This is a genomic window from Ruminococcus difficilis (genome assembly GCF_016680995.1).
Window position 1 is genome coordinate 1 of sequence record NZ_JAEQMG010000201.1, and the last position, 48,348, is coordinate 48,348.

Below are 48,348 nucleotides of genomic sequence, written 5' to 3' on the forward strand. Positions count from 1 at the left end.
CACACAGACGTTCCAACAGAACCTTCAAGCCTAACGTTCAGAGAGTAAAGGCTATTGTTGACGGCACTCCTAAAAGAGTACACGCTTGCACCCGTTGCTTACGTTCAGGTAAGGTAACAAGAGCGGTTTAATCAACAGCAAACGACCCCCGAGGAAACTCGGGGGTTTATTGTTATCTCTATATCAAAACTGAAGACTGAATCATGATTAATTGTGGTCTCTCGCAATTGCTCGATCAATTGCAGTCACCGCACCATACACGTTAAAATCCCGCAGGTGTTTTGTCACACCTGCGGGATTCTTGTGTATATACAATTATATGAGGTTGAATCAACCTAATGCCTTTTCTACGATGTCCTTAACGGCATAGAGCGCTTCATCGGCTTTGGTAAGATCCTTACCGCCCGCCATCGCGATGTTGGGCTTGCCGCCGCCGTTACCGCCGGCGATCCGCGCGACCTCACGCACGATATTGCCCGCCTTGAGACCTTTTGCGATCGCGTTCTTGGTACAAACGCAGGCAAATATCAGCTTGCCGTCCGTGACGGACGCCAGAACAGCAACCGCGTCATCGACAGCCTCTTCGATATTCTCGCAGGTCTTGCGCAGCGCATCGGCAGGAGCGCCGTTGAGCATTGCGGTGATGACCTTGGTGCCCTGAACTTCCTCGGCATTATCGAGGATCGCGCCGGTCTGATCCTTCGCAATCTCATTCTGCAGCTCCTCGATCTGCTTTTCCATCTCTTTGATCCTGACCATCATACGCGCGGCGCCCTGTACCAGCTCAAACGGGTTGTTGACATGGAGCGTGGACGCCGCCTGACTGATCATCAGGATAGCATTGTTCAGATATTTGATAAAGTTATGACCGGTGACAGCCTCGATCCTGCGGACGCCCGCCGCTACGGAGCCTTCCTGCTTGATCTTGAACATACCGACCTTCGCGCTGTTATCGACATGGGTACCGCCGCAGAATTCCTTGCTGAAATCGCTGACCTCTACGACACGCACGATATCGCCGTATTTCTCGCCGAAGAGCGCCATCGCTCCCTTCTTTTTCGCCTCATCGATCGACATCTCGGTACAGGTGACGGGGATGCCCGCGAGAATGATCTCGTTCACACGCTTTTCGACCGCCAGCAATTCTTCGGCAGTCATCGCGGAGAAATGAGTAAAGTCGAAGCGAACAACATCTTCATCGACCAGCTGACCCGCCTGCTGTACGTGGGTGCCGAGCACCTCGCGCAGTGCCGCCTGCAGCAGATGTGCCGCGGTATGATTACGCATGATATCCAGACGGCGTTCAATATCGATTTTCGCGGTGACGGTGTCCCCTACCGCGATCGTACCGGTGTCAACGACACACATGTGCATAAATACGCCTGTAGGATCCTTCTTGACGTCATCGACCTCGATCATGCAGTTGCCCGCTTTGATCTCGCCGGAATCGCCGACCTGACCGCCGCTCTCCGCATAGAACGGAGTGCGGTCGAGTGCGACGATGACGTTCTCACCCTCCTGCGCGCGGTCAACACGCTCGCCGTCCTTGGCGATCGCGACGACCTTGGCTTCACACTGATAATCGGTGTAGCCGACAAACTCAGTCGCGGAAAGATCGTTGAAATCGATCGAATCGCTGTCCCACGCGTCCGCGCCGGCATTCTTGCGCGCCTTGCGGGAACGCTGCTTTTGCAGCAGCATCAACTCATGGAAGCGCTCAACGTCGACCTTGATGCCTCTTTCGGAGAGGATCTCACGGGTCAGATCGATCGGGAAGCCAAAGGTATCATTGAGCTTGAAGGCGTCCTCACCGGTGAGGATATCGACATCCTTGTTCTCGATGATCTCTCTGAGCATCGCGAGACCCGCGTCGATGGTCTTGGCAAAGTTCTCTTCCTCGACCTGGATGAGCTTGATGATATAATCCTTCTTCTCGACTAATTCGGGATAAGCGGAGGCATTCTCCTTGATCACGGTATCACAGATCTGATACAGGAAGGGCTCGGTTCTGCCCAAAAGTCTGCCGTGGCGTGCCGCTCTGCGGAGCAGTCGGCGCAGGACATAGCCTCTGCCTTCGTTGGAAGGCATAACGCCGTCTGCGATCATAAAGGTAGTGGAACGGATATGGTCGGTGATGACGCGCAGGGAGATATCCTTCTTGTCATCCTCGCCGTAGTTCACGCCCACGACCTGAGAGATGTGCTTCATGATATTCTGAACGGTATCGACGAGGAACAGGTTATCGACGCCCTGCATCACACAGGCAAGGCGCTCCAGACCCATACCGGTATCGATATTCTTCTTCGCCATCTCGGTATAGTTGCCCTTACCGTCGGACTCAAACTGAGAGAATACGAGGTTCCAGACCTCGACAAAGCGGTCGCACTCACAGCCGACATGGCAATCGGGCTTGCCGCAGCCCTTTTCGTCGCCGCGGTCAAAGTAGATCTCGGAGCAGGGGCCGCAGGGACCGGAGCCGTGCTCCCAGAAGTTGTCCTCCTTGCCCATACGAACCATATGAGAGGGATCGACGCCGACTTCCTTTGTCCAGATGTCATACGCTTCGTCATCGTCCTGATAGATCGAAACATAGAGCTTGTCGACAGGCATCTCGAGCTCCTTGGTGAAGAACTCCCATGCCCACGCGGTCGCCTCATGCTTGAAGTAATCGCCGAAGGAGAAGTTGCCCAGCATCTCAAAATAGGTGCCGTGACGCGCGGTGATACCGACGCGCTCGATATCGGGCGTGCGGATACACTTCTGACAGGTGGTCACACGGCTTCTCGGCGGTGTGATCTCACCGGTAAAATACTTCTTCATCGGCGCCATACCGGAGTTGATCAGAAGAAGGGAGTTATCGTCCTTCGGGATCAGCGGAAAGCTCGGAAGGCGAAGATGACCCTTGCTCTCCATAAAGGACAGGAATTTTTCTCGGAGTTCATTCAAACCCATATACTGCATTGTCATAACCTCACTTTAAAAAGTTGATATGGTAAATCATAGGAATCGGGTGCGGGCAACGCCCGCCATTCACCAAAATTAAAAGCCTATCCCGAAAATGGGACAGGCTGACCTGCGGTACCACCCAAATTGCCGTATCGATGATACGACCACTCAGTTCTCTTTAACGCAGAGTGACGCCGCGCTTTCACGCGGAGGCTCCGGGGTGGCTGCGGATACTTCCCGCGGGGTCTCGCACCGACCGACCCTTCTCTGAACGGGAGCATATACGCTCGTCCCATCTCAGCCGAAATGTATTATATCGCTATTCTCCGCCGTTGTCAATACCGATATTCATGAATACTCGGATATTTCGGCACAAATGAAGAGCGGGACGCTTGCTTATATCCTATAAGTATGCTATATTAATAAAAGAAGATTTCACTTACGGATATTGCACAAATCTATTATCGGAAACAGGGTGTGTTGAATGTCAAACTATTGTTATTCATGTATGAATGAGATCGACGGCAGTTATTGTCCGTACTGTAATAAAGAGAATGTCGCCGACTCAGTTGTGTATCGGCTAAAGCCCGGTACCGTCCTCAACAAAAAAATACTGGTCGGCAACTGTATCGGTGAAGGCGGCTTCGGCATCACCTATATCGGCAGAGATCTGACGCTGGACAGACGCGTCGCCGTCAAGGAATACTTTCCCAACGGCTATGTCAACCGCAACAACAACGTCAGTCAGCTGGTATCGGCAACCACCGACAATCAGGTTTCCTTCTTCAAAAAAGGCTTGCAGAACTTTTTGGAGGAAGCCAGAAAGATTGCCAAGCTGACCAATGTTTCGGGTATTGTCGACGTCAGAGAGTATTTTGAAGAAAACGGTACGGCGTATATCGTCATGGAATACCTGGACGGCATCAATCTGTCGGCTTATCTGCGCCAAAACGGTATTTTTAAGCCGGAGACGATCTTTCAGCTGATGCTTCCCATCACCTACTCCCTGCAAAAAATGCACGAGGAAGGGATCATCCACCGCGATATCTCTCCGGATAACATCATGTATCTGACCGATGGCACATTAAAGCTGACCGACTTTGGTTCGGCGCGGTATTTCAGCAACGCGCAAAAAGAAATGTCCGTCGTCGTCAAGCAGGGTTACGCGCCCGAAGAACAGTACAGCAAAAACGGCGATCAGGGACCGTGGACAGACGTATACGGACTGTGTGCCACGATGTACAAATGCATCACCGGCAAGATCCCCGTAGACGCGGTCGACAGGATCAAACAGGATACGCTGATCCCGCCCTCCGAGTTAGGGATACAGATCCCCGAACCGATGCAGGTCACCCTGATGTACGGCTTGGCGGTGTTCAAGAACGATCGCTGCAAAAGCATGCAGGAGCTTTCCTATTTAATGGAAAAAGCATTGGCGAATGAAAACATCCAAGTCGAAAGCGCCGATTACTATCATCGGCTGAATCAGACGATGATCGCCAACAGCAGCACCACGTTCATGCAAGACTTTGATAACGCGATCAATAACCGGGGCAACTTTAATCGCCAAGAAGTCGATCCGCAGTCCGTTCACCGCAACACCGGCGGATATTCTTATAACCGGTACACCGGACAGCCCGATCCCTACGGGTATGACAACAGATATCGTGATCCCTCCCCGGGCTATCAACCGCCCTACAACGATCCCCGGCAAAGTCAGCAAAATCAAAACAAGAATTCCGGCAAAACGCCTATCATCATCGCCGTCACGGTGTTTTTGTGTGTATCACTGATCGCGGGTACGGTCATCTACCTGTTCATGAAGTATGATACTCAGCCCAAGGATGAAACGATCACGACCGCGACCGAGATCATAACCGTAGTCGAAACCACCGCAAATGATAGCCAGGAGGATTCCGATGATTCCGCTCCCGATCCTGCTCCTGCTCCGCAGCCGAAAAAGACGACGCCTACCGAGCCGCCCGCTCCGGTCAGGGCGACCCCACAAACGACCGCATCCGCCAGCGATGTACTGGGAGATCAGGCAGGGCACAATTATCATCCCTCCAACGTTCTGTCAAACGACGGCACCTGCTGGTGCCCGAAGGAAGGCAGCGGCGTGGGTGAATGGATCAAGCTGGATTTCGGAGAATCGAAAAAGATCAACGGTCTTGACATCGTCAACGGTTACGCGGGCAGCGAAGAGCAGTATAAGGCAAATTCAAAGGTCACAAAAATCAGGATCGAGTTTTCCAACGGTAACAGCGTTACAAAGTCGCTGAGTGTGAAGAGCGTCAGCAACCGCAAAGACAGCCAGCATATTTCTTTCAACAGCGTCACCACATCATCGGTCAAGATCACCATTCTTTCAATCGAAAAAGGAAAAGAATGTGATGACACCTGTATCACATACATCTCGGAAACAAGTCCCTAAGGAGGGTACAGACGTCAAATGAAACAGCATATCACAAGGGCTTTGTGTTTATTGATCATCTTCGTGATGATGATCACGCTCACCTCGTGCAAAAAGAACGATCCACCTGAACCCACTGATCCGGCAACGCCAGATTCCGTCAGTGCGACACAGGATGAAAGCATCGCACCTGCACCGTCTGAAAGCACAGGTTCCGTCGACTCCACCGCGCAAGCTCAAACAGCTTCACAAGCGGACAGCACCGCGATCACTTACACGGCGCCTACCCAAGCGGCTGACTCTATGAGCGCAGAGGAAGTGCTCAGTCTGGGCAGCTCCGACCCGAACAACAGCTATGACGCGAGCGGCTTTGTCAACATCAAGGATGTGATCCCCGAAGCACAGACAGAGATCCGCTACGCGACCTCTCACAACTTTGTCGGAGAAAAGATCAACGGCTATGAGGAAGAGATCGCCCTGATGACGAAAGAAGCTGCCGCGGCGCTGATCGGAGCGAACAACGACCTCAAAGAGCAGGGCTATACCGTCAAGATCTTTGACGCTTACCGTCCGCAATCCGCCGTCAATCACTTTGTATCATGGTCAAACGATTATGACGATCAAAGGATGAAAAGTGAATTCTATCCCGATCTGGACAAATCCCTTCTGTTCAGCAACGGCTATATCGCCTCATATTCCGGTCACAGCAGAGGCTCCACCATCGATCTGACACTGGTCGATCTCAGTACCGGCGAAGAAGTGGATATGGGCGGCTCCTTTGATTATTTCGGCTCTCTCTCCCACCCCGATTATACAGGAATCTCATCACAGCAATATGAGAACCGCATGACGCTGAGAAACGCGATGGTAGGCAACGGATTTGCCCCGCTGAGTACGGAATGGTGGCATTTCAGCTTGAACAGCGAGCCTTATCCCTACACCTACTTCGATTTCCCCGTCAGCACATCATCACTGAGCGGATAATAATCCGCACGGCACTTTGCCCCGCAACATATCATAATATAAAAAAAAGAAACCTGTTTCTCAAACCCAAAGCGGTTAGGGAAACAGGTTTTTTGATTAATTTGTCACATGTCCGCCGTTATTATAAACTTCGTCGAGATTCAACCAGCCGGCGCCCGATTTAAGCCTTCCCCATCGGATACCGTCGGCAACCTTTTCTTCGACGATCGTATAGACATTCTCTTCATCCAGTGTCATGGCAACACCCGCGTCACTGCTCGGCGAATCATAGACCTTGGTCACAGGAAAGATCCTGACCAGATACGGAACGCTGTTGCCGTTCGATGCCGGCGGACCGTCCAATCCCGATAGGCTGTACGCCTCGGTTTTAACACGTGATTCAAACGGACAGTTAATGCTGCCGTAATCCATCGTTTTGCCGTTAGCGTCGATATAACGGATCAATGTGTCGTTGACAAAGTACAGACGATGTTCCTCGGTTCCGTTAAATACAAAAGCAAAGTAAAGCTTACCGTTCGAGTAGAAATACCAACGTGTATAGTTCCAGTCATTATAGCCCGAAGGACAAACCGCCTTGGTCACTTCGCCGTTCTTATAGTAGTAGGTAACGCCGAGACTCTCAAACTCATCACCGGGATCGTCCTGAGTAGCATAATAAAGTGAGCGGATCTTCCCTACCTCGTTATCTACATCCAAACTCTTCTCGGGCGCGGATGCCGGCTTTGGAGCAGCGGCGGGCGCTTCTGTTTCCTCCGCTCCCTTGGATACGTAGAGCATCACGGTATCACCGGCACTCAACACTCTGTCCGCTTCTACACTCTGTCGGATCACATAATCCTTGGCGACGGAATCACTCGACTCATAGGTCGTTTCGACCGTTAATCCAAGCTTTTCCAGCTCAGACTGCGCGTCTGACAGCTTCTTGCCGCTCACATCGGGAACCGTCACTTTGCTGTTTTCGGTAACCGTCGCTTCTGTTGACGTATCAGTTTCTTTAGAATTGCCGCGCACAATGAAGAACGCAACTACTCCTCCGATGATCAACAAGGTAATGATAAGGATCACCGCGATCATCACACCGGTATGATTCTTTCGGACAGGCGGATTCTGCGACACCGGCGGACGACTGAACCCGTCTTGATAGCTTCGACGAGATGAGATCTCATTCATCCTGTCATCCGCGAGCACGGTATTCATCCCCGCGGCGCCATACATCGCCGCGTTTGCGCTGTTTTCGGTAAGGATGCAAAGCATCGCTTCGATGTTTTGCAGTCGATCCTTCGGATAAACCCGCAGCCCCATCATGATCGCGTCCTCCTGCGGCGGTGTGATCGCAACGCCCAGCACAGAGGGAGGCTGCAGCTTATCTTGCTGACAGCGAGACATCACGTCGGGCGGAGTCACACCGGTGACGCACTTATACATCGTAGCGCATAAGCCGTAAACATCCGTCCATGGGCCCTGATCCCCTTCGGCGCTGTACTGCTCAAAAGGCGCGTAGCCGGGTTTTAAAACGACGGACATCGTTCGCTTGTTCTCACCCGCAAAATAGCGCGCGGAACCGAAATCCATCAGCTTAAAGGAACCGTCCGTATCGATCATGATATTGTCGGGAGAGATATCACGGTGGATGACATTTTCACGGTGCATCCGTTCCAGCGCCTTCATCAGCGGCTCCATCCGTCGGAACAGCTCATCGGCGCTGAAAACACCGTATCGCTTGATATGTGCCGCCAGTGTGATGCCGTCAATGTATTCCATCACGATATAGGCAGTTTTATTCTCCGTAAAATAATCTCTGACATCAACGATAGCCGGCTCATCGGAGAATTTTGCGATGCTCTTTGCCTCTGAAAGAAAGCGCTCCTTTGCGTTATCAAAGTACGAAAGCTCCTTGGTAGTGACAAGCGTTACATCGTTTGTGACGCCGTTGTTGCGGTTCGCATATCCGTGGGGATAGAATTCCTTGACAGCGACCTTCATCTCAAGATTGACGTCCAGTCCGATGTAAGTGATGCCAAATCCACCCTCACCGATCACGTCGCCGATCAGATATCGTCCATTCAGTATCGTACCCGCCGCAAGTCGGTGAGGCGCGGCGTTGACTGTGGGAGTATGATGACAATGCTCGCACATAGCGGCGCCGTCAGGCAGCTTCGCCATACAATGCTGACAATACACGACATCAACTCCTTTCTGAACAGATCGTTTATCAATTACGTTTACGGATGACGGAGCCCGCGGGGATTTCGCGGTCGGTAGTCATCGACAGTCTTTGCATGGGATGCGGCGCGGAGGGCACCTCTTCCCCTTCCTCGTTTCTAAGGCTCAGACATTTCACTTCATAAGAAAAGCCGTCGGGCGGCAGGATGTCGAGCGTGTCACCGACGAGGAATTTATTGCGCTGGGTGATGACGCAAACATTGTCCTCATTACTGCCCTCTTCGCACACCGCTACGGCGTTATAGCGGCGGATATAGCCTCCGTTGACCGTTTCCTGCCCCGGCTCACCGAAGAAAAAGCCGGTGGAATAAGCGCGGTGACTGATCTTCTCCAGCTCCTCGACGATCCACGGACTGACATGATAATCCGGATCCTCGCGGTGATCCCAATACTCGTCGACCGCGTGGCGGTAAGCGTTGGTCGTCACGCCGGTATAGTAGTAGGTCTTTGCCCTGCCCTCGATCTTAAGGCTGTTGACGCCCGCCTGAACCAGTTCGGGGATATGCTCGATCATGCACAGATCGCGCGAATTATACAGATACGTGCCCTTGTCATCCTCTTCTACAGGAAAGAACTGCCCCTCGCGATTCTCTTCATAGAGATGATACTTCCATCGGCAGGGCTGCGCGCAGTCGCCGCGGTTCGCGTCACGACCGGTCATAAAGGACGAGATCAGGCATCTTCCGGAAAAGGACACGCACATCGCGCCGTGAACGAAGCATTCGATCTCCAGCTCATCCGGGATCTTCGCGCGCAGCTCGGCGATCTCATCAAGGCGCATTTCACGCGCCAGCACGACGCGTTTCGCGCCGAGGTTGTACCACGCCAATGCGGATTCATAATTGATGATACCGCCCTGCGTAGAGATATGGCGTTCCACATGAGGCGCGTAGCGCTTCGCCATCTCGAATACGCCGAGATCGGCGATGATGAATGCGTCCACACCGCAATCAGCTGCCTGCTGTAAAAACGCCGGCATATGCGGCAGATCGGCGTTACGCGGCAATGTATTACAGGTTAGATAGACCCTTTTCTTTAACGCGTGTGCTTTCTCACAGGATGTTTTTAGTTCTTCAAAAGAAAAATTCTTTGAAGCGGTACGCATACCGAAACTCTTTCCCGCGAGATACACGGCGTCCGCTTTGAAGCGTAACGCCGTGTCAAAACTCTCGATATCACCGGCAGGTGACAATACCTCCGGTTTACTCATATGTTTGTACTTGACCCTGAGCGGGAAGCTGCTGGTCGGGATACTGCGCCTGCTGATTCTGTCCGTAAGCGGAATATCCATTGTCATAACCGTAGCTATAATCATAGTAGTAGTAATTATCATAGCCGTAGTTATATTCGTTATAGGTATTAGTGGTGCCGTTCTCGATCGCGCGCAGATTCGCCTCATGCTGTTCGATCGTCTTTGCGTAGTACGGCGTGGAACCGTTTTCTTCCTTATCGTGGCAGAAATAGAGGTTGTCGCTCTCATTCGGCTTGATCGCCGCCTTGATCGCCTCGATACCGGGGTTACAGATCGGGCCTGCGGGCAAGCCGTCGATCTCGTCCGTATTATACTTGGACTTGAAGGAGGACTTGATGCTCTCGGGCACATCCTCCGCCTTACGATAAGGATAATAGAAGGTACTATCACAGTTGAGCTTGGATACGCCGCTGTCGTGACCATACTTCAGACGGTTATGTAAGATCGCGGAGATTTCGTACATATCGTCACGCGAAGCCGCCTCTGCCTGGATGATAGAGGCGATGGTCAGGATCTCATCAAAGGAATAACCGGTCTCGGCAGCCTCTTCCACCAAAGTGGTCTTCTTGCTGTTGCCGAAATACTTCTCCTTATGGAGCACGATCTTATTATCATAGTTGTTGAGGAATTTGCTGATAACGGACTTGGGATCCTCGCCGACATAGAACTCATAGGTATCGGGGAACAGATAACCCTCGAGCTTATAATAACGATCATCCTTGTTCTTGATCTCCTTCAGGAAGGTGAAGTCCGCGTCAAAATAATCGCTGTTGCAAAGATTCAGGAATTCCTGTTCATCTGTGACGACGCCCTTTTCATGGAGCGCCTCAACGATCTCTAACAGATTCATACCTTCCGTGATCTGCATCTTGACGATGTCGGTACGGTTGACATTGCTTTGCAAGAAGTTGATGATCGCCTCATAGTCCTTATCGGTCTCGATCTCGAAATCCCCCTGTCTGAAGCCCTTTTCGGAAGATGTGAAGGTCGCGTAGAGTTTGAAGAAGCCGGGCTCGTTGATGACGTTCGCATCATAAAGCAGCGTGGCGATTTCATCCATTGTCGGATCGGCGGGCACATGGATCATGACCTTGGTCGGATTGTCGTCACGGGAGATCGCCAACAAATCATTGACGCCTACCAGCAAAAACTGAGAAAGAACGATGCCGACCAGCGCGATCATCGCGATCCATACGAGCTTGAAGATGCGGCGGTTGCGCTTTGCCTTAGACTTTTCGAGCTTCTTCTCTTCCTTTTTCTGCTGTTTGAGCGCCTTTTTCGATTCACGTTCGATCTTCTTCTTTGTGTCGTTATCCGAGTAGGAGTTGATCTCACGATTCCTTCTGCGGCGACGTGACGACGGCTCCTCGCTGTACGGATCATCCTGTACAGGCTCGTCGGGATATCCGCCCTGATCGTCGCTGTAATCGCCTCTGATCGCGTTGCGATCCGCGGAACGACGGAATTCTTCCATCTTCTTGCGACGAGTCGCTTCGATAGAATCCTCAGGTATATTATTTCGTGAATTCTCACTCATAATGCTTGCTCCAATCTGTGAATCAAATCACTTCATATATCGTGTAAAGCTATCCGTCAGGATAACATCCATTTTGATATCAAATGGTTCTTCCCCGATCTTCGGGATCATGCTGTCGGCATAACACAGCGCCGCCTTCACTCCCGGAAAATCAGCAAGATAGCGGTCGTAATAGCCGCCGCCGAAGCCGAGGCGATAACCGCGCATATCACAGCAAAGCGCGGGACATACGCACAGGGTATGTTCATCGGGCGTGATCTCTTCGCACTGCGCCGTGGGCTCCAGTATCCCGAACCGTCCGGGCGCTACATCGTTCAGTGAATCGATACGGCGAAAGATCATGTGCCCCTGCTCCCGACATACCGGCAGCGCCACCTTCTTATGATTGGCAAACGCGGCATGGATGATCAGGGAGGTCGCGATCTCGGTCGGTCGCGCCATATACAGCAGGATCGTATCCGCGGCACGGTACTCCGGCGTGATCAGCAGGCGGGTCTGGATCTCAAGATCCAGCGCGTTTTTGCGCTCCATATCCTCGCACAGAGCCTTGCGTTGCTCGATGAAGAAATCCCTGAGATACGGCTTATCCGCCGACGCGGGTTTACTTGCCGCCATATCAGCACTGCATCGAGGAAGCGATGCGATCGGCGTCCTCTTTACTCTGAACCTGTGATACGATGGCAAAGCCGAAATCAAGCGCGCATCCGGCGCCCTTGGCGGTGATGATATTGCCGTCGACGACCACCTTTTCACCGGTCACCTCAGCGCCCTTGAGCTCCTCCTCAAATCCGGGGAAACAGGTCGCTTTCTTGCCTTCCAATACGCCCATACGCCCTAAGATAGACGGAGCGGCACAGATCGCGCAGAGATAGAGCTTGCGGGATTGGCAGTAGGAAACAGCGTTTCTGACAGTTTCATCGGCATAGAGATTCTTGACGCCCGGCATACCGCCCGGCAGGATGATACCCAAAGCATCTTCGTCAAAGTCAAATTCACTGATCTGCATATCGGCAGTCACACAGATATCGTGAGCGCCGCAGATCACATCCGCGTCAACGCCGACCGTCGTGACCGGGATATCGGCGCGGCGCAGGATATCGATGGTCGCTAACGCTTCTATCTCTTCAAATCCGTCGGCTAAAAAACAGTAAAACATCATAATCCTCCTAACATGTTAGGGTGACTTCTTTCTAAAGGAAGCCTCTTATCGATTAGTATCTCCGTTCAAAACCAGAGATATGATATCATCGTTGATTTCTTCGATCGTTCTCATTTTGCCGTCATGGGTACAGTCGATCCGCGCCCAGTCAAGATGCTCGATCGCGTACACAGCGGAGCTGCGGCAGCGCAGCAGATAAGCAACATCGCTTTCATGGATATCCTTCTTGCTTTCATCGCCGCCGTATCTGCCGTAGATCAGTTTTTGGCTGATCGCGGGATCCACATCGAGAAAGATCACCTGATCCGGCGCGGGCAGTTCCAGACGGTTGTACTCAAAATCAAACAGCCAGTCGATATAGCTGTCACGCTCATTTTCCGGCACCTTCGCCATTTGATGGATGATATTCGAGGTGGTGTAGCGATCGGCGATGATGTAGTCGTAGGTTTCACAATCCTTGCGCCACGTGTTGATGTAGGACGCGACACGGTCGACCGCGTAGAACGTCGACGCGGCATAGGCGTTGACGTCATCGGGACTACTGCCGAGTTTTCCGCCGAGGTACATTTTGACCAAGGCGGATGAATCGTTGTCATAATCGGGGAAGCTGATGGTACGCGCCTTGTACCCCATCTCGCACAGCCGCTCACAGAGCAGCCTGCTTTGGGTCGCTTTGCCCGAGCCGTCCAGCCCGTCGATCACGATCAGCTTGCTTTTCTTATCTACCATAATCTTGCTCATGTTTTTTATATTGCCGCATAGTAAAAACGGTCAATCATAAAAATACATACTTTCCTTTTTAATCTTTCTAATTGTAGCATATATGACAGGATTATTCAATAGCAAGATTGTAACAATATCTTGCGTAAATGCGTGGAAAAATATGCGAAAAGCCCCGAGCATCGGCAAATCGCAGTCAGAAGATGCGATTCGCTGTACTCGGGGCTGAAGATCAATGTAATGCGTTCATGATCAGTGAGGTGATCAATGCTGCGGCTGATGACGATAACGCCACCACGATCAGCGGCAAATCAAAGAACGCCATCAACAGTGCTGCCGCCGTTCCGACGGACGAGGAGATAACGTCGCCTGTCGCAAAGAAGATCGCCGGAAAGGTCATCGCCGACAATACGGCGTACGGAATGTAGTAGAGCACCGAATTGATGAATCGGGACTTGATCTTTCCCCGGATCGCGACAAACGGAACGACACGGATCAGATAGGTGGTGATCGCCATCACGGCGATATAGGCAACGATACTCATGTGTTATCCTCCCCTCTCTCCCGATCGGATACAGGGAAGAACAACGCGCCGACGATGGACGCGACCAACGCGCAGATGATCACCGAAAAGCCGCTGGAGATCATCGGCAGGCAAAAGCGGATGACGACGCTCAGCGCCGCCGCAATCAATACCACAAACAATACCTTGCGATCCTTTTTGGCGGGAGGCAGGATGATCGCGATAAACATGCCGTACAGCATCAGCGACAATGCAGCCGTCACCATCGGGGGCATGATATCGCCCGCGATCGCGCCGATCAATGTACCCGTGCTCCATCCGAGAAACGGCGTGAGGATCAGGCCGTACATATAGGACGGCTTGAGGGGCTCCGTCTGTGATGACGCAACGGCAAAGATCTCATCGGTCACACCGAATCCGACAAAAAGACGGTGCATGATGTTGAACGATGGATCGAGCTTTTGCGACAGGCTCAAGCTCATCAGCGAATACCGCAGGTTGATGACCAGCTGACACAAGACCATCTCGAGCAATGATCCGCCCGCGGCAATGATCTCGACTCCCGCCACCTGACCCGCTGAGGTCAGATTGGTGACTGAGATCCCGACCGCCGCCAATATGGATAAATTCTGTTGGATGCACAACACGCCGAATCCGAACGATACGCTGAGATAGCCCAGCATGATCGGAATACCGTGCCGCATTCCTTTGACAAATTCTTTCTTCATAATCGACTCAAATGGCATTATACCAATTAATGCTGTTCTGTAAAAAACGGTAAGGCGTATCACTCGCGAGTGTGCCTTACCGCATATGGCGCGCCAAAAGGGCGTTCCGCCATATGGATAAAGGTCTGTCGCTTGTTGCCGTTGCGGGGATCGAAAGCCTCATCTGCTCTCTCCGTAAAAATGATTCACTGAATCATTTTTGTCTGCGATCAATCGGGGTCCCCATAACGCCTGCGTTATGGGGAGAGGAGGAACCGCCACACAAGGTCAAGGCGTACCTACGGGATACGCCTACCGCGTACGGCGAGTGACGACGAGACACAGTCGCCTTCGAATCCCTTTTGGCTCGCTGTTCTGTAAAAAACGGTAAGGCGTATCACTCGCGAGTGTGCCTTACCGCATATGGCGCGCCAAAAGGGATTCGAACCCCCGACCTTTCGCTTAGGAGGCGAACGCTCTATCCAACTGAGCTATTGGCGCAGATCTGCCTGTATATTCTATCCTAAATATGTCGGCTTGTCAAGATGATAGAGAACATTATGACAAGTGCAAACAAACAACTTTTTTACCGTGTCACACCAATAGGAATCGTGTGTATACAGTAGTAGATTAACCTGCTCATCCTTATCATACTATCGACATTTTTTGACAACAAACAGCGCTTATGCTAAGATTGGTTCGTAAAGGAGGTGTATCATGAATTGGTTTGAATCCGCCTTATACTGGTTGGGCGGCAGAATGGAAACCCCACAGGGATACGGAGTATTTCACTGGTTCTGTATCATGATTGTGATCGCATCAACTGTGATCCTTTGTCTGCGATTCGGTAAGGTTGACGAAAAAACAGAAAGAAAGATCCTGTTGTTCGGATGGATCGTCATGCTGATACTGGAGATCTATAAGCAGCTGCTCTATTCTGTCGATTTTTCGGAAACGGTGACATGGGATTACGCATGGTATTCCTTTCCGTTCCAATTTTGTTCGTCACCGCTGTACCTCCTACCGATCGCCGCGTTATCACATCATGAGAAGATACGCGACGCGGTGCGAATGTTCCTTTCGACCTTCTCACTGTTTGCCGGACTTGCGGTCTATATTTATACAGATGACGTTTTCTCATCCTATATCGGGATCAACATCCAAACAATGGTACATCACGGCATGATGATCGTGTTCGGCATTTGGCTCGGGGGCAGATTATTGCGAGAAAAAAAGATGCAATTGAGCGTCTTTTTGCACGGATGTATCGTATTCCTGATCATGATCATCATCGCCCTTTTGATGAATATTGCGGCGCCTTGTATTACCGATGAGCTGTTCAATATGTTCTTCATCGGCCCCAACTATCCTTGTACTCTGGTGATTCTGGAGCAGATCTATCCGGCAGTTCCCTACCCTGTATTCTTCCTCATTTACGCGATAGGCTTCTGCACGGCGGCATTTCTGCTGTACTGCATCCAAAAGTATTTCAGACTGTTTACAGAAAAGCGGATCAAGAAAGCATAAAAGAAGCGTCAGCAGACGCTTCTTTTTTTATGACTATTATATTTCAATATGTCCGAACTCGCTTTTGTATTTCAACTTACACATCACATAAAAGATGATGCCGAGCAGCGCCCATCCGCCGACAATGATGAATTCCTGCCATGTCAATGTCGCGCCGGAGCCGGGGATCAGATACATCACGACCATGAAGCCGGACAGGACGGATGCGGTGATACCGACAAACTTATAATGCTTGACCTTGAACGGTCGGTGAAGCTCAGGCTCCTTTTTTCTCAGGATCAAAAAGGACATCGACACCATCAAATAAGCCAGACAGCACGCCAGACTCGCCGCGTCGGAGATCCACACCAGCATCTGCTTGCCGAAGAACGGAGCCGCTAAGGATAACACGCCGATCAGCAGCAGGGCGTTGGTGGGTGTTTTATGCTTTTTGTGGAGCTTTGCGAATCTGCTTGGGATCATCTTGGATTCCGCCATCGAGAAGATCGCGCGGCTGCCGCCGATCAAGAAGGAGTTCCAGCTGGTGATAACGCCGCACAGACCGCCGATGATCAGCACCTTTGCCATGACAGCGCTGTTGAACACCTTTTCCATCGCGAACGCGGTGACAAGTCCCGAGCCCTCCATCGCCGCGGCGATCTCTTTGCTGTTGAGCGCGTATCCGACCGCGAACACGACCAAACCGTAGAATACAACGGCGCAGATGATGGAAAGGAGCAGAACCTTTGCTATTTTCTTTAAAGGAATATTGATCTCTTCGGCAACCTGCGGGATGACATCGAAGCCGAACAGGAAGAACGGCGCGACAACCGCAACGGACAGGATGTTTTTGACGGAGCCGAAGCCCTCGCCTACGATCATCTGTCCCTCAAGATTTTCGGGTGAGCCGTTGATCGCGGAGGCGACGACCAGAATAATACCGACAGCGGCGATCACGATCGTCAGGATCGTCTGGAAGATCGAAGCCGCCTTGATGCCGAGGATATTCAGCACAATGATGACGATGGTAAACACAGACGCGACAGCGACGCCGGTCGCATAAACATCGGAGCCGGCGACGGTGTATAGATAGCCCTGTGAGAAGGACGGGAAAATATATTGGATGATCGTAGGAAGAGATACCGCCTCAAAGCACACAACGCCGATATAGCTGAGGATCAGCGCCCATGTGCAGATGAACGAGCCTGTCGGACCGAACGCCTTGTGGCTGAATACATGCTCTCCGCCGACCTTGGGCATAGCGGGCGTCAGCTCAGCGTAGGTCATGCCGACAAAGTAGATCATCAAACCGCCGATGACAAAGCCGATGACCGTGCCGATCGTACCGGCGTTCTGGATCCATCTGCCGGATGAAACGACCCAGCCCCATCCGATCATCGCGCCGAACGCGACGACCAGAATATCCGTGGAGCTCATCACCTTTTTAAACCTGTTCTTTTCCATTGAAATCTCCCCCAAACTGCCTCATATCCAAATCAGACTCTATGTCACCTCTTGTTCCTTTCAACATATCGTCAGTATAACGCGTCAGCAAACGCCAAACGCAGAATCATTAATATTTATCATCCCATATAGAATTCGACGAATTCTTCCGCCGTCATATCGGTCTTGAAGCAATCCTTCGCGATCTCGGGCTGGAGCGCCGCATACCATTCCCAAACCTTGTCCATCGTCGGTGTAGGAACATCAAACAGATCGGCAACCTCGATCATGATCTTGATGCCGTACGGGAAATCAGAAACAAAGTAACGGGAACTGAAATCGGGCATATAGCCGATATCATCCTTGACAACAGGAGAATAAAGCCCTTTCAAGCGGTCAAGGGAACGGATCGCCTGAGCCAGCTCCTCGGGCGTGCGGATGCCGTGTCTTTTCTGCATTGACTCGATATCTCTCAGATCCATCGGGATCGTCTTGCAGAGCTGCTGCAGCTCGTCACTGCAGTCAAGGAATACCTCCGCGCTGTCGATCGACCAGTTCTCATAGAACAGTTCGTTTCTCGGATAATGGTTACCGGGAACATAATCCTTGAACAGGTCGTAAAGTCTGGAGGTATGCAAAATCGGATTGGATGGTGTGAAAGCGACCGCAAGATAATTGGGTACCGCTCTGCAGTTCATGCTGTACATCGACTGCACCTTTTCACAGATCTCCTTGGACGCCTTCGCGGGAATACTGCCGATGACGACCTCAGGAGCAGGTCCGAGCATATAAGCGGACTTGCCGTACTCCTTGACGCGCGCGATACTGGGAACTCGCGCTACACCGAAGAAGGTCACGCCTTTTTCGATGATCGATCTGAACGCGAATTCAGCGGCGCCCGCGGCAGGGATCATACCGATCATCTGACCGGGCTGAATATACGGCTCGATCTTTTCGGCGGCATATTGGAACATCTGCGGCGGCAGGGTGATCCAGATCACTTGTGCGCCTTCGATGGCTTCTTTCCAGTCACTTGTCGCTTTTTTGATCGTGCCCTTTAATAATAACTCGTCATCCTTGGAATACGCCTCCAATTCAGTCGAAAATGCTTCCGGCTTTGATGTGTGGATGGTCACTTCATGACCCTTGTCCGCAAATGACGCGCCTAATAATGTACCGAGATTTCCTCCGCCGATGATCGTAACTTTCATTTCTTCCTCCTAAGCATTGTTTCTATATCAATAACAGTATTGATTTCATCTGTATAAATATTGAAAACGTACATAAAATTATAATAAAAATACACAAATTTGTCAATACCGACGCTCAGATATTTAACAATATGCCGATAATGAGGATTATTGAGTCACAAATCACAATCTGATAATACTCATAGCTTCTTGATAACATCCCACTCCTTAGCCAACCTGTCAAGAGTAAACGCGGCATTGGCGGGACTGGTGGAAGGCAGCTTGACCGCTTTGATCCGCGTCATCGGAAAAATATACTTCATGTAGAGCTTATATGACATCGCGCCGTTGCAGAAGATCCTTTCGACCTTACTGTGATCGAGGATCACCGATAGATCATTCGGCACTACATCCCGGATCGAGCTGTCGGAGGAACCCGTGATGGTGCAGGACCGGATGGTGTCCCACATGGCGATATGATGGCTAAGCGCCAAACGCTTCTTCTCCTCGATCGTCTCGGGCATGGACTCATCGAATAACCGCGCGATCAGCTTCCAGTAGCGATTTTGCGGATGACCGTAGAAGAACATCGCCTCTCTGGATTTGACGGACGGAAAAGAGCCGAGGATCAGTATTTTACAATCCGCGTCATACAGCGGCGGGATGGGATGGATGATTTGGGAAGTATCTGACATAAAAATCACCTAATCAAAAATGTTGGGCTCTGCCCGCACTCAATGGATACGGGAGGGTAAAGACCCTCCCCTACATGATGATATCGAGATCGGACGTACACCCTATTTCACAATAATAATTAAGATAAAAAAAGCCCCGACACATCAGTATCGGGGTGATTTTGGAGGCGACACCCGGAATCGAACCGGGGAATCAGAGTTTTGCAGACTCGTGCCTTACCGCTTGGCTATGTCGCCGAAGTAATTCGGTTGAGATTGTCACGGCTCCTTCGAGAGCCTCACAATGACAATTATGATATGTCACAACCTATATTTAGCGGAAAAGGACTTAAGCGATGTTAAGTCCTTTTCACGTCTATGGAGCGGATGACGGGGCTCGAACCCGCTACCTCCACCTTGGCAAGGTGGCGCTCTACCAGATGAGCTACATCCGCAAATATTGGTGCCTCCGGACGGAATCGAACCATCGACACGGGGATTTTCAGTCCCCTGCTCTACCAACTGAGCTACAGAGGCAAAATTGGCGACCCGGATCGGGCTCGAACCGACGACCTCTAGCGTGACAGGCTAGCGTTCTAACCAACTGAACTACCGGGCCATGGTATGGTGGGAACAACAGGGCTCGAACCTGTGACCCCCTGCTTGTAAGGCAGGTGCTCTCCCAGCTGAGCTATGCTCCCAAACCGTTCGCCTCTTCATTGCGACTCGTATATAATACAATATTCCGATCGAAAAGTCAAGAGGTTTTTCTAAATTTTCTTATTTTTTCTTCAACAATTCTTCCAGCTCGTTTTCTGTAAATGTATACCGTTTGTTACAGAATCGGCAATTCGCCTCGGCGCCGTGATTTTCGTCGATCATCGCTTGGATTTCTTCCTTGGGCATCGACGCGATCAGCGAGCGGATCTTGTCCTTGGAACAGCCGCAGACATACTTGACCTCGAATTCATCCAGCACCTCGACCTCAAAGCCGTCGAGCGCCTGTTTACACATATCGAGCGCGGAAAGGCCCTTGGCGAGCATGGTGGTGACGGAATCGAGCTTGGCGACATTCGCTTCGATCCTGTCGATGGTGGAATCGTCGGCGCCCGGCAAAAGCTGGATCAGCAAGCCGCCGGATAACAACACCTGAGAGCTATCCTTGTCGATCAACACACCGAGGGCGCATACGGTCGGGATCTGCTCGGAGGTGGCGTAGTAGTTGGTGATATCCTCGGCGATTTCGCCCGATATGATCGGGATCTTGCCGATGTACGGCTCTCCCTCACCGAAATCCTTCATCACGCTGATGATGCCCGCGCCGACTGCCTGCGCGACATTCAGCTTGCCGTTTTCATAATGAGCGATCGGACAATCGGGATTGGTGACAAAGCCCTTGACATTGCCGCTGCTGTCGGCGACCGCCATGAACGCGCCCAGCTCACCGTCACCCTCAAAGCGGATGTTCAGGGTGGATTTGGACGATTTCAGCTGTGCGCCCATCATAGACGCGGCAGATAAAAGCCTGCCCAACGCGGCGGACGCCACAGGGCTTGTATGATGGATGACGCTCGCCTTATAGGCGATATCGGTCGAGTCGATCGCGGAGACCATCACGGCTCCGTCGGAAGTGATACATCTGATGATTTTATCCATAATTGATTTGATCCTTTCTTATCAGCCTCCCTTTCCTAAGGTGAGATTCTGTCCAAATCTGTGATTTGGGTCACAGAATCCATACACAGGAGAGGTGGTTCCGCAGGAACCGGAGGGTTGAAACCGATAATAATACTCCGCAACCCTCAGTCAGCTTGACACGTGTCCGCTGACAGCTCCCTTAGAAAAGGGAGCCTTTTTATTCTCTGTTGATCGCATGCTTGATCCGCGCGACGAATACCGCACGGTCGCTGTCATCGCGCAGAGGTTCCATTGTCATATCGTGAAAGACCTTGATGTCCTCAAAGCCCGCTTTCGTCAGCATGCTTATGAGTTCATCGATCTCATACGCGCGTTCGCTGAAATGCTCCGAGCTGCGGAAGTAGCTCTCCCCTTCTCTCTCAAAGAGATCCAGCTCGATATTGACGATGTTATTTTCTTTCAAAGAATTTTGCCAGACACAAAACACGCTGTCCGTATCGTAGACAAAGGTATTGTTCGCCAAAATCTGCTGATGCTTATAGACGGTGTTGACGTCGAACACAAAGGTACCGTCGGGGTTCATGAACAGCGCCACACGGTCGAACACCTTTTGCAGCTGCTCCGGATCGGTGATGTGGTTGAGGCTGTCCAGCGTACAGACGCACGTGTCGATAGTGCCGTACAGGTCGAGCTGTTCCATCTGCTGACACAAAAACAGCACCTGCAGCTGAGCGTCATACGCCTTTTCCATCGCGACGCTGAGCATCTCGGCGGAACCGTCGATGCCGAACACATCCACTCCCCTGCGTTTGAGCTCAAGCGTCAGGGAGCCGGTACCGCAGGCGAGATCGAGCGTCAAGCCCCAGTCGTGGTCATATAAAGATAAAACGCTCTGAATATAATCAGCGCGTTTTTTGTAATCCACATTAAAGGTCAGATTGTCATAGAACTGAGAGAAATACCGATAACCGCTCATTCTTTTTCCTTCAAGCGTTCAAAGACGAGGGTATATCCGCCGGCGTTCTCATAATCGAGTGAACGCTTCACGCGGCTGATGGTGGCGGTGGACGCACCTGTCGCCTCGACGATCTTGTTGTAAACCATATTCTTGTCGAGCATCATCGCAACGGCAAAGCGCTGGGACAACGCCTTGAGCTCGGGGATCGTGCACAGATCCTTGAAGAACGCCTCACATTCCTCTACGGTTTCAAGGGTCAATATCGCTTTAAACAAATCATTCGTAAACTCAGCATTGGGTTTTGCAGGCATAGTCATACTCCTTTTTGACCGATGTGACATTTTCTTGCTTTACTATTTTACCACACGAAAACGCAAATGTAAATAGAAATAATAATGAATTGCATAAATATTTATACACAGTTTAAAGTGTGATAAGAATGAGAGGTTCACCCTTCGGTCGATCAATTAATGCAATCCCTCCGCCTCGTGCCTCGGCACCTCCCTTTACCAAAGGGATGCAAAAAACGCTCATGAATACAGGAGAGCCGGTTTGTCGAAAAAGTATATGATATAAATCGCAGAACGTTTCCGAAGCTCCCTCTAACGAGGGAGCTGTCGCCGTTTAGGCGACTGAGGGAGAGATAACGAACCAAAACAATGATTCTTCGGCTTTTGACTCAAGCCACATATAAAGTGCCTTTTTACGTGTTATTGAGTCAATCTCTGTTTTTCTTTATATCGTCGCGTTATCTCTCCCCCGCGAACAAAACAGTATTCTCTTTCTGAGAGTCAGCCCGCATTCCCCCTCGTCAGAGGGGGCTGAATCGGTTTTTCTATACAATAACGCTCCTGCGGGTGCAGGAGCGCTGTGTTATTTGATGGTATAGCCCTTTGATTTCAGATACTTGCTGATCTGTTCATCGTCGTAATACTCAAGATCGTCGGCGCCGGCGAGATATTCGTTATGATGCTTTAGCTCATGCACCAACACTCTTCTGAGGATCTCGCGGTATTCATCGAGCGTTTTATTGCGGTAGACGCGGATGATACTGCCGTAATAGATCTTGATGGACTTGCCCAGATTATCGCGGACATACACGCCGAGTATGTAAAGATCGTTGTTCTGCGCGTACCAGTGGTAACGAACTCCGTCCTCCAGCACGATACCGCCGTTGAGCTCGCGGTACAGCTCCTGCGGAAGGGTCTCGGCGATCTCATCAAGGAGCGCGCCGCATTCTTCATACGTCATAGGCTCAGTCCAGAAAGTCCTTGAGCTTTTTGGAGCGGGACGGATGACGGAGCTTTCTGAGCGCCTTTGCCTCGATCTGACGGATACGCTCACGGGTGACGTTGAACTCCTTGCCGACCTCTTCGAGGGTACGGCTTCTGCCGTCCTCCAGACCGAAACGCAATCTCAACACCTTTTCCTCACGGGGGGTCAGGGTGTCGAGCACCTCCATGAGCTGTTCACGCAGCATGGTATGGGATGCGGCGTCGGCAGGCGCGGGGGCGTCGTCATCGGGGATGAAATCGCCCAGATGGCTGTCCTCCTCCTCACCGATCGGCGTCTCGAGAGAGACAGGCTCCTGAGCCACGCGCATGATCTCGCGCACCTTATCGACAGGCATATTCAGCTCTTCGGCGATCTCATCGGCGGAGGGCTCTCTGCCGTTTTGATGGAGCAGCTGAGAAGAAACCTTTTTGACCTTATTGATAGTCTCGACCATATGGACAGGGATTCGGATGGTACGCGCCTGATCCGCGATAGCGCGGGTGATTGCCTGACGGATCCACCATGTCGCGTAGGTAGAGAACTTAAAGCCCTTGGTATAATCGAACTTTTCGACCGCCTTGATCAGACCGAGGTTACCCTCCTGGATCAGATCGAGGAAGTGCATACCGCGTCCGAGATAACGCTTCGCGATACTGACGACCAGTCGCAGGTTCGCCTCCGACAGACGCTTTTTCGCGTTGACGTCGCCCTCGGAGATCTTGATCGCGAGCTCGACCTCCTCTTCGGGAGTGAGCAGCGGTACGCGGCCGATCTCTTTGAGATAGACCTTGACCGGGTCGTCGATCGAGATATTATCCGCCGCTTCAACGGTGGACGTCTCGGCGGCAGAATCGTCATCCTTGACATTGCCGCTGATATTGAGGTTGTCGATATTCAGATCCTCTTCGAGACCGGTCTCGACGATCTCGATACCGGCTGATTCAAGAGAATCATAGAGTTTTTCAAGCTGTTCGGGGTCGATATCCATCTCGCCGATCGCGTCGAGGATATCTTTGTTGGTAATATTTCCCTTGGTCTTGGCAAGATCGGTCAATTCCTTTAAAAGGCTCTTCTTATCTGTTGCTGCGGACATCGGGTATCATCCTTTCTATCATAAACGTTGCGGGGAGCTTACGCTCCGTGATCCATAGACCGAAGCTCGGTCACTCGTGTTTATCCTTCAGACGAGAAAACAGATTTGTGAACTCGTCATGTGTACTGTTGCGGATATCACTCTCGGTCGGCTTTGCCTTTTCATCGAGAATGATATCGATATATTCATCCAGCGCCTGCTGAGTGCGCGGCAGATCGGCGCCGGAATTCACGATGCGCACGATCTTAGCCTGCTCGTCGGCGGTGAAATCCATCGACAGCGCCGTCATCGGGTCTTGTTGTTTTATAATTCTCACAGAGAAATATTCAAACAAATTTCGGTTGAAATCCGTGGTAAAATCCTCGGGTCGGAGTTTTTCGTGGATATAAACCAGCTTATCGGGATTATTGACCAAAAACGCGATCAGATTCTCCTCCGCGGATACGGCACGCAGATTGGACGCGTGCTGCGGATTGATCCTGTCATCCCGCGCCGAAATATCCTTTTGCAGCTGAGAGAATTCATTTTTGCGGCGATAGCGCTCTTTGCGGCGCATCCCCTGCTTCACCTGCTCGAGGATCGAGGCTTTGGAAACATCGGTTTCATCGCTCAGACGCGAGGCGTAGATATCGCGCTCCATGGGATTGTCCAACTCGCAAAGCAGCTTGACGCCCTCATTGAGATAATTCAGCTTGTCCTGCGGATTGTTCAGATCATAGCGGGATTTGAGCTTTTGCATCCGATATTCCATATCGTTGCCGCTGTTATCCAGCACATTCTGAAACGCGGCATGACCCTTGTCACCGTGGCGACGGATAAATTCATCGGGATCCTTGCCGTCGGGGATCGAGATCACCTTGACCACCAATCCGGCGCGGCGCAGGATATCGATCGCTCTGGCGGTCGCCTTCTGACCGGCTTCATCGGCGTCGTAGCAGATGATGACCTCTTTGCAGTAGCGCTTCATCAGCGCCGCCTGATCGGCGGTCAGCGCCGTACCCAGTGTAGCGACGGCATTGGTAAAGCCCGCCTGATTCAGCGAGATGACGTCCATGTAGCCCTCGCAGAGGATGAGCGCGTCATTCTTGCTGTTCTTCGCGTTGTTCAGCGAAAAGAGATTGTAACTCTTATTGAATACCAAGGTATCGGATGTGTTCAGGTACTTCGGCTTTTGATCGGTCATGATACGTCCGCCGAACGCGATCACGTTGCCGCGAACGTCGATGATCGGGAACATGACGCGATTATAAAAGCGGTCGAGCACCGAATTACCGGAGCGGGATTTGAACACCAGGTTCGCCGCGATCATCTCATTCTCGGTGAATCCGCGCGATCGCAGATGATTGCCTAAGGCAAACCGTTCATCGGGTGCGAAACCCAGACCGAAATGACGAATCGTGCTGTCCGCCAATCCGCGATTTCGCAGATACGCGAGTCCCTCGGCGCCCTCTTTCGACGTCAGCTTTGCGTAAAAGAAACGCGCCGCCTCACGGTTCGCTTCATAAATGCGGGTGCGCAGCTTGCTGACCGAGTCGTCATAATCATCCTCAGGCATCGACATACCCGCGCGTTCAGCAAGGAACTTGACCGCCTCCATATAATCGAGGTTTTCGATCTTCATCACAAAGGTGATGATATCTCCCCCAACGCCGCATCCGAAGCAGTAAAAAGAACCGTTTTCCGTATAGATGTTGAAGGAAGGTGTTTTTTCGCCGTGGAACGGGCATAAACCGACCAGATTCCTACCGCGGCGCTTGAGCTGCATATAAGAAGCCGCCAGCTCGCCGAGGTCGTTACGATATTTGATTTCACTGATAAAGTCATCCGATAAACGCGGCATAAGCTCTCACTTTCACTGGTCTCAGTATACAGCATCACGCAATGATACTCGGGAGGAGCGCAGTGGCGCTTAGCCAATCACAGACTCCGTCTGTTCTTGGAGCGCTGTTGCATGGGAGTTGTAAACCAAATCAAAGATTTGGACAACTCCTCAAAGTCCTCCCCCTACAAGAGATCTATCATTATTCACATAATCTATAATATCTGTTTGAAAAATTGGTTACTCACGTGAATATTCACGCTCGAACATCGATACAATCCCTCAGTCGCTCACGCGACAGCCTCCTCGCCGGAAGCGGCTCCCCCTCTGTCGCTTCGCGACGTCTCCCCAACGGGGAGCACCTTTACCAAAGGGAGCCAATAACGTCACATCTATTAATTACGCAAAAACACGCAAATACCCTTTTTATTTTTGAACTTTGTCAAAAAAATCTTTATTACACTCTGTCGCCGCGACCTTTCCCGAGGATTCTTCACTCAGTGCCTTGTTAAAAGCGACAAGATCATCTTCGGGTAAATGGAAACGGACAGTGACCTCGTCGGTGAAATCCGAGTCGTCGATACTGCCGCCGAATCTGGCGACAAGAGAAGGGAGCTTTCCGTACAAGGTATAGGAACAGCGCACCTCACACACGGAGCACAGCTCCATCTCGCGCTCCTGCGCCGCGTCGATCGCGAGCTTAGCCGCCGCGGAATAAGCGCGCACCAAGCCGCCGGCGCCGAGCAGTACGCCGCCGAAATAGCGGGTCACGACAATGACGCAGTCGGTGATATCACGCTTACGGATCGCGTCGAGCACCGGGATACCCGCGGTACCCTGCGGCTCGTTATCGTCGCTGTAACGCGACACGCCCTCGTCCTTGATGACATAGGCATAGACATTATGACGCGCGTCCCAATGTTTGGTTTTGATCTCATTGATAAAAGCGATCGCCTCATCCTGTGTCGTGACAGGCTTGCAGTAGCCGATAAAACGGGAACGCTTTTCGACCAGTTCATCACAGGCGAATTCTTTGACGGTTTTATAAGTATTCATAATTCTGGTAAATGAATAACACAAATATTTGTTTTGGTTAGTCGCGAAACATATTTCGCTCCATAGATACAATCCCTCAGTCAGCTTACGCTGACAGCTCCCTCTTCCAAAGGGAGCCATTAACTAAGTAAGGCGGTACTGATGTACCGCCTTCAACTCGTTTTCATTATTTCTCCATACCGAAGCGCTTCTTGAAACGGTCAACACGGCCGCCTGTATCAACAAGCTTCTGTTTACCGGTAAAGAACGGATGGCACTTGGAGCAAATTTCAACACGGATATCCTTCTTGGTAGAGCCGGTCTCGATCACATTACCGCAAGCGCAGGTAATGGTAGTCTGGCCATAATTAGGATGGATCTTTTCCTGCATTTCATTCACCTCTTTCACATAGCCATATTCGTGTAGCCATAATTAACATAGGTATTATACACTAATAATCCGCAAAAAGCAAGTGTTTTTTCTAATTTTTTATATTGATGGGCAAAAGAAATCTCAATGCGCCGCGAGATACTCCGTAAAGCGGTCAAAATTCATATCCAACGCGCGCATATTATGGGCGTAAGTCTTGCCGACATAACGGAACAGATGAGAGGAATACGAGATACCGCCCGCATTCTCCTTATTGGGATAGCGCAGGATGAAGCCGTAATCGACACAGTGGCGGGTCAGCCATGAATAGGCAGGCGTATCGGCGAACTTGCCGTCGGTTTTGACGGTCAGATAAACCAAAAGCCCCGTTTGCTGTTCGCTCTCCCCCGCCGGCGGCAGCTCCTTTTTGACATGCGCCTCCGCCATGATCAGACTCGCCTTGGAATCCTTGCGGTATTTTTCTACCTCTTCCTTATAGCGCTTTGCCTGATCCTCATAGGACACATAGCCCTCCACGACCATCAGATCAAAGCCCGCCTTCTTCGCGTCGGCAACCATGCTGTTCAGACCGTCAGCCGCTTCGGGCGCGATTTGGATCCCGCAGCATTCGACCGTCTCGGGCACAAAGTCCTTGTCGATCGGAGAAGCGGCGCTCACGGTTATTAAGAACATGGGATTGGAGGAATGGGTGTCATCCTCAATATACTCCGAGGGCGAGATCGGACTCTTTTCGTTGAGCGTATTCACATAAAACTTATACCCAAAGAAGATCCCGACTGCCAAAACGGCAAGCATGATCAGCGGAAGGATATACAGCAAGGCACGCAGGTTTTGTACCTTGTTTTCCTCCCGCGCCTGCTGTTCTTCCAGAACGCCGCGATTCACTTTTCCGAGTTTAAAGTTTCGTTGGTTCCTGCTCAATTTGTCCTGCCTTTATAAGTTAATTTTCGTATATCGCAGTAGATCTCAGCCAATCAGTCGTCGCGAAAGCGCTCGGCTTCTTGGGAGATCCTTGCGTGGGTGCTGTAAGCCAATCGCAGACTTCGTCTGCTCTTGGACAGCACCGCATCACTTAATCGCCTTGGTATCGATCTCTTCGCGCATCATGTCCTTGAATTCGTTCAGAGACATTGAGCCGAGATCGCCGTCCTTACGGTGACGGATAGAAACGGTATCGTTCTCGATATCCTTGTCGCCGATGATGACCATGTAAGGGATCTTCTGCACCTGCGCCTCACGGATCTTGTAGCCGATCTTCTCGTTACGGTCATCGACCTCAACGCGCATACCCATATCCTCAAGCTCCTTAGCGATCTCGAAGACACGGTCGTGATGGCGATCGGCGATAGGCAGCAGCTTGACCTGTACGGGCGCCAGCCACAGCGGGAACGCGCCGGCGTACTTTTCAATCAACAGCGCCAGAGTACGCTCATAACAGCCGATCGAGGTACGGTGGATGATGAACGGATGCTTCTTCACGCCGTCGCGGTCGACATATTCCATACCGAACTTTTCGGCGATCATCGGGTCGATCTGGATGGTGATCAGGGTATCTTCCTTACCGAATACGTTCTTGATCTGGATATCGAGCTTGGGGCCGTAGAACGCCGCCTCGCCGATACCGATCTTATAATCGATGCCGAGGTCATCGAGGATCTTGCCCATCATGCCCTGGACATTGTTCCACTCCTCCTCGGTGCCGATATACTTCTCACGGTCGTTGGGATCCCACTGGGAGAAGCGATAGGATACGTCCTCATACAGACCCAGTGTCTTCAAGCAGGTGATCGCAAGGCTCAGGCAGTGCTCGAACTCACCCTCGAGCTGCTCGGGCGTACACATCAAATGACCCTCGCTGATCGTGAACTGACGGACACGGATCAGACCGTGCATCTCACCGGAAGCCTCATTACGGAACAGCGTAGAGGTCTCGTTCAGTCGCATGGGCAGGTCGCGATAGCTTCTGCCGCGGTTGAGGAACGCCTGATACTGGAACGGACAGGTCATCGGACGAAGCGCGTAGACCTCGTCGTCATTATCGGGATCGCCGAGGATAAACATACCGTCCTGATAATGATCCCAGTGACCGCTGATCTTGTACAAATCGGATTTCGCCATAAACGGCGTCTTGGTGAGCTGCCAGCCGTTCTTTTGCTCAAGATCCTCGACCCAGCGCTGTAACAGCTGGATGATACGAGCGCCCTTGGGCAGCATGATCGGCAAGCCCTGACCGATATAATCAACGGTGGTGAACAGCTCGAGCTCTCTGCCGAGCTTGTTGTGGTCGCGCTTTAACGCCTCTTCTCTGCGGGTGATGTACTCCTCGAGCATGGATGCCTTGGGGAAGGAAATGCCGTAAACACGGCAAAGCTGCTGGTTCTTAGAGTCACCGCGCCAGTAAGCGCCGGTACAGTTGGTCAGCTTGAACGCCTTGACCGGAGCGACGGACATCAGGTGAGGACCCGCGCACAGATCGACGAATTCCGCCTGTTTATAGAAGCTGATCGGCTCACCCTTGCCGGCGTGCTCGGAAGCGAGCTCAACCTTATAGGGCTCTGCGATCTCATTCAGATAATCGAGCGCGTCCTGCGGCGCTTTCTCAAAGCGGGAGATCTCGATGCCGGACTTGACGATCTTCTTCATCTCAGCCTCGATCTTTAAGAGATCTTCACTGTCAAAGGGCTTTTCAACATCAAAGTCATAGTAGAAGCCTTCATCGATGGACGGGCCGATCGCGAGCTTGGCTTCCGGATACAGGCGCTTTACCGCCTGCGCGAGGATATGAGAGGTCGTATGCCAGAACGCCTGCTTGCCCTCGTCATTATCGAAGGTCAGCAATTCCACCTTGCAGTCCGCGGTCAGCTCGGTGCGCAGATCGCACACCTTGCCATCGATCAGCGCGGCGCATACGTTTTTATACAGTCCCATGGAAATGGACTTGGCGATCTGTGCGGGAGTGATGTTTTCTTCAAACTGCTGTATTACTCCGCCTTTTAATTCTACATTGATCATATTGATCCTCTCCTTTTTGTTTATATAGGTGCCTGCTAACAATAACGGCAACCCTCCGTCATCGAAAGAATCGATGACACCTCCCTTAGGAAAGGGAGGCAAAAAAGCCCTGCTATTTCCGAAGAAATAACAGGGCGTATTAACGCGGTTCCACCTGATTCGATATTCATCACAAAAGGATTGAGATCGCAAAGGCATAATCCCTTGCAAAAACGATCGGTATGAATATCCTCATTATCTGCCTTAACGCGGCTCACGTCGCCCCATTTCCTGAGCGAGACATATCCTTCCATTAGTTGAGATTGCCACGGCAAAAGCCTCGCAATGACAATTGAATGCGATATGAGGGGTGGTATCCCGCTATGCGCGTGCCGTCTTGCACCGACCGACGACTCTCTGTCAACGCGGAAACAGCGGACATTGTCCCCTATTCAATATTTCAATAATTAATATATCACCTAAAAAGGCGGCTGTCAATGGTTAATCGTAAAAAACTAAAGCAAATGGACGGATTTCAATTGGCAGATATACGCGTCCATGATATTGATCGTGCCGTCAAAATTCACATCCGAAGAAGCAGTCTGAGCGCCGTTGAGCTTCACCAAATACGCGATATAGCACTGGATCGTCGTCGCGTCGACAACATCGAGTACACCGCTGCTGTCAGCGTCGCCCATCACGTTATTGATCAAATGACCGGAAAGAGCGGTTTCCGCCTCAGAATCCTGTTCACAGCATACAACGGCATTGGTACAGCCGCTGAGCGCCGAGACGCTGATATCGGTTGTTTTGGGTGAGATGGAAATGCCTTCCAGCGCGGTGCATCCGTCAAAGGCGTTATCATAGAGCTGAGCTACGCCGTCTGACAGCAGCACATAGCGCATCGCATCACAGCCCTTGAACGCGTTATAAGAAACGGTCAGATGATCGCCGCGAAGCACGGCGCTGTCGATCGCGCTGTCACCGTTGAACGCAAGCTGACCGATATAGGATAAGCTCTCAGGGGTCTTGAACTGAGCAAGGCTCTTGCAGCCTCTGAACGCACCGTCGCCGATGGTCACCAGACCCTCGGAATTCTGAACGGTTTCCAGACCGGTACAGTCGGCAAAGGCGTATGCGTCGATCGCATAGACACTCTCGGGGATCGTAACGGATCTAAGCTTGGAGCTGACAAAAGCATGTGAGGCAATCCTCTTGATCGTGTCGGGGAGCTCGATCTCGGTATCCGATCCCTGATAACGCAACAGCACTCCGTCGCCCGCGACAGCATATTCACCCGCGTTCTTCAGGTACGGCGTACCGTCGAACGCATAGGCGCCGACCGCGCTGAGCGTCAAAGGAAGGTTCACGGATTCGAGCTTGGAACAGCCGTAAAACGTGCCTGTCCCGATGTTGGTCAAGCCATCATACGCAGTGAAGGACTTGAGGTACTCACAGCGCGCGAAGGCATAGGAAGCGACCGATGTACAGCGAGAAGGGATCGTGACGCCGTCGGAGGTACCGTTATACCAGAGCAGCACACTGCCGAGCATTACATATTTATCGCCGGAGTTATCCAGATAAGGCGTGCCGTAAAAAGCGAGATCGCCGACCTCGGTGATGTTGTCGCCCTGTGTAACACTATATAAAGAGGAACAGCCATAGAAAGCCCTGTCCCCTATCACACGAACCGTGTCATTCAGCCTGACACTTTGCACCTTGGTGTTATCAGCGAACGCCTCATTTCCGATCGCGGTAATGTGAGCGGGAACGGTCACATCGGCGTCACTGCCGTTGTATTTGATCAGCACACCGGACTGAACGTCAAAATCCTCGTGCGCCGCATGCACCTGAAAACTAAAAAAGGAAGTAAACAGCATCATACAAACCATGATACAACACCACAGCTTTTTCATGCTATCATCCTCCTTTCAAATAATCAATATGATCAATCGGTTTTACTGGTGATATCCAGAATCAATTTGTCGATATCGTCCAGACGTTCTTCATAATTCTTGGGTCTGTCGTCATCATCAGTGTCTTTCTGGACCTCGGTCAAATAGTTTTCGACGTCATTATTCGTCTCTTCATTGACCTCGGGATTATCATCGACCTGGTCGTTGTCCTCATAGAGAAAGCCCTCTGTATCTCGGTTTTCAAGGTAGGATGTATCCTCGACACTGTCGTTCTCATCCTCGTCGGTGTTGCTGGCGATAAAGCCCTCGACTTTTTCATCGGCAACGTTGACGACCGGAGCTTCTTCCTCTTCAACCAATGTGATCTCCTCTTTACTGCGAACGAATCTGGTTATTTCAATCAACACGAATAAAATATACAGACCGAAGAGCAGCATCTCAAGCGGCTGTGCGTTTTTGAGGATAAACTCGGAATCGAATCGAAAGACCAAGTGATATATTCCGTACGGGATCATCGCCGCAATGGCAGGCAATCCGAAAACAAAACAGGATTTCAATGCGTTTTTAGTCTTGATCAACGACAAAACGACCGCGTAATTGAAGAAGAACAATGTCGCGAAGACATAGCAGATCAAAGAACTGACGTCCGCTAAGCGGATCGAGATGGTCGTAAACTGTACAAAACTGAGGATCATCCTGACGCCGCAGAAGATTGCGGGGATCACGTTGATCAAGGATAAGTTCTTTCCTTCCTTATAACGGAAAGAATGGTTCAGACCGAGGACGATGAACACCACGGCGGACAAAAGCGATAACACCGCGCCGAGGATCTCTAATACAGAGATCTTGCCCGAGCTGAACACCTGAAAAATGGTGAAGCCGCCGTCAGCCGCCAACAGCAGTGACAGCAGGATGCCGGTCAAACCCGCGGGGAAATTCTTATGCGGCAGATAATACTGCGCGATTTGTTTATCCAAGACGGCAAACAGTAAAGTGAACAAAAAGATCAGTGCGCAGGCGCCGAGATAACAATAATCCAACTGCAGCGCACTCAATCCCAACAGACCTCCGTCCGGCATAAAACCCTGTGCGAGTTTCAGAAAACCTGCCGCCAAAAAGAGCGGTACAAACGGGATCCAGGCAAGTTTGGTTTTCATAATCATACTCCTTATAACAAACCATACCGCGACAACGAGTAACGTTCTCAGCGATACAAGTCAGTAATCTTCGATAAAAGCTATTACGGCTACCATATATTGTATATGAAGGATCGGACACTGTCAAGTTAAGGTTTTGTAAATTATACCGATCGCGTTACAGCCATAACAAAAGACCGGCGCGTTTGAGCGCCGATCTGCTTACTTGATTTTTGTTTTCTTATGATCGCGTTTACGCTTCTTCGCGTAGGAGGAAGAAACCGAAACATAGATGATGAAGAGGATGACGACCAGTCCGACCGCGATCAAGAACCACGGTGAGGTCAACACGCCTCTGATCGCGTCAGTTGTATACAGGATCGGGCTGACGCCGACGTCATCGTTCGACACCAGATTGATCTGTGTGAACGGTTCGTTCTTATAATAGACGGTGGCGGTGGTGATGATATCGCCTTTTTTGATCGGAGCACTGACGGGATCGGTGCTGTCGGGCGTGATCTTGACGTCGCCTTCCGAATATCCCTGCGGCAGGATGACATTACAGTCGGTCTGAGGCACCAGAAGGATGCTCTTGGTATCCCATGCGTGATCGATCTTTTGCTCACAAACAGGCGTATCCTTGGTCACCGGCGTCACAAAGGACAGGTTCAAAAACGCCCAGCGAAACATATTGGCGGCCTCCAACATACAGTACTGCTCATTCTCTTCCTTTTTCTCGTCATACGGAGCGTGCAGTCCGATGCACATATAGGAATAGCCGTCGTATACCGCGGTAGATACCATACAGCGTCCCGCCTGAGGCGAGGTCGCGTTCTTGACGCCGGTCGCGTAGACATAGTAGTAATCACCGCCGCGCGCCGGATCGATCAGCCAGTTGCTCGTGATAAACGGTACGTCATCATTCTCTTTGGCGTAATAGGTCGTCGTATTGCAGATCTTGGAGAACAGCGGCAGTCCCATCGCGTATCGGGTGATCTTATACAGATCGCGCGCCGTCGTGTAATGGTTCTCATCATGAGTACCGAACGGATTGGTAAAATGGGTATCGGAGCATTTGAGCTCCTCAGCCTTTGTATTCATTTTATCGACAAAGGTCTGGATATTGCCCTCGCCGATGTGATCCGCCAGCACCATAGCGGCGTCATCGCCGGTAGGGAGCATCAAAGCGTACAACAGGTTCTCAACCGTCAGTGAATCACCGACATACCAGTCGACGCCGGTACAGGACATACCTTGATTCAGTACACTGTCGATGCAGGTCTGTTTGATCGGGATCTTGGTATCAAAGTCATCAAAAAACTCCGCCGCAACGATGTAGGTCATGATCTTGGTCAATGAGGAAGGATAGCACTTTGTGTCCGCCTCTTTGGCATAGACCTCCATATCGGTATCCAGATTGATCATCAGCAGCGAATCGGAATATTGCTCGACGTCACAGTCAAAGCTGAGCGCTCCCGCCGGCGCCGAAAAAGCGCAGGTAAAGAGGACGATCAGCGCGAACATGACGCAGAGCCAACGAAATGTACGTTTCATCCTTTATTCCTCCATAGCAGTCCCGGCATTCGATGCGGCGGGTGTTTCCGAAGAAGGTACAGCAGGAACAGCCGGCTCAGTCGGAAATTCCTTCGCCAGCACCTCACGGTGAGGCGTCATGCGGCGATAAACATAGCCGGTGAATCTTCCGAAATCGGACAGCATCCCCAAGCCTTCATCGGTATCAGCGGATAAGGCGATATTCTCGATCTCTTCTCCGTCGTAATACAGCTTGGCGCTGCCGAGTGTTTGTCCGGCGAGGAAAGGTGTTTTGATCGTTTTGGGAATATCGAACTGATAAGTCAGCTTCGCTTCGTCATATGAGTTGGGCAGGGTCTTGAACGCGGAATTGTAGGGATGTAAGCCTACCTGATAGTCACCCCAGTCGGCAGTGACCGTCACATCGGACAAAACATCCTCCTCATTGAAGATCTTATGATCGGAAAGATTCAAATACGCCCATGAAGTCAGCTTACGGGCGTCGGCATATACATTTCGCTCACTCTGATGCAGTCCGAGCAATCCGACAAAGAGGTAGGTCTTACCGCGGTAAGTGGTAGTGGCAACCAGCTCTTCATAGGTATCTTCGGTAAAAGAATACATCGCGTCATTGGTATAGCGGAAGTAATAGGGGCTGTTTTCATTCAGGATCGACGCTTCGGCAGTGACCGTATAATCCTCATCCAAGCCCGCCGGCGTATATACTTTATTCTTCATCACAGCGCGGAAGAAATCATTCTTTCGCACCTCCTGATAGAGCAGATAGGTATCACGACAGGTCGTATGCTGCGCGCTGGTGTTATTGAAGCCGGGGCTGACATACGCCGTGCTCTTCATTCCGAGAGCGGTAACACGCGCGTTCATCGCGGCGACAAACGCCTCTCTGTCATTGTTAGCGGACAGGTCTGCCAGCGCGTACGCGGCGTCACTGCCGGAGGTCAACAGCATGATCGCCGTCAGATCCTTAGCGGTCAGGGTCTGACCGACAAATTTATCCAGACACCCGTCGGAATACGGCAGCGCGTTAATGAAGGTCTGATCCACATTGAAGGTCGCCGCATTAAGATCGGGGATCATTTCATTGGAAAGCAGGAATGTCATCAGCTCGGCAAGCGACCCCGCATACCAGTTGGTATCGGGCTTTTGAGAGAAAACGACCGTATCGGTATCGAGGTTCACCAATAAGAGATCGGAGGTAGATGTTTCGACCGTGGTTTCAAACGAGGAAGCCGGGATGATGAAGCTGCTGACAAATATTGCAAAAATCAATATGACTGATATGAAAAATTTTACTCTTTTATTCATAGCATTTCCTTAAAACATATGTTATAATTACTTTTAAGAAACAAAATTTTCTCGTATACACATTTATTTTACACTATTTGCGGGATGATATCAATCACAAAATTCATAAATTTACAAAGTTTTTGGGGGAACATTTTGATATACATCACAGGAGATACACACGGAGATATCAATGTATTTAACGAAAGACGCCTCGGTCATCTGAAAAAAGGCGACAGCCTGATCATCACGGGCGACTTCGGGTTTATCTGGGATAATTCTAAAGAAGAAATTAAGAACCTGAAAAAGCTCGCCAAAAAGAAGTTTGATATCCTCTTTGTCGAAGGCGCTCACGAGAATTTTGGACGTCTCAAGGAATTTGAAGAGGTACCGTTCCATGAGGGCACCGCGCGTAAGATCGCCGATAATATCTATTGTCTGAACCGCGGCGAATTATACCTGATCGAGGGATATAAGATCTTTACACTCGGCGGAGGCTTACCGCCCGAGATGGACGAGGCGGAGTCCTCTCCCTCACTGCCGACCGATGAAGAGCTGGAATACGCTATCGTCAACATCGAAGAGCAGCGTCACCGACTTGACATCATCATCACCCATGAGGCGCCCGCCTCAGTCAAGCGGATGATCAACCGCAACGCTTCTATCAACGATCTCAACATTTTCCTCGATACCGTCATGCACAACACGCTCTTTCACAAGTGGTATTTCGGCAGTCTGCATGTAGACAGACAGCTCAGCAATCAACTGATCTGTGTCTTTGAGGATGTTCACAAAATCGGATAATCAAGTCAAAAAACGGCGGGAACAACTCCCGCCCTGCAAAAGCGTCCGCAGCTCACTAACGAGCCGCGGACGTTTTTTATCAGTTCATCGTGTTTTCGGTTTCGGCAAAGAGTCGGCGCATTTTGGCACGAAGCGCCCGAAGCGATCCATCGCTCAGATCGGGCGAGAAGCGCAGTAAGGTCTGAGCCGCTTCCTGACTTTGCGCCAATGTCTCGGTATCGGAGAAGTCGGCGATATCCAACTGCGGCAAGCCATGCTGACGGTTGCCGAAGAAATCGCCGGGTCCGCGAAGCTTTAAGTCCATATCGGCGATCTCGAAGCCGTTGTTGGTGCGGCACATCACGCCTAAGCGCTGTTCCGTGTTCTCTCCTTTATTGTCAGACACAAGGATGCAATAGCTCTTATACTGCCCTCTACCGACGCGTCCGCGCAGCTGATGGAGGGTGGACAAACCGAATCGATCGGCGTTCTCGATCATCATCACGGTGGCGTTCTTCACATCGACGCCGACCTCGACAACGGTCGTAGAGACCAAGATCGAGATTTCGTTAGCCGCAAACTGCGCCATGACCTTTTCCTTATCCTTCGGCTTCATCTTGCCGTGCAGGATACCGACGGAGATATCGCGGAAGGGACCGAGCATCAGCTCGGCGGCGTAATCGGTCGCGTTTTGCAGCTCATCTACTCCCTCGCTTTCTTCGACCAGGGGGCAAACGATATAACACTGCCTGCCCTCCTCGACCTGCTTTTTGAGGAAGCCCAGGGCGCGGTCGCGTTTATCAGTACGAATGAAGAAGGTATCCACCTCGGTGCGACCCGGCGGCAATTCATCGATAACGGTGATGTCCAGATCGCCGTAGATGATCAGTCCGAGGGTACGCGGGATCGGAGTCGCCGACAGTACGAGCACATGAGGATGCTCGCCTTTTGAAGCAAGTCGGGCACGCTGAGCGACGCCGAAACGATGCTGTTCATCGGTGATCGCGCATCCAAGCCGACAGAACGCGGTACTCTCGCTCACCAGCGCATGGGTACCGATCACGATATCACTCTCACCGCACTCGATCCGCTCGCGGGTCTTTCTTTTCTCAGCGGCGGTCATGGAGCCTGTCAACAGCTCCACACGGACGTCTGTATCGGCAAACATCGCGGAAAAGGTCTCAAAGTGCTGTTGCGCCAAGATCTCGGTCGGCGCCATAAACGCTGCCTGAAAGCCGTTTTTGACGGTGTGATAACAAACGGCGGCACATACGGCGGTCTTGCCCGAGCCGACGTCGCCCTGGATCAGGCGATTCATCGGAGAAGGCTTATCGCGCATATCGGCGACGCAGTCGCTGATGGCACGTTTCTGCGCGTTGGTAAGCTCATATGGTAATGTCTGAATGAACTCAGCAGTATGATCCTCTAACAGATGAACCGCCGTCTGCTCATGCGACTGTGATTTCATCATGCGCATACCGAGATTGAGCACCAGCAACTCTTCAAAGATCAGGCGGTGACGCGCCTTTTCCATCGCGTTCAGATCCGTCGGAAAATGAACATTGTTCAGCGCGTACGACAGATTACAGAGATCATAACGCTTGCGAATATCATCCGGCAGCGGATCGTGGATCGTCTGCGGCAGCATGGACAGTGCTTCCTTCGCGGCGCGGATCATCATATGATTGTTCAGCCCCGCGGTCAGATGATATACGGGCGTGATCGTATCGCCTTCGGTCACTTTACAGAATTCGGGCGATACCATCTGGTAGCCGTACTTATCATAGGCAACCTTACCCATAAACAGGTAGGTCTCACCGTAGCGCAGCATAGACGAGATATACTTATTATTGAAGAACACCAGGTTCAGATACCCTGTATCGTCGCTGATACTCAGCTTAGCCATCGTGCGTCCGCCGGAGATACGGATCGTATTCACAGGCGTCATGACCTTTCCGCGCACCACGCACTTTTCCTCCGGCTGAACATTTCCGATATCGGTGGTATCCGACCAATTCTCGTAGGAACGCGGATAGTAGGAGATCATGTCGCCGACGGTCTCGATGCCGAGCTTACGGAATAAAGCGGCGCGCTTCTCCCCTATGCCGCTCAGTTTTGTGATCGGAACCTCGTATAAAGACATAGCGCACCACCCTTCAATTAATTAGGAATGAGGAATGAGGAGTCAGGACTTTACTTTACGGAAACCATATCTGTTATCCACCACTCTCAGCTAATTATACTATTATCGAACATATATGTCAATTGAAAATTGTTGTTTTACTTGCGGCTGTATAAGGTTTTAGACCGATCTGCCTGATAGAGTTTATCGTTAAGCTTCGTATTAATCGGTTGAGATTGCCACAGCCCTTGATACATGTCAAGGGCTTCGCAATGACTATTATAAAAAAAGGCTGCTCCCGAAGGAACAGCCATTATTATTTATTGAGGTTACCGCGTTCGCTTTCATGATTATGATGAACTCATCATAGAGTCAGATAAAGACGCGCGTTATTCTACACTAAAGATGTAGTAGTACACGGGCTGGTCACCCTTGATGTAGGTGATGTCGACCTGATCGGCAAACTTGTTCTCGAGCATTTCGACCGCGGAAGCAGCCTCTTCCTCAGAGACGCCCTCGCCGGAGATCAGGGTCACAAAGGACATTTCCTTGTTGATCATGGACTTAGCAAGCTTGTACAGCGCTTTATTCGGAGAAGAAGAAGTAACGGTGAGCTTACCGTTATCCAGGCCGATGATGTCGCCCTCTTTGATCCTTCTGGCGCCGAACTCGGAGTCACGCGCCGCAAAGGTGATCTGACCGGTAGATACGTTCTTAGCCGCCTGCAGCATATTATCAACGTTGGTCTCAGCGTCGGAATCGGGATCGAATACCAGCATAGCGGAAAGTCCCTGCGGGATGGTACGGGTCGGAACGATGATGACCGTTCTGTCCTCAACGATCGCGGCAGTCTGCTGAGCCGCCATGATGATGTTCTTGTTGTTCGGGAGAACGAAGATGCACTTGGCGGGAGTCGCCATAACAGCCGCGTAAATATCCTCGGTAGAGGGATTCATGCTCTGTCCGCCGGAAACGACGTTCTGACAACCAAGCTCATTGAAGAGATTGCTCAGACCCTCGCCTGCCGCTACAGCGACAAAGCCGTATTCCTCGGTAGGCTCGGCGACGACGAGTTCTGCCTTCTTCTCAGACTTTTCTTTCGCCTTCTCCTGCTCTTCCTTCGCTTTTCTGTGCTGCTCCTTCATATTCTCGATCTTGACGGTAAGGAGCTGACCGTATTCAAGACCGTGCTGGAGCGCGTCGCCGGGAGTCTCGGTATGTACATGAACCTTGATGATCTCGTCGTCCGCTACCATAACGATGCTGTCGCCGATGGTCTCGAGATACAGACGAAGGTCGTTGGGCTCTTTCTCACACTCTTCGTTGCGACCGACGATGAACTCGGTGCAGTAGGTGAAGTTGATGACCTGGTCAAACTCAGCCGCGGCGGAACGGAAGAAGTCGTCCTCGTTTTCCTTCTCGTACTCTTCTTCCTTCATCTCGACAACTACGCCGTCGCGCAGAACAGAGAGCATACCCTCGAAGATAGTCAGGATACCCTTACCGCCCGCGTCAACTACGCCGGCCTTCTTCAGAACAGGAAGCAGGGTAGGAGTCAAATCGAGCGCTTCCAGAGAAGCGTCACAGACGATCTCCCACAGTACGGCGGGATCCTCTTCAGTATCCAGCGCCTCAAGGCCTGCCTCATAACCCATGCGGGCTACGGTGAGGATAGTACCCTCGGTGGGCTTGGTGACCGCGTTGTAAGCAGCCTCAACGCCCAGACCCAGCGCGTGGATCAGATCGGCGCCGGAAGCCTCAGCCTTGCCCTCCAGACCCTTGGAGATACCTCTGAACAGCAGAGAGGTGATAACGCCGGAGTTGCCGCGAGCGCCGCGCAGCATAGCGGAAGCGGTCATGTTCGCAACTTCGGATACATCGACAGGCTCGGCGTCCTTGAGCGCCTCGGCAGCCGCTGTGATCGTCATCGACATATTGGTACCTGTATCACCGTCGGGTACAGGGAAGATATTGAGGTCATTGATTCTCGCCTTGATAGACGAAATATTATTTGCACCAGAAATAATCGCTTGTTTTAGAGTTTCACCGTTAATCAACGTAAACACATCCTTTTTCCGTACATCTTCAGCGCGCATGATACGAGCGCTGAAGATGACAAAATACTATTTGTTACAAACTTGTATTATTATACACTAAAAAGCCTCAAGAAGCAAGCATTTTGTATACAAAAAAAGAAAAGAAAAATGGAATTATATTAGTTCATATGACTGAGCGGCAGTACATTTTCCCGAGTTTCGATCGATATCGAATACCGCGCAGTTGAGCTTGCAGTCACCCCGCGCCAGATCAAAGCGTTCGGGAAGCTGTGTGGTAAAGCGCCTGAGGATGATCTCCTTCTTCACACCCAGAATACTGTCGATCACGCCCGTCATGCCGACGTCGGTGATATAGCCCGTACCCTCGGGCAGTACCTGCGCGTCACCTGTCAGCACATGGGTATGCGTGCCGAATACCGCGGACACCCTGCCGTCCAGATAGAAGCCCATCGCGCGTTTTTCGGACGTTGCCTCGGCATGGAAATCCACAAGTATGATTTTCGCGTCGAGCTCTTTGAGGATCTGATCCGCACGGATAAAGGGATTGTCGAGGTTTGCGTCCATAAACTGCTGTCCCATCAGGTTGATGACGCCGATCGAGGTAAAGCCCATATCGACCACTGCCCAACCGCATCCGGGAGTGGATGAGGTCGGATAATTGGCGGGTCGGATGATGTGCGGGTGTTCATCGAGATACGGATAGACCTCCTTGCGGCGGAAACTGTGATTGCCGAGCGTGATGAAATCCACGCCCGATGTGAACAAATGCTCGGCAGAACGCGGTGTGATACCGTTGCCGTCGGCGGAATTCTCACCGTTGCAGATCACAAAATCGATTTGCTGTTGTTGCTTGAATCGCGGCAGACGCTGACGCAGGAATTCGCATCCCACAGAGCCGACAACGTCGCCGATACACATAATACGCATAGAATCATCTTTCTATATTTGAGATAGGTGCAGTATAGCACAAAACCGAAAAAAAGACAAGACAAAAACGGCACACAAATAAGCTCCTTAACTCCCCACTCTTAACTCCTCACTCCTAACTTCCCACTCCCAACTCCTCACTCCTAACTCCTCACTCCTAACTCCTCACTTTTTATTCTCAGTCGGAGCGACATACGGCGTGAGATCGGTGTTTTCATCCGTACCGATGGGCTCGGTGTAGGCGATATCCTCCACACAGGTATAGGTGGCGTACAGCGTATACACACCGCCGATATGCTCTATGTGATATTCCCGGGACTCGATCGCGCAGTTCTGCAAAGCGAAGGCTTCATACAGTTGCGCTTCTCGATTCAATAATTCTCCTGCGGAATTATCGTCAAGGATGATCTCCTCCTCCGACAAGGCGCTGACATGATCTGTCACTACGCTGATCGGCAGGGTGATCCCAAGCGGAGCGGGAACCTCTGTCGTCGTATTCGACACGGCGTTCGGAGAATCGACCGCGCCGACACGGTACGGCAAGCGCAGTCCGAGGAAATCCAGCTCCCGGCGTTCGGCTTCCTCCGCGTTCGGTCGCAGCAGCTTCATCTGTCCGGTCATCGAAAAGCTCGCCTGACGCGTGGTACGCGCCATCACACGCGCGTCGGCATGAACCAGTCGGTGGGTACCCCTCTCATCCGTGCGGATGCCGCTGACGATGAGCTGTCCCTCGATCACGCCGGAGCCTTCCATCACCAATGTCTCACCCTCCGCGGCTTCGATCCGCACGATCACACCGTCCGATCTCGCCTTGACGTTGCAGGGAGAATAAACGTCGTCCACCTCGGGCGGTACAGCCTCCTCCTTGATCTCGACAGAGGCATAGGAGCCGGTCACATTCACCGCCATCCAACCGATCTCATGCTGCTCGATCATCACATCGCGTGCCAGCCTTTGATAATCCAATGAGGGCTTGAATGCGCCGATATACAGTCCGTGATCACGCAATACGTCGTTCATCTCCGATCTGCTGACGGTTTCAAGCCCCGTGATATCGACGCTCCAGATAAACAGCGACATCACAAAGATCGACAGGACAAACGCGCACGCTCCGATCAGAATGCCGACGCGCTCCCGATAACGATACAGCAATGTCGGCACACCGCTTTTTTGCGTGACCTTTAATCGCACGCCCGCACCGCGCGCCAAGGGTCTGATCCTGCGGTAATCGGAACGGTACATACAGGCGGTAAAGCGATCATCCGAGCGACGCACCTTCCACAGGCGTACCCTGTGGCGTGAGGTGATATTGATGAAGCGCTCGGGATATTTGCCGCTGACGGAAAATTCGACCCATCCGCGCAGCATACGCAGTAAATCCAACAGCATAGGCTACACCGTAAAGCTCAGCCTCATAATGAAGCCGTCGATGATCAGCGCGGAGTCCGAGATACAGCGCAGATCCAGCTCGCGACCCTCGACAATGATGATCATGCCGCCGGTATTGACCCGCACGGAATCGGCAGAATACGACAACACGCCCTTGCTGCCCTCGATCAACAGCTCGCGATTTCCACTGAGCTCGATACACGGCGCGTTCAGTGTGGATAAAAACGAGGATTTTCGTTTTGTCTCTTTTGAATGTTCTTTCATGTTATCACCGATTCATTTTATGACGGCGATCACATATATATTATCGGTGAGTGAAATGAAGGACAAAAAATTATTCCGATACAGAAAAATAATCACTTTGTCGTTGATCGTGGTCGGATGTTATCTCTGCCTGAGCTATTCGCAAGTATGCGCAGACGGGATCAAAAAAGGGATCCTGTTCTGCGTCGAGGTATTGGTGCCGTCGCTGTATGTGTTCATGACGTTATCATCGGCGGTGATCCGCAGCGGTATTGCCGTGTCGGTCACTAGACCACTCGAAAAGCTGTCGCGCTTTCTGTTTCGACTGCCGCCGTCGGGGTTGGCGGTCATCCTGCTGAGTGTTTTGGGCGGTTATCCTGTGGGCGCGCGATGTGCCGCGATGCTGTATGAAGAGGGCGGTATCAGCCGATCGGATGCGGAAAAGGCAGCCGATATCGCGGTATGCGCGGGACCGGGCTTTTTGATCAATTATGTCGGGACTGCGTTACTGGGCAACCGTCAGGCAGGCATCCTCCTGCTGTGCGCCGAGATCACCGGCGTGCTGATTACCGGCGTGATCGTCGGGAGGACGATGCGCTCGACACCCCTTCCCCATCCGCGATCAGCCAACGCGCTTGTGTCACATAATCTGCTGATCGATTCCGTCACCGACGCATCCCGCGCGACCTTGCGGATGTGCGGGATGGTGGTGATATGCACGGCGATGATCGCGGTGATCGGAGAGATCTCGCCCGATGAAAGGATCACGGATGTCGTGTCCGCCTTGATCGAGATCACCGAGGGATGTCACAGATCATGCGGACATTATCCGCTGTACATGATCGCGTTCTTCATCGGATTCGGCGGGATCTCGGTACATTTACAGGCGTTCGCGGGGATGGATGGATTGTTTGTCAACAAAGGATTATTTTTCTTATATAGAATCATTCAAGGAATAATCACCGCTGCCGCGGCATATAGTTATCTTATGATTTTTCCGGTGGAGCAAGGGGTGTTCAACTCAACAGACGCAGGGTTGACGGTCGCCAAATCCGCTACACTGGCGGGATCGGCGGCATTGGTGCTGTGCTCCGTCTGTTTCATCGGATCGGTACATCGGCGGCGGGGCGCTGATTCATACAAACGTCTTTAATATCATAACTACTCTTGTTATGAAGCAACCCTCCGACACGGACAGGTGTCCGTGCCACCTCCCTTAGGAAAGGGAGGCTTAATGGGGATTGAATATTGATATGGAGGTAACATATGTGCGGAATCGCAGGCTGGCTGGATCACACAGCCGATCTTAAAGAAAAGATGGACGAATTACAAAAGATGTCGGAGAGTCTGAAACGACGGGGACCCGATGAGCACGGCGAGTACATCCGCCGTCACGCGGCACTGCTGCATCGCAGGCTGAGCGTCATCGACCCCGAGAACGGTCAACAGCCGATGAGCACCCTGTATGAGGGTGAGAAGTACACTATCGTCTACAACGGCGAGCTGTACAATACCGCTGAATTGCGGGAGGAGCTGAAAACCGCGGGCTTCGGATTCGGCACGCGCAGCGACACAGAGGTACTGCTCAAGGCGTACTGCTACTATAAAGAAGCATGCGCCGAAAAGCTCAACGGGATCTTTGCCTTCGCGGTATATGAGGAGAACGCGGGCAGGCTCTTTCTCTGTCGTGACAGAGTCGGCGTCAAGCCGCTGTTTTATCACACCTATCCCGATGGGATCGTGTTCGGCTCCGAGATCAAGGCGATCTTTCACAGCGGGATGATCGCGCCGCGTGTAGATGAAGAAGGGCTGTATGAGCTGTTCTTCCTCGGTCCCGCGAGAACACCGGGCAACGGTATCTTCAAGGGGATCAGCGAGCTTCTGCCGGGCGAATACGCGGTATATGAGAACGGAAAACTGCAAAGGCGCCGCTACTATCGGCTCACGGCGCATCCGCACGAGGACAATGAAGCGCAGACGATAGAGCGGATACGGTATCTCCTGACGGACGCGATCGAGCGGCAGTTGGTGTCCGACGTCCCGATGTGCTTCTTTTTATCGGGCGGGCTGGATTCCGGCATCATCTGTCAGACGGCGTCCAATTATTATAACAGGCAGTCGGAGCTGCTTCCGACGTCAACACGCCCTCTCGGTGAGCGGTACGCGATCCATACCTATTCCGTCGAGTACGCGGATAATCGAAGGTACTTTACCAAAACGCGGTTTCAGCCGAACGCCGACTTTGAGTATATCGACAAGATGGTGCAGAGTACGGAATCACATCATCATGAGATCATTCTCGATAACAAGGATGTGCTCGAAGCGCTCTATCCGTCTGTCAAGGCGCGTGATCTGCCCGGCTATGTCGACATCGACTCTTCCCTACTGCTCTTTTGCAAGGAGATCAAAAAGGATTTTACCGTCGCGTTATCGGGCGAATGTGCCGATGAGCTGTTCGGCGGTTATCCGTGGTATCATGACCATGATATATTATTTGAAGACTGCTTTCCGTGGTCGAGGGAGCAGGATATCCGCCGCTATATCTTAAAGGACGGCGTTCTGCCCAAGGGTGAGAGCTATGTGCGTGAGCGATATCTCGACACGATCCGCGCGGTGGACAGTCTGCCGCGGGACAGTAAGATCGACAAGCGTATGCGCGAGATGTTCGCTCTCAACTACTATTGGTTCATGCAATGCCTGCTTGAGCGCAAGGATCGCTGTTCGATGTACTCCGGACTGGAGGTCAGGGTGCCGTTCTGCGATGCACGGCTGATCGACTACGCCTACAACATGCCGTGGCAGCTAAAGGCATACGGCGGCAGAGAGAAAGGGATCATCCGCAAAGCGTTTGAGGATATTTTGCCGCGGGAGATCGTCTATCGCAAAAAGAGCCCTTACCCCAAAACACATAACCCGATCTATCAAAAATTGTGTGCCGAGAGGGTGAACAGAATATTGAGCGACCCGACAAGGCGTATCAATGAGCTGATCGACGCCGACCATGTCCGCGAGATCATGGAGCACCCCGAAAAGATCACCTCACCGTGGTACGGGCAGTTAATGAAAGCGCCGCAAATACTGGCGTATCTGATCGAGGTCGACTACTGGCTCGAGGAATATCATGTGAGGATCGAAGTGTGAGTGGATGAATATGATTATGACAACATGATTCGTAAGGTACGGCGCTTGCCGGCGTACCGAAAGCTAACCGGCAATTATCACATAAACGCGTAGCAAATCAATTTCTCCGTAGGGATGACCATTGGTCATCCGCAGAATGACGGGCTTATCTGTTATCGAAAGGTGTTGATAGGAGAGAAACCTTTCTGCCATGCGGATGGTCAATGACCATCCCTACGGAAACGCACATCTCCTTAACCATCATAACATATTCACCAACGCACTGCCGCGGGAGGTGTCTCCCCGCTGGGGAGGTGCCCGAAGGGCAGAGGGGTGCCGTCTGCGGCTGAGCAACAAGCCCCTCCCCTACGGATTCTTCCCTACAGCGCGTCAAATCATTACAGCGCTGTAATATTCTCGGAAAAATCGCACGATTTCAAAGAAAAATCATAGAATGTTAATAGATTAGTCATTTTTTGTTCTAATCAGCGACACAAACGGTTGTTATGATAAGGTCAACATCAAATGACGAAAGGAAGTGGCGGAATGAAAGGCGAAAGCTACAAGAATGTCAACGCGTATTTTGCGGGGACAAAAGCACGTAATACAACGATCAAGGCACTGCATGACGTTCTGCCGCTGATCATGTATATCTTCTATCCGATCCAGCTGGCGACCTTAGCGGTCAACGAGGGATTCGGCAGTGTATTGTTCCTGAAATTCATGCTCATCCCCTTATGCACGCTGATTCTGATCTCCGTGATACGACTGGCGATCAACGCGAAGCGTCCGTACGAGGTATATGATTATACGCCCGCGGTCAACAAAAACACGCTGGGAAAGAGCTTTCCTTCCCGCCATACCGTGAGCGCGTTCATCATCGCGATGGGCTTCCTCTACATCAACACCACCCTCGGTATCATCATGCTGTGTTTGGCGACAGCCATCGGGCTGACCCGCATCCTGTCCGGCGTACACTTTGTCCGCGATGTGATCGGCGGCGCCGCGATCGGCGTTATCATCGGTATCCTCGGATTCTTTATCTTTTGATTGTTGATCGGATGAGATTGCCACGTCGTAAACTCCTCGCAATGACAGTTTCATTTGGATGAGATTGCCACGTCGCTGAACACGCGTGTTCGCTCCTCGCAATGACAATACAATCAACAAAAGCGTGAGCATTATTGCAATGACAATTAAATAAACAAAAGCGTGGGCATTTGAACTGCCCCAAATTGTACGGACAGCACAAAAAAGCCCCCTAAAGGCAGAATATTAAGATTTAAGCAACATACTGACGTCGGTATTCTATCGGCGTCAGTTTTGTTTTGAGTTGAATC

Annotated in this window: 39 protein-coding genes and 6 tRNA genes; 8 read left to right on the forward strand and 37 right to left on the reverse strand. The window is 51.5% G+C overall.

Annotated features, from left to right (window positions below; translation table 11 throughout):
* Positions 1 to 131: large ribosomal subunit protein bL28 (locus JKK62_RS17105; protein ID WP_201428976.1), on the forward strand; the 131-nt coding region annotated here is incomplete at its 5' end.
* A 199-nt stretch (positions 132 to 330) separates the two neighbouring features.
* On the opposite strand, the gene alaS is transcribed toward JKK62_RS17105, so the two are convergent.
* Positions 331 to 2,961, reverse strand: a complete 2,631-nt coding sequence (gene alaS / locus JKK62_RS17110; RefSeq protein ID WP_186833548.1) for an alanine--tRNA ligase — start codon at positions 2,959 to 2,961, stop codon at positions 331 to 333.
* A gap of 469 nt (positions 2,962 to 3,430) precedes the next feature.
* Here alaS and JKK62_RS17115 point away from each other — a divergent pair, with 469 nt between their 5' ends.
* Positions 3,431 to 5,380, forward strand: coding sequence for a protein kinase domain-containing protein (locus JKK62_RS17115; RefSeq protein WP_186833503.1), 1,950 nt, complete (start codon positions 3,431 to 3,433; stop codon positions 5,378 to 5,380).
* A gap of 18 nt (positions 5,381 to 5,398) precedes the next feature.
* A complete protein-coding gene (locus tag JKK62_RS17120; protein ID WP_243411908.1) occupies positions 5,399 to 6,343 on the forward strand; it encodes a M15 family metallopeptidase in 945 nt (314 codons plus the stop codon).
* Between the two features lie 96 nt (positions 6,344 to 6,439).
* On the opposite strand, the gene JKK62_RS17125 is transcribed toward JKK62_RS17120, so the two are convergent.
* The 9 genes from JKK62_RS17125 to JKK62_RS17165 all read right to left on the reverse strand — a co-directional run bounded on the left by JKK62_RS17125 (position 6,440) and on the right by JKK62_RS17165 (position 14,965).
* The gene (locus JKK62_RS17125; protein ID WP_201428977.1) at positions 6,440 to 8,506 is read right to left on the reverse strand and encodes a protein kinase domain-containing protein; all 2,067 of its coding nucleotides are present in this window, start codon (positions 8,504 to 8,506) and stop codon (positions 6,440 to 6,442) included.
* A gap of 49 nt (positions 8,507 to 8,555) precedes the next feature.
* Complete coding sequence (locus JKK62_RS17130) at positions 8,556 to 9,776, reverse strand: peptidase U32 family protein (protein WP_186833505.1); 1,221 nt, start codon at positions 9,774 to 9,776, stop codon at positions 8,556 to 8,558.
* Entirely contained in the window at positions 9,769 to 11,355 is a 1,587-nt protein-coding gene (gene mltG, locus JKK62_RS17135; protein WP_186833506.1) for an endolytic transglycosylase MltG, read from the reverse strand. Before mltG ends, JKK62_RS17130 begins: the two co-directional genes overlap by 8 nt.
* A gap of 27 nt (positions 11,356 to 11,382) precedes the next feature.
* A complete protein-coding gene (locus JKK62_RS17140) occupies positions 11,383 to 11,970 on the reverse strand; it encodes a 5-formyltetrahydrofolate cyclo-ligase (RefSeq protein WP_186833507.1) in 588 nt (195 codons plus the stop codon).
* 1 nt (position 11,971) lies between these two features.
* Positions 11,972 to 12,514 carry a DJ-1 family glyoxalase III gene (locus JKK62_RS17145; RefSeq protein WP_366503368.1) on the reverse strand — a complete coding sequence of 181 codons (543 nt, stop codon included), beginning with the start codon at positions 12,512 to 12,514 and terminating at the stop codon, positions 11,972 to 11,974.
* 45 nt (positions 12,515 to 12,559) lie between these two features.
* The gene (locus tag JKK62_RS17150; protein ID WP_186833508.1) at positions 12,560 to 13,243 is read right to left on the reverse strand and encodes a dTMP kinase; all 684 of its coding nucleotides are present in this window, start codon (positions 13,241 to 13,243) and stop codon (positions 12,560 to 12,562) included.
* Between the two features lie 223 nt (positions 13,244 to 13,466).
* Positions 13,467 to 13,778, reverse strand: a complete 312-nt coding sequence (locus tag JKK62_RS17155; protein WP_186833509.1) for an AzlD domain-containing protein — start codon at positions 13,776 to 13,778, stop codon at positions 13,467 to 13,469.
* Complete coding sequence (locus tag JKK62_RS17160; RefSeq protein ID WP_186833510.1) at positions 13,775 to 14,485, reverse strand: AzlC family ABC transporter permease; 711 nt, start codon at positions 14,483 to 14,485, stop codon at positions 13,775 to 13,777. The genes JKK62_RS17155 and JKK62_RS17160 overlap by 4 nt, the downstream gene beginning before the upstream one ends.
* A 403-nt stretch (positions 14,486 to 14,888) precedes the next feature.
* Positions 14,889 to 14,965 (reverse strand) — tRNA-Arg (locus tag JKK62_RS17165).
* A gap of 216 nt (positions 14,966 to 15,181) precedes the next feature.
* Here JKK62_RS17165 and JKK62_RS17170 point away from each other — a divergent pair.
* Entirely contained in the window at positions 15,182 to 15,991 is an 810-nt protein-coding gene (locus JKK62_RS17170) for a TMEM164 family acyltransferase (RefSeq protein ID WP_186833511.1), read from the forward strand.
* A 36-nt stretch (positions 15,992 to 16,027) separates the two neighbouring features.
* Here the strand turns inward: JKK62_RS17170 and JKK62_RS17175 are convergent, their stop codons facing one another.
* From JKK62_RS17175 to JKK62_RS17280, 22 genes are all read right to left on the reverse strand, one after another.
* Complete coding sequence (locus JKK62_RS17175; RefSeq protein ID WP_207752224.1) at positions 16,028 to 17,434, reverse strand: APC family permease; 1,407 nt, start codon at positions 17,432 to 17,434, stop codon at positions 16,028 to 16,030.
* 119 nt (positions 17,435 to 17,553) lie between these two features.
* The gene (locus JKK62_RS17180) at positions 17,554 to 18,624 is read right to left on the reverse strand and encodes an NAD/NADP-dependent octopine/nopaline dehydrogenase family protein (protein WP_186833512.1); all 1,071 of its coding nucleotides are present in this window, start codon (positions 18,622 to 18,624) and stop codon (positions 17,554 to 17,556) included.
* A 179-nt stretch (positions 18,625 to 18,803) separates the two neighbouring features.
* Entirely contained in the window at positions 18,804 to 19,298 is a 495-nt protein-coding gene (locus JKK62_RS17185; RefSeq protein WP_186833513.1) for a DNA-deoxyinosine glycosylase, read from the reverse strand.
* Positions 19,299 to 19,460: 162 nt separating this feature from the next.
* Positions 19,461 to 19,535: transfer RNA gene (locus JKK62_RS17190), tRNA-Cys, on the reverse strand.
* Between the two features lie 121 nt (positions 19,536 to 19,656).
* Positions 19,657 to 19,732, reverse strand: a tRNA-Gly gene (locus JKK62_RS17195).
* A gap of 6 nt (positions 19,733 to 19,738) precedes the next feature.
* Positions 19,739 to 19,814: transfer RNA gene (locus JKK62_RS17200), tRNA-Phe, on the reverse strand.
* 5 nt (positions 19,815 to 19,819) lie between these two features.
* Positions 19,820 to 19,896 (reverse strand) — tRNA-Asp (locus JKK62_RS17205).
* 6 nt (positions 19,897 to 19,902) lie between these two features.
* A tRNA-Val gene (locus tag JKK62_RS17210) sits at positions 19,903 to 19,978 on the reverse strand.
* 79 nt (positions 19,979 to 20,057) lie between these two features.
* Positions 20,058 to 20,933, reverse strand: coding sequence for an Hsp33 family molecular chaperone HslO (gene hslO / locus JKK62_RS17215; protein WP_186833514.1), 876 nt, complete (start codon positions 20,931 to 20,933; stop codon positions 20,058 to 20,060).
* Between the two features lie 199 nt (positions 20,934 to 21,132).
* Complete coding sequence (locus tag JKK62_RS17220) at positions 21,133 to 21,891, reverse strand: class I SAM-dependent DNA methyltransferase (protein WP_186833515.1); 759 nt, start codon at positions 21,889 to 21,891, stop codon at positions 21,133 to 21,135.
* Positions 21,888 to 22,184, reverse strand: a complete 297-nt coding sequence (locus JKK62_RS17225) for a YerC/YecD family TrpR-related protein (RefSeq protein ID WP_201428978.1) — start codon at positions 22,182 to 22,184, stop codon at positions 21,888 to 21,890. Before JKK62_RS17225 ends, JKK62_RS17220 begins: the two co-directional genes overlap by 4 nt.
* A 562-nt stretch (positions 22,185 to 22,746) precedes the next feature.
* A complete protein-coding gene (locus tag JKK62_RS17230; RefSeq protein ID WP_186833517.1) occupies positions 22,747 to 23,124 on the reverse strand; it encodes a metallopeptidase family protein in 378 nt (125 codons plus the stop codon).
* Between the two features lie 4 nt (positions 23,125 to 23,128).
* Positions 23,129 to 24,241 (reverse strand): RNA polymerase sigma factor RpoD, encoded by a 1,113-nt coding sequence (gene rpoD, locus JKK62_RS17235; RefSeq protein ID WP_186833518.1) that lies wholly within the window; start codon positions 24,239 to 24,241, stop codon positions 23,129 to 23,131.
* 70 nt (positions 24,242 to 24,311) lie between these two features.
* Positions 24,312 to 26,081 (reverse strand): DNA primase, encoded by a 1,770-nt coding sequence (gene dnaG, locus JKK62_RS17240; RefSeq protein WP_186833519.1) that lies wholly within the window; start codon positions 26,079 to 26,081, stop codon positions 24,312 to 24,314.
* 405 nt (positions 26,082 to 26,486) lie between these two features.
* Positions 26,487 to 27,116, reverse strand: coding sequence for a YigZ family protein (locus tag JKK62_RS17245; RefSeq protein ID WP_186833520.1), 630 nt, complete (start codon positions 27,114 to 27,116; stop codon positions 26,487 to 26,489).
* A 166-nt stretch (positions 27,117 to 27,282) separates the two neighbouring features.
* Positions 27,283 to 27,486 (reverse strand): 50S ribosomal protein L31, encoded by a 204-nt coding sequence (gene rpmE / locus JKK62_RS17250; RefSeq protein WP_186833521.1) that lies wholly within the window; start codon positions 27,484 to 27,486, stop codon positions 27,283 to 27,285.
* Between the two features lie 123 nt (positions 27,487 to 27,609).
* A complete protein-coding gene (locus JKK62_RS17675; protein WP_186833522.1) occupies positions 27,610 to 28,371 on the reverse strand; it encodes a M15 family metallopeptidase in 762 nt (253 codons plus the stop codon).
* A gap of 183 nt (positions 28,372 to 28,554) precedes the next feature.
* Complete coding sequence (thrS, locus tag JKK62_RS17260; protein WP_186833523.1) at positions 28,555 to 30,498, reverse strand: threonine--tRNA ligase; 1,944 nt, start codon at positions 30,496 to 30,498, stop codon at positions 28,555 to 28,557.
* A gap of 494 nt (positions 30,499 to 30,992) precedes the next feature.
* Positions 30,993 to 32,393, reverse strand: a complete 1,401-nt coding sequence (locus tag JKK62_RS17265) for a leucine-rich repeat protein (protein WP_186833524.1) — start codon at positions 32,391 to 32,393, stop codon at positions 30,993 to 30,995.
* A gap of 32 nt (positions 32,394 to 32,425) precedes the next feature.
* Entirely contained in the window at positions 32,426 to 33,550 is a 1,125-nt protein-coding gene (locus tag JKK62_RS17270; RefSeq protein ID WP_186833525.1) for a hypothetical protein, read from the reverse strand.
* Positions 33,551 to 33,751: 201 nt separating this feature from the next.
* On the reverse strand, positions 33,752 to 35,083 hold the full coding sequence (locus JKK62_RS17275) for a D-alanyl-D-alanine carboxypeptidase family protein (protein WP_186833526.1): 1,332 nt from the start codon (positions 35,081 to 35,083) through the stop codon (positions 33,752 to 33,754).
* Positions 35,084 to 35,086: 3 nt separating this feature from the next.
* Entirely contained in the window at positions 35,087 to 36,352 is a 1,266-nt protein-coding gene (locus JKK62_RS17280; RefSeq protein ID WP_186833527.1) for a D-alanyl-D-alanine carboxypeptidase, read from the reverse strand.
* A 171-nt stretch (positions 36,353 to 36,523) separates the two neighbouring features.
* Between JKK62_RS17280 and JKK62_RS17285 the strand changes: the two genes are divergently transcribed.
* On the forward strand, positions 36,524 to 37,171 hold the full coding sequence (locus JKK62_RS17285; protein WP_186833528.1) for a metallophosphoesterase: 648 nt from the start codon (positions 36,524 to 36,526) through the stop codon (positions 37,169 to 37,171).
* 79 nt (positions 37,172 to 37,250) lie between these two features.
* Here JKK62_RS17285 and recG read toward each other — a convergent pair whose 3' ends face one another.
* From recG to JKK62_RS17310, 5 genes are all read right to left on the reverse strand, one after another.
* Positions 37,251 to 39,293 carry an ATP-dependent DNA helicase RecG gene (gene recG / locus JKK62_RS17290; protein ID WP_186833529.1) on the reverse strand — a complete coding sequence of 681 codons (2,043 nt, stop codon included), beginning with the start codon at positions 39,291 to 39,293 and terminating at the stop codon, positions 37,251 to 37,253.
* Between the two features lie 368 nt (positions 39,294 to 39,661).
* Positions 39,662 to 41,329, reverse strand: coding sequence for a DAK2 domain-containing protein (locus tag JKK62_RS17295; RefSeq protein WP_186833530.1), 1,668 nt, complete (start codon positions 41,327 to 41,329; stop codon positions 39,662 to 39,664).
* A 153-nt stretch (positions 41,330 to 41,482) separates the two neighbouring features.
* Complete coding sequence (locus JKK62_RS17300) at positions 41,483 to 42,256, reverse strand: TIGR00282 family metallophosphoesterase (RefSeq protein WP_186833531.1); 774 nt, start codon at positions 42,254 to 42,256, stop codon at positions 41,483 to 41,485.
* A gap of 165 nt (positions 42,257 to 42,421) precedes the next feature.
* Entirely contained in the window at positions 42,422 to 43,645 is a 1,224-nt protein-coding gene (locus JKK62_RS17305; RefSeq protein WP_186833532.1) for a sporulation protein YqfD, read from the reverse strand.
* 3 nt (positions 43,646 to 43,648) lie between these two features.
* A complete protein-coding gene (locus tag JKK62_RS17310; RefSeq protein ID WP_186833533.1) occupies positions 43,649 to 43,909 on the reverse strand; it encodes a YabP/YqfC family sporulation protein in 261 nt (86 codons plus the stop codon).
* 55 nt (positions 43,910 to 43,964) lie between these two features.
* Between JKK62_RS17310 and JKK62_RS17315 the strand changes: the two genes are divergently transcribed.
* From JKK62_RS17315 to JKK62_RS17325, 3 genes are all read left to right on the forward strand, one after another.
* Positions 43,965 to 45,041, forward strand: a complete 1,077-nt coding sequence (locus JKK62_RS17315; protein ID WP_186833534.1) for a hypothetical protein — start codon at positions 43,965 to 43,967, stop codon at positions 45,039 to 45,041.
* 113 nt (positions 45,042 to 45,154) lie between these two features.
* On the forward strand, positions 45,155 to 47,029 hold the full coding sequence (gene asnB, locus JKK62_RS17320) for an asparagine synthase (glutamine-hydrolyzing) (RefSeq protein WP_186833535.1): 1,875 nt from the start codon (positions 45,155 to 45,157) through the stop codon (positions 47,027 to 47,029).
* A gap of 525 nt (positions 47,030 to 47,554) precedes the next feature.
* Entirely contained in the window at positions 47,555 to 48,058 is a 504-nt protein-coding gene (locus JKK62_RS17325; protein ID WP_186833536.1) for a phosphatase PAP2 family protein, read from the forward strand.
* The last annotated feature ends 290 nt before the right edge of the window (positions 48,059 to 48,348 follow it).

What these genes read in the sequence shown, in the direction of transcription:
- alaS (WP_186833548.1), bottom strand. Translation starts at nt 2,961, where the DNA reads ATGCAGTATATGGGTTTGAATGAACTCCGAGAAAAATTCCTGTCCTTT.
- JKK62_RS17115 (WP_186833503.1), top strand. Translation starts at nt 3,431, where the DNA reads ATGTCAAACTATTGTTATTCATGTATGAATGAGATCGACGGCAGTTAT.
- JKK62_RS17120 (WP_243411908.1), top strand. Translation starts at nt 5,399, where the DNA reads ATGAAACAGCATATCACAAGGGCTTTGTGTTTATTGATCATCTTCGTG.
- JKK62_RS17125 (WP_201428977.1), bottom strand. Translation starts at nt 8,506, where the DNA reads ATGGCGAAGCTGCCTGACGGCGCCGCTATGTGCGAGCATTGTCATCAT.
- JKK62_RS17130 (WP_186833505.1), bottom strand. Translation starts at nt 9,776, where the DNA reads ATGAGTAAACCGGAGGTATTGTCACCTGCCGGTGATATCGAGAGTTTT.
- mltG (WP_186833506.1), bottom strand. Translation starts at nt 11,355, where the DNA reads ATGAGTGAGAATTCACGAAATAATATACCTGAGGATTCTATCGAAGCG.
- JKK62_RS17140 (WP_186833507.1), bottom strand. Translation starts at nt 11,970, where the DNA reads ATGGCGGCAAGTAAACCCGCGTCGGCGGATAAGCCGTATCTCAGGGAT.
- JKK62_RS17145 (WP_366503368.1), bottom strand. Translation starts at nt 12,514, where the DNA reads ATGATGTTTTACTGTTTTTTAGCCGACGGATTTGAAGAGATAGAAGCG.
- JKK62_RS17150 (WP_186833508.1), bottom strand. Translation starts at nt 13,243, where the DNA reads ATGGTAGATAAGAAAAGCAAGCTGATCGTGATCGACGGGCTGGACGGC.
- JKK62_RS17155 (WP_186833509.1), bottom strand. Translation starts at nt 13,778, where the DNA reads ATGAGTATCGTTGCCTATATCGCCGTGATGGCGATCACCACCTATCTG.
- JKK62_RS17160 (WP_186833510.1), bottom strand. Translation starts at nt 14,485, where the DNA reads ATGAAGAAAGAATTTGTCAAAGGAATGCGGCACGGTATTCCGATCATG.
- JKK62_RS17170 (WP_186833511.1), top strand. Translation starts at nt 15,182, where the DNA reads ATGAATTGGTTTGAATCCGCCTTATACTGGTTGGGCGGCAGAATGGAA.
- JKK62_RS17175 (WP_207752224.1), bottom strand. Translation starts at nt 17,434, where the DNA reads ATGGAAAAGAACAGGTTTAAAAAGGTGATGAGCTCCACGGATATTCTG.
- JKK62_RS17180 (WP_186833512.1), bottom strand. Translation starts at nt 18,624, where the DNA reads ATGAAAGTTACGATCATCGGCGGAGGAAATCTCGGTACATTATTAGGC.
- JKK62_RS17185 (WP_186833513.1), bottom strand. Translation starts at nt 19,298, where the DNA reads ATGTCAGATACTTCCCAAATCATCCATCCCATCCCGCCGCTGTATGAC.
- hslO (WP_186833514.1), bottom strand. Translation starts at nt 20,933, where the DNA reads ATGGATAAAATCATCAGATGTATCACTTCCGACGGAGCCGTGATGGTC.
- JKK62_RS17220 (WP_186833515.1), bottom strand. Translation starts at nt 21,891, where the DNA reads ATGAGCGGTTATCGGTATTTCTCTCAGTTCTATGACAATCTGACCTTT.
- JKK62_RS17225 (WP_201428978.1), bottom strand. Translation starts at nt 22,184, where the DNA reads ATGCCTGCAAAACCCAATGCTGAGTTTACGAATGATTTGTTTAAAGCG.
- JKK62_RS17230 (WP_186833517.1), bottom strand. Translation starts at nt 23,124, where the DNA reads ATGACGTATGAAGAATGCGGCGCGCTCCTTGATGAGATCGCCGAGACC.
- rpoD (WP_186833518.1), bottom strand. Translation starts at nt 24,241, where the DNA reads ATGTCCGCAGCAACAGATAAGAAGAGCCTTTTAAAGGAATTGACCGAT.
- dnaG (WP_186833519.1), bottom strand. Translation starts at nt 26,081, where the DNA reads ATGCCGCGTTTATCGGATGACTTTATCAGTGAAATCAAATATCGTAAC.
- JKK62_RS17245 (WP_186833520.1), bottom strand. Translation starts at nt 27,116, where the DNA reads ATGAATACTTATAAAACCGTCAAAGAATTCGCCTGTGATGAACTGGTC.
- rpmE (WP_186833521.1), bottom strand. Translation starts at nt 27,486, where the DNA reads ATGCAGGAAAAGATCCATCCTAATTATGGCCAGACTACCATTACCTGC.
- thrS (WP_186833523.1), bottom strand. Translation starts at nt 30,498, where the DNA reads ATGATCAATGTAGAATTAAAAGGCGGAGTAATACAGCAGTTTGAAGAA.
- JKK62_RS17265 (WP_186833524.1), bottom strand. Translation starts at nt 32,393, where the DNA reads ATGAAAAAGCTGTGGTGTTGTATCATGGTTTGTATGATGCTGTTTACT.
- JKK62_RS17270 (WP_186833525.1), bottom strand. Translation starts at nt 33,550, where the DNA reads ATGAAAACCAAACTTGCCTGGATCCCGTTTGTACCGCTCTTTTTGGCG.
- JKK62_RS17275 (WP_186833526.1), bottom strand. Translation starts at nt 35,083, where the DNA reads ATGAAACGTACATTTCGTTGGCTCTGCGTCATGTTCGCGCTGATCGTC.
- recG (WP_186833529.1), bottom strand. Translation starts at nt 39,293, where the DNA reads ATGTCTTTATACGAGGTTCCGATCACAAAACTGAGCGGCATAGGGGAG.
- JKK62_RS17300 (WP_186833531.1), bottom strand. Translation starts at nt 42,256, where the DNA reads ATGCGTATTATGTGTATCGGCGACGTTGTCGGCTCTGTGGGATGCGAA.
- JKK62_RS17305 (WP_186833532.1), bottom strand. Translation starts at nt 43,645, where the DNA reads ATGCTGTTGGATTTACTGCGTATGCTGCGCGGATGGGTCGAATTTTCC.
- JKK62_RS17310 (WP_186833533.1), bottom strand. Translation starts at nt 43,909, where the DNA reads ATGAAAGAACATTCAAAAGAGACAAAACGAAAATCCTCGTTTTTATCC.
- JKK62_RS17315 (WP_186833534.1), top strand. Translation starts at nt 43,965, where the DNA reads ATGAAGGACAAAAAATTATTCCGATACAGAAAAATAATCACTTTGTCG.
- asnB (WP_186833535.1), top strand. Translation starts at nt 45,155, where the DNA reads ATGTGCGGAATCGCAGGCTGGCTGGATCACACAGCCGATCTTAAAGAA.
- JKK62_RS17325 (WP_186833536.1), top strand. Translation starts at nt 47,555, where the DNA reads ATGAAAGGCGAAAGCTACAAGAATGTCAACGCGTATTTTGCGGGGACA.